We start from the raw sequence: 55,960 nt of genomic DNA, 5'->3' as shown, positions 1-55,960 counted from the left end.
GTGGCCTACATCAACGTCTTCGCCGGCGTCGGCTGGGCGGCGGTCACGGTCATCCTGGGCGGCAAGGCGTTCGCCGAGCTGACGCACCTGCCGTACTGGCTGTGCGGTGCCGTGCTGACCGCGGTCGAACTGGTGGTGTCGATCTACGGCTACAACATGATCAACTACCTCCAGAAGGTACTGACCTACATCCTCACCCCGCTGTTCCTGATGATCACGGTGGTCGCGGTGGTGCGCGGCGGGAGCTTCTTCCACGCCAACTCACACGCGGCCGGGTACATCGGCTCCACCGGCGGCTGGGTCACCTTCGCCGGCTGGTTCCTGTCCTTCCTCGTCGCCTGGGCGCCCTTCGCCTCCGACTACTCCCGCTATCTGCCCGACACCCCCGACGTCGTCGGCCGCACCGCCTGGTACACCGGCCTCGGCAACTTCGTCACCATCGCCTGGCTGGGCATCCTCGGCGTGGTCGTCGGCGGCAGCGCCAGCAGCTCCGACTCCATCACCGCCCTGCACGAACTGGCCGGCCCGTTCGCGATCCCGGCTCTGCTCGCCGTCGGCCTGTCCGCACTCGCGCAGAACTTCCTCAACGTCTACGGCGGCGCGATCTCCGTCCAGACGCTGAAGATCCCGGTCTCCCGCTCCCAGGCGGTCACCGTCATCTGTCTGCTCGCCTACGCCATCAGCCTGTGGGGCGAGTCGGGCACGGAGGCCAAGTTCAAGGTCTTCCTCAACCTGACCGCCTACTTCATCGCCCCCTTCGCGGCCGTGCTCCTGCTCGACTTCTACCTCGGCGGCCGCTCCGACCCCTCCCGCGTCGCCGAGCTCTACGACCGCCGCCGGGTACTGGACTGGGGCTTCGTCGCCTGGGCCGGAGGCGTGGCCGCCTCGGTGCCGTTCTGGCAGTCCAGCTTCTACACCGGACCGTTCTCGACGGCGTTCCCGGGCGCGGGCGACCTGAGCATGTTCGTCGCGGCCGGGGCGGGCGCGGTGCTGTACCTGCTGACGTACCGCCTCAAGCCGCTGTGGGTGCGCGTGGGGTCCGCCGGATCGGCCGACCCCACGTCGTCCAACGAACCGTCCGCCGCTGTCTCCTGACGGCGTGGCGGGGCCGGGTTCGGTCTCTTCGGAGGCGGAGCCCGGTCCCTCGGCCTCACCCGGCCTTCCGTCGGCCTGCCACGCCACCTGCTGCCGGCCCACGGGACCCTTCCACGGTGGAAATCTTCCCGCACTGCGCCTTTCCGCATGCATCCAACGGTTCACCACAGTGGCCTACCTGTATCGAGCAGGGGCCCATGACGACCGCCGCGGAAACAGATGCCCCCCGATCTCGCCGAGTTGGTCCGCGCCGACGGCATCGACTTCGCGCCGGCCGCCTTCGTCGACCTGACCGGCAGACGGTGCGCCAAGCCCGTCGCGGCCCAGGCCGTGGAGGAACTCCGCGACGAGGGCGGCGGGTTCGCCGGACAGGCAGCCGGGGCCCGGGACTCGTCGCACGGCCGCCGCAACGCGCATCGACCGTGCGATCCGTAAGGCGGGATCCGAGGTTCACGAGACCCAGACCTAACTACTCCGAAACGACGTCGAAACATGTCCTGAGTTTACTCAGCGGAGACGCTGATTCATTTCAGTGAACTTGACTTCAGGAGTCATCATGACCGACAACCTCGACCTGGCAGCCCTCTGTGAGGCCAGCGGCACCAGGTTCCTCCTGGCGCTCTTCGTCGATCTCAACGGCAAGCCGTGTGCCAAGCTCGTGCCTGTCGAGGCTGTCGACGAGCTGGCGACGGAGGGCGTCGGCTTCGCCGGATACGCCGTCGGCGCGATCGGGCAGGAGCCCAAGGACCCCGACCTGGTGGCGATCCCGGATGTCGCCTCCTTCACGCCCGTCCCGTTCGTCAAACAAGGTCTGGCGATCGTCCACTGCGACCCCCACGTGGAGGGCAAGCCGTGGCCCTTCGCTCCCCGTGTGATCCTCAAGCAGGTCGTCGCCAAGGCCGCCGCTTCCGGCTTCGCGCCCTACGCCGGCGCCGAGGTGGAGTACTTCCTCCTCAAGCGTGACGCGGCGGGTGCCCTGGTCCCGGCGGACAGTGACGACGTCGCGGCCCAGCCGTGCTACGACGCGCGTGGCGTCACCCGGATGTACGACCACCTGACCACGATCAGCACCGCGATGAACCAGCTCGGCTGGGGCAACTACGCCAACGACCACGAGGACGGCAACGGCCAGTTCGAGCAGAACTTCCAGTACGCCGACGCCCTGACGACGGCCGACCGGGTCATCACCCTCCGCTACCTGCTGAGCGTGCTCGCCCAGGAGCGGGGCATGATCGCGACCTTCATGCCGAAGCCGTTCGCCAACCGCACCGGCTCCGGCCTCCACCTCCACCTCTCCCTGCGCGACACCGCGACCGACACCCCGGTCTTCCCGGCGAGCAGCGGGGGCGACGAGGACCCGGTCGGTCTGGGGCTGTCGAAGACGGCGTACTCCTTCGTCGCCGGCATCCTGGAACACGCGACCGCGTTGCAGGCGGTCATCGCGCCGACGGTCAACTCCTACAAGCGGACCGGTGCGGTCGCCTCCAGTGCGAGCGGTGCGACCTGGGCGCCCAAACTGCCGACGTACGGCGGCAACGACCGGACCCACTACGTGCGCATCCCGGACAACCAGCGCATCGAGCTGCGCGGTGGTGACGGCGCGGCCAATCCGTATCTCGCCATCGCCGCGGCCGTGGACGCCGGTCTCGACGGCATCGCCGGCGGTCTCTCCCTCGGCGAGGTCGGCACCGGTCCCGAGACCCCCTTCCCGCTGACGCTGCTGCACGCCGTCGAGGCCTTCCAGTCCGACGACGTCGTCAGGGGAACCCTCGACGTCGCGGGCCCGGGGGTCGCCGACTACTTCGCGAGCCTGAAGAAGGACGAGTTCTTCGCCTACCACGCGGCCGTCTCCGACTGGGAGCACGACCGCTACCTCACCGCCTTCTGAGCCGCCCGCTGAGGCTCCGTCACCCCCGAGAAAGGGACTCAACACATGTGTGGAATCGTCGGGTTGCACCTGCGCAGCCCCGAGCTCTACTCCCGGCTCGGTGAGCTCCTCACCGGGATGCTGTGCGAGATGGAGGACCGCGGCGCGGACTCGGCGGGCATCGCCGTATACGGCAACGAGGACTGGTCGCCGCGCGGCAGGGGCTCGGTCTCACTGATCGACATCGACGTGCCCGCCGAGACGGTCGCGGCGGCGCTCGGCGCCGAGACCGGCACCGAGGTGACGGCCATCACCGTCCACAACGTGGTACTCGCCAGCGCCGACATCGACTCGGAGGTGCTGCTGGCAGCCGCGAAGAAGGCCTACCCGCACGTCCTCGTCGGCGGCTTCGGCGAGGACCTCGCCGTCCTCAAGGGCGTCGGCTCCCCCCGGGCGCTGGCCGAAAGCTGGGACCTCGCGAAGGCGCAGGGCTGGCAGGGCGTGGGCCACACCCGGATGGCGACCGAGTCGGCGGTCACGTCGTCGGGCGCGCACCCCTACGCCGTCGGCCCGGGCGAGTGCCTGGTGCACAACGGCTCCTTCTCCAACCACGCCACGATCCGCCGCGACCTGCGGGCCGCAGGCGTCGCGTTCGACTCCGAGAACGACACCGAGGTCGGCGCCCGCTTCGTCGCGCACCGGCTCGCGGACGGCAAGGGCGTCGACGAGGCGCTCACCGACCTGACCCGCACCTTCGACGGTTTCTACACCCTGCTGGTCTCCAACCGCGACAGTTTCGCGGTCGTCCGCGACGCCATCGCCTGCAAGCCGGCCGTCATCGCCGAGACCGACGACTGGGTGGCGATGGCGTCGGAGTACCGGGCCCTCGCCCACCTGCCCGGCGTCGAGAACGCCCGGATCTGGGAGCCCGAGCCCGAGGTCATCTACCACTGGAACCGTCAGGAGGTGTCGGTATGAGCTCCGCCGACGAGGCAGGGCCCGCGTTCGACCTGAGCACCACGCCCCTGCGCGAGGTGAACCAGGCGCTCCACGCCGAGGGCCTCGCAGGTGAGTATGTGATCGAGAACCCGCGGGGCGCCCACAACGTCGCCGTCGGCCTCGACGCGCCGGTCAAGGTCACCGTCAACGGTCACCTCGGCTACTACGCCGCTGGCATGAACCAGCAGGCCGAGGTCGTCATCAACGGCAACGCCGGCACCGGCGTGGCCGAGAACATGATGAGCGGCACCGTCCATGTCACGGGCTCGGCCTCACAGTCGGCCGGGGCCACCGGCCGCGGCGGTCTGCTGGTCGTCGACGGCGACGCCGGCGCCCGCTGCGGCATCTCGATGAAGGGCATCGACATCGTCGTCGGCGGCGACGTCGGGCACATGAGTGCCTTCATGGCACAGAAGGGCCGCCTGGTGATCCGCGGGGACGCGGGGGACGCGCTCGGCGACTCGCTCTACGAGGCCCGTATCTACCTGCGCGGCACCGCCAAATCGCTCGGGGCGGACTGCGTCGAGAAGGAGATGCGCTCCGAGCATCTCGAGGAGCTGGCCGGCCTGCTCAAGGCGGCCGGCTTCGAGGACGACGACCCGGCGTCGTACACGCGCTACGGCTCGGCCCGCACTCTCTACCACTTCACGCACGACAACGAATACTGAGGGAGGATCCGATGACTCTCACCGCCGATGACCGGGCCCGGCTGGGCCTGCGCGAGTCCGCGACCTTCGACCGGGCCACCATCGCCGCGATCCAGCGAGCCGCCGAGACCGGCATCTACGACATCCGCGGCTGGGGCGCCAAGCGCGCCCTGCCCCACTTCGACGACCTGCTCTTCCTGGGCGCCTCGGTGTCGCGCTACCCGTTGGAGGGCTACCGCGAGCGGTGCGGCACCGACGTGGTGCTGGGCGCGCGGAACGCCAAGTACCCCCTCCGGCTCGACATCCCGGTGACGATCGCCGGCATGAGCTTCGGAGCCCTTGGCGCCAACGCCAAGGAGGCCCTCGGCCGCGCGGCCTCGGCCACCGGCACCTCCACCACCACCGGTGACGGCGGCATGACCCCGGAGGAGCGCGGCCACTCCAAGACGCTGGTCTACCAGTACCTGCCGAATCGTTACGGCATGAACCCGGACGACCTGCGCCGGGCCGACGCCATCGAGATCGTCCTCGGCCAGGGCGCCAAGCCGGGCGGCGGCGGCATGCTGCTCGGCCAGAAGGTCTCCGAGCGGGTCGCCGGCATGCGGGACCTGCCCGCCGGCATCGACCAGCGCTCGGCCTCGCGCCACCCCGACTGGACCGGCCCGGACGACCTCACCATCAAGATCAACGAGATACGCGAGATCACCGACTGGGAGAAGCCGGTCTACGTCAAGGTCGGCGCCTCGCGCACCTACTACGACGTCAAGCTCGCCGTGCACGCCGGCGCGGACGTCGTGGTGGTGGACGGCATGCAGGGCGGCACCGCCGCCACCCAGGACGTCTTCATCGAGCACGTCGGCATCCCGACCCTCGCCGCCATCCCCCAGGCGGTGCAGGCGCTCCAGGAACTCGGCGTCCACAAGAAGCCTGACGGCGTCCAGCTCATCGTCTCCGGCGGGATCCGCTCCGGCGCCGACGTCGCCAAGGCGCTCGCCCTCGGTGCCGACGCCGTCGCCGTCGGCACCGCCGCCCTCATCGCGCTGGGCGACAACGACCCGAAGTACGCCGCGGAGTACGAGAAGCTCGGCTCGGCGGCCGGGTTCTACGACCAGTTCCAGGCAGGCCAGGACCCCGCGGGCATCACCACCCAGGACCCGGAGCTACAACAGCGGCTCGACCCTGCCGAGGGTGGCCGCCGCGTCGCCAACTACCTGCGGGTCCTCACCATGGAAGCCCAGACGATCGCCCGCGCCTGTGGCAAGGCCCACGTCACCCACCTCGAACCCGAGGACATGGTCGCCACCTCCATCGAGGCCGCCGCCATGGCCCGCGTACCGCTCGCCGGCACCTCCTGGATCCCGGGAGCGGGGTTCTGATGGCGACGAAGGCAGTGGTCGTCGGAGGCGGCCTGATCGGACTCTCGATCGCCCGGGCACTGACGCAGCGCGGACTCACCGACGTGCTCGTCCTTGAGCGGCACCAGCTCGCCGGCGGGGGCACCGGCAAGTCCAGCGGCATCGTCCGCGCGCACTACGGCGTGCCCTCGATCGCCGCGATGGCGTGGCGGAGCATGCCTGTCTTCGAGGAGCTCGGCGAGAGGGTCGGCTTCCGCCAGGTCGGCTACACCGTCATCGTCGGCGAGGAGAACGCCGAGCCACTCCGGGCCAACACCGCCATGCACCAGGGCCTGGGCATCGACGTGGACCTGATCGACAACGACCGGCTGGCCGAGCTGTGGCCGATGATGGAGACCGGCGACGTCGCGCTGGCGTCGTACGAACCGCGCGGCGGCTTCGCGGACGCCACCCAACTCGCCCTGCACTACGGGCAGGTGGCCCGTGACCAGGGCGCGCGCATCCGGCAGAACACCCCCGTCGCCCGCATCCTCACCACGGGCGGCAAGGTGACGGGTGTCGAACTCGACGGCGGTGAGATCGTCGACGCCGATCTGGTCGTCGTCGCCTCGGGCTGGTGGTCGGCGAAGCTGCTCGCCGACCTCGGGATCGACTTCCCCGTCGAGGCCTACCGCTCGGAGCTCCTCATCGTCGACGCCGGCGAGCCACTGCCGGACCTCCCGGTCGTCTCCGACCTGGTGAGCCTGCAGTACTGCCGGCTTGAGGGCGCGGGCCAGTTCCTCGTCGGCAACAGCGACCACGCCGACTTCCAGAAGAAGTTCGTCGACCCCGACAACTACTCCAACATCGCCGGCGAGGCCGGTATCGAGAAGTACGCCGAGAAGCTGATGCACCGCTTCCCGGGCTTCCCCGACCCGTCGGTCACCCACACCTACGCCGGCGTGTACGACGTCCCGCCGGACTGGAACCCGGTGATCTCCCCGGTCGGAGGCGTCGACGGCCTGATCCTCTCCGCCGGCTTCGCCGGGCACGGCTTCAAGATCAGCCCGGCCGTGGGAGACCTCGTCGCCGACCTGGTGTTCGAGGGCGACAGCACCGACCCCGACATCCCCGCCTCGGATTTCCGGCTCGAACGGTTCGCCGAGGGCAAACCGCTCAGCAGCCTGCACCCCTATGTCGGTGCCGGCGAGATGCGGTGACGTGACCGGGATCCTCGACCCCTCCCAGGTGGCCCCGACACCCTGGCGCAACGGTGCCGGAGCCACCCGGGAGCTCACGACCGAAACAGACGCGTCCGGGCAGGTCCTGTGGCGTATCAGCGTGGCCGACCTCGACCGCGACGCGCCGTTCTCGACGTTCCCCGGGCTCGATCGCCTTTTCGTCGCGCTCGGCCCCCTGCGGCTGACGGTCGACGGGCAGCAGCAGCCGCTCGCGGCCGGCGACCAGGCGCGGTTCGCCGGCGAGGCACCGGTCACGGTGGCCCTCGACGCGCCCACCCGGGCACTCAACGTGATGACGCGACGAGGCGCGTGCCGGGCGGAGGTGACCCTCCGGCCGGCGTCCGCCCCTCGCCTTCCGGCCGACGCCACCACCCTGACCGTCCTGCTGGACGAGTTCGCCGCCGACGTGCGACTTTTCAAGGAACCCGATGACTGACACTGTTTCCTCCCTGCTGGCCGAGATCGCCGACGTCGGCACGGACCCCCAGCGCGGCGGCTACACCCGGCCCGTCTACTCCGGTGCCGAACTCGACCTGCGCTCGTGGTTCGTCGCCCACGCGCAAAAGCGCGGTCTCGACGTGGAAACCGACCGCAACGGCATCATCTGGGCCTGGCACGGCGGCGTCGGGGACGGGGCCGTCGTGACCGGCAGCCACCTCGACTCCGTCCCGGGCGGCGGCGCGTACGACGGTCCCCTCGGCGTGGCCTCGGCGCTGGTCGCCTTCGACCAGCTCGACGCCCGCGGCGCCGCCGGGCGGCGCGCGATCGCCGTCTTCCCCGAGGAGGAGGGCGCCCGCTTCGGCGTGGCCTGCCTCGGGTCACGGCTCCTGACGGGCGCGATCGACCCCGACCGGGCCCGGTCGCTGACCGACACCGACGGCGTCACCTTCGCCGAGGCATGCCGGCGCAACGGCCTCGACCCCGCACACCTCGGCCCCGACCCCGAGACGCTGGCGCGGATCGGTACCTTCGTAGAGCTGCACGTCGAGCAGGGGCGCGGCCTCGTCGACCTCGGACGGCCGGTGGCGGTCGCCTCCTCGATCCTCGGGCACGGACGCTGGCGCATCGCCGTGTCCGGCGAGGGCAACCACGCCGGCACCACCCTCATGACCGACCGGCGCGACCCCATGGTGGCCGCGGCACTGCTGGTGGCCGAGGTGCGGCGCCTCGCCCGCGCCGTCCCGGACGCCCGGGCCACCGTCGGGCGGCTCGTGCCTGTGCCCGGTGGCACCAACGTCATCGCCTCCCGGGTGGACCTCTGGCTCGACGTACGCCATCCCGACGACGCGGTGACCCGCCACCTCGTCGACGAGATCGGGCGGGCCGCGCGCAGGCTCGCCACGGAGGAGGGCTGCACCGCGGAGATGACCGAGGAGTCCTTCAGCTCCACTGTCGACTTCGACCCACGGCTGCGCGACCGGCTCGCCGGCGTGCTCGACGCGGCGCCGCAGCTGGGCACCGGCGCCGGCCACGACGCCGGCGTCCTCAAGGACCACGTGCCGACCGCGATGCTCTTCGTACGTAACCCCTCGGGCGTCTCGCACGCCCCCGCCGAACAGGTGGAGGACGCCGACGCCGAGACCGGCGCTGCGGCGCTCGCCGAAAGCCTGGAGACACTGCTCCGCCGGTGAGACACCAGGCGCGGCCCGATGGCGAGCGGGGAGTGCGGCGTGTGTGCCGCCGCCCTGTTCAACGGTGGCCCGGGGTGAGGTTCCTGCTTTCCGCAGCTACCTGGAAGGCGTCCTCAGCTGGTGCCGTCGGGAAAGGCGATCACCGAGAGGAAGCGGATCGGTAGATCCCCCAGTTCGACGGGGCCGTGGGCTCCCTCGCCGTCGAGGATCAGGCTGTCGCCCGACTTGAGGCGGTAGACAGTGCGTCCGTGGCCATAGTCCATCGAGCCTTCCAGCATGTAGATGAACTCGGTGCCGGGGTGCTGGAAGAGCGGATGGGTCTGGCTCTTCGCGGTGAGCGTCACGAGCAGGCACTCAAGGCGTTTGTGCTCACCGCGAAGGGATCCGAGGAGCTTGTAGTCGTGCCCCACCTGGCTGCCGTTGCGAACGATCGGTGTGCCGTGCCCGGCCTTCACATAAGAGGCCGGGCGCTCGGTGTCAGCTCCCCGGAACAGCGAGGTCACCGGAACGTCGAGGCCTTTGGCCAGCATGGAGAGCGTGCTGAGGCTGCACGAGGTCTGGGCATTCTCGATCTTGGAGAGCATCGCTTTGGAGATACCGACCTTGGCGGCCAGATCGGTGACCGAAAGCCCGCGCTGATGGCGCAGTTCACGCACGTTGCGAGCGATCGCCACCTCGAGCTCGAGCGTCTCGATCGGCTCGTCGGCATGGCGGTCACGTGCCGTGCCGACGTTGCGCAGCAGCGCGTTCGCGTCTTCTCCCATGCGTACACCCTAACGCCACAGCGTCCACTGCCAGTGTCCGCGGCCAGTGGCCCGTGCCTGAACGGGAGCCGCGCCCACGGCGGTTGTCAGGCCGACAAAGGCTCGGAGGGCTCGGACACTGCCGCTGCCTCGAAGAGCGCCCGCCGGAACAACCGCGCGGCCGGGCTGAGCGTCCGTGGTTCGGCGACGTACATCACGGTGGTCGGACGGGAGTCGATCCGGGCCACCCGGACCGACGCGGGCATGAATGACGTGACCGACTCCGGAAGCAGCGTGAATCCCACGCCCGCGGCGACGAAGCCGAGCGCCGTCTCCTGGTGGACGACGCGGGTCCGCACGCGGGGGAACGGCATGCCCTCGAAGATCGGCCTGATCTCCGCCACGAAGCCGGGCATGTCCCTGGTGGGGAAGAAGATCAGCGGTTCGCGTGCCAGGTCCTCGGCGCTGACGAACTCGTTGGCGGCCAGCAGGTGGTCCTTCGGCAGGCAGGCGACGATCTGTTCCTCGTAGAGTCTCCTGGTCTGCAGGTCGAGGGCGGCTGCTTCGCCCCGCACGATGCCGATGTCGATCGTTCCCTCGTGGATTCTGTCCACCTGCTCGGTGCTGGTGAGCGGCACGAGATCGATATCGAGGTCGGGTGCCTGCTCGCGGGCGCTCCGGACGGCGTGGGGCAGGATCGAGTAACTGGCCGAACTCGGGAAGCCGACCCGCAGGCGCCCTGCCCGACCGGCCGCGACCTGTTCCAGGTCCGCCGTCGCCTGGTCGACCTGCTCCAGGATGGCGACGGCGCGGTGGTAGAACTCGGCGCCCACCGTCGTCAGTTGCACCCTCCGCGTCGTCCGTTCGAACAAGGGGAAGCCGACCTCGCGCTCGATGCGCTTGATCTGGGCACTGAGCGGTGCCTGGGACATCTGCAGACGCTGAGCGGCACGCCCGAAGTGCAACTCCTCGGCGACCGCGACGACGCACCGCAGCTGACGGATCTCCATGGGTGCGACCCTATGCGATTATTTCTCGAGTCGGCATAATCAGGCCTCGATTGATATTGGACACGCGCCTTCTCGGCGGATGTACTCGTGTGGTGTGCACCCCAGGTCTCCCAGTGAACGCATGAGGACAGCCCCGAATGATGATCACAGTGCTCGTGAAGTACGTGCCTGACGCGACCGCCGACCGGCAGTTCGAACCGGACCTCACCGTCGACCGTGTGCAGGTCGACGGACTGCTCTCCGAGCTCGACGAGTACGCCGTCGAGCAGGCGCTCCGGATCAGGGAGGAGCGCGAGGACGAGGATGTCGAGGTCACCGCCCTGACCGTCGGCCCCGCCGACGCGGAGGCCGCGGTCCGCAAGGCCCTGCAGATGGGCGCCGACAAGGCCGTGCTGGTCTGTGACGACGCGATCGCCGGCTCGGACGCGGTCGCCACCTCGCTGGTGCTGGCCGAGGCCGTCAAGAAGGCGGGCGGCGGTGCCGTGCCCGACCTGGTCATGTGCGGCATGGCCTCCACCGACGGTGGAATGGGCGTCGTCCCGGCGATGCTGGCCGAGCGTCTCGGCCTGCCGCAGATCACCCTCGCCTCGGCCGTCGAGACCGAGGGCGACCAGGTCCACGTCAGGCGCGACGGCGACCTCGCGACCGAGACCATCGGCGCCACCATGCCGCTCGTGCTCTCGGTCACCGACCGGTCGGGGGAGGCTCGCTACCCGTCGTTCAAGGGGATCATGGCGGCCAAGAAGAAGCCGCTGGAGACCCTCGACCTCGCCGAACTCGGCCTGGAGGCCGGGCAGGTCGGCCTCCAGGGGGCGTGGACCGCCGTCGAGGCCGCCGACACCAGCCCGGCGCGGACCGCCGGCGAGATCGTGCAGGACGAGGACGGCTCGGGCGCCAAGGCGCTGGCCGACTTCCTCGCGTCGAAGAAGTTCGTCTGAGGCAGAGGGAGTCAAGAACGATGACTGAGATTCTGGTTCTCATCGACCACGTCGGCGGCGCCGTCAGGAAGCCCAGCTTCGAGCTGCTGACCATGGCCAGGCGGCTTGGCGAGCCCTCCGCCGTCTTCATCGGCGACGCCGATCAGGCCGCCACCGCCGCTGAGGCCGTCAAGGCGTACGGCGCCGCCAAGGTCTATGCGATCGACGACACCGAGATCAAGGGCTACCTCGTGGCCCCGAAGGCCGAGGCCCTGCAGCAGCTCGCCGCCGCCACCGGCCCGGCCGCGATCCTGCTCCCGTCGTCGGCGGAGAACAAGGAGATCGCCGGCCGCCTGGCGATCAAGCTCGGCTCCGGGCTGATCACCGACGCCATCGACCTCCAGGCGGGCCCCGTCGCCACCGAGTCGGTGTTCGCCGGAACCTACACCGTCAAGGCGAAGGTTACCCGGGGCACTCCGATCATCACCGTCAAACCGAACTCCGCCGTGCCGGAGGAGACCGCCGGCGCCGGCGTGCTGACGCCGTTCGCGGTGACCGTCTCCGACGCCGCCAAGTCCGCCCGCATCGTGGCCTCCGAGCCGCGCCAGGCCTCAGGGCGTCCCGAGCTGACCGAGGCCGCGATCGTGGTCTCCGGCGGCCGCGGTACCGGTGGCGACTTCACCTCCGTCGAGAACCTCGCCGACGCGCTGGGTGCCGCGGTCGGCGCCTCCCGGGCCGCCGTCGACTCGGGCTGGATGCCGCACACCTTCCAGGTCGGTCAGACCGGCAAGTCCGTCAGCCCGCAGCTGTACGTCGCAGGCGGCATCTCCGGTGCGATCCAGCACCGCGCGGGCATGCAGACCTCGAAGACCGTCGTCGCCGTCAACAAGGACGAGGAAGCGCCGATCTTCGAGCTCGCCGACTTCGGTGTCGTGGGCGATCTCCACACCGTCCTCCCCGCCCTCACCGCCCAGATCGACCGGCGCAAGGGCTGAGCGTGGAATGACGTCAGAGGATCCACCCTGGGTCTCTCGCCGGAGGCGTCACCATCCCGTCCACCACGTCGACGGCTGATGCGCCTGCCGACAGGACGCGATCCGCTGTGCCAACAGTGCCGCGGCCCTGGCTCCGAGTTCGCCGGAAGGCGCCGGTTCCCTACGGCGGCGCACCGGCTTCGGCCCAGGCTCGCACCGCCCCGACCTGGGACACGTCCGCACCGACGGCACCCTCGTCCCGCTGCACGCGCGCGTCAGCGGCACCGTCCTCGACCGACACACCCATGGTCATCGTGTCGCCCTGCTCGGGGCACGGTGCCAAGTTCACCATGCAGACCGGGGCGATGGGCCGCCGACCTGGCCACGGGCGGGGCCGCCAGGTACACGCCGTCGTAGCCACGAACAGGATCGCCGCCAGCACTTCGCGATCACCGTAGCGGCGTCGGCCGCCACCCTGCGGACGCACCGGCGCAGCCGGGACCGCCCGCTGGAACAACTCCCACAACCCGTCCGGCACCAGACGCCCCACCATCGCCATCACGGCCGCCAGCCTAGTGATCAAGCCAGTTGAGACGATTCCTTAATTCAGCGCTTGAGTGTCCGTAACACCCGGCCGGTCTACTGCGATGAAACTTCGTTTCCTTCCGCGGGGCCCGCTGTCCGTGGGACCCACAGATCCACTCCGCGGAGCGTGCGCATGGACACCGGAAGTACCGCCTGGATGCTCGCGAGCACGGCACTCGTCTGTCTGATGGTGCCGGGGCTGGCCCTCTTTTACGGCGGCATGGTCGCCGCGAAGAGCGTCCTTAACATGATCATGATGACATTCGGATCTGTAGCCCTCGTCGGCTGCATCTGGGTGGTCTACGGCTTCTCGGCCGCCTTCGGCAACTCGATCGGCGGCGCCGGACTGCTTGGTGACGTCACCGAGTACTTCGGTCTGAGCGGTGTGATGACGGACGACCCGAAGGCGGTCATCCCGCTCTCGGTGTTCGCCGCCTTCCAGGCCCTGTTCGCGGCCCTGACCGCCGCCCTGATCTGCGGGGCGATCTCGGATCGCATCAAGTTCGGTGCCTGGATGGCCTTCACCGGGATCTGGGTGACCCTGGTCTATCTGCCGGTCGCCCACTGGGTGTTCGCCTTCGACGGCAAGGGCGTCGTCGGCGGCTGGATCGTCAACAGACTCGGCGCCATCGACTACGCCGGCGGCACGGCCGTCCACATCAACTCCGGTGCCGCGGCACTGGCCGTGATCCTCGTTCTCGGCAAGCGCCTGGGCTGGAAGAAGGACGGAGTCGCGGAACGACCCCACAATCTGCCCCTGGTGATGCTCGGAGCGGGCCTGTTGTGGTTCGGCTGGTTCGGCTTCAACGGCGGCTCCGCCCTCACCTCCTCCAACGCCGCGTCCGTCGTCGTCCTCAACACCTTCACCGCGACCTGCTCGGCGATGCTCGGCTGGCTCCTCGTCGAGAAGCTCAGAGACGGCCACCCCACGAGCCTCGGTGCCGCGTCCGGTGCGATAGCCGGTCTGGTCGCCATCACCCCGTCCTGCGGGGCGGTGTCCCCGGTCGGCGCGCTTGCTCTCGGCGCGACCGGCGGTGCGGTCTGCGCGCTCGCCGTCGGCCTGAAGTACAAGTTCGGCTACGACGACTCCCTGGACGTGGTGGGCATCCACCTCGTCGGCGGCGTCACCGGAACCCTGCTGGTCGGCGTCCTGGCCACCTCTGACGCCCCGAACGGTGTCGACGGCGTGCTCTACGGCGGCGGCTTCTCCCTGCTGGGCAAGCAGGCCGTCGGCGCCTTCGCCGTACTGCTGTACTCCTTCACCGTCACCTGGCTGATCGCCAAGACGCTGGACAGGACGATAGGCCTGCGGGTGCGACCCGAAGTCGAGGAGGGCGGCGTCGACGTCCACCTGCACGCCGAGAGCGCCTACGACCTCCTCCATCCCGTGGCCACCGGTTCGGCGCCCGCCGTCTCCTCGTCTCCGGCGCTCTAGAGCCGGCGGCATCCGCTCGATCCTCTACTACGACGCCCACGGCGACGCGGGTCTGACGCGGGGCTGGGTCATGACGGCCGCCGGCCTCGTGGCCTCGGCGCTGTTCGGCTTCGGCGTGCTGGGCTGGTACGACCGCAAGGGACTGCACCGCGTCCCGTTGGAGACGGCGCCCGAGAAGACCGCGGCCCCGGCATAGTGAAAGCCACCCTCAACACCCCCCCCAGAACGGGGCCATTACTCGGAGTGGCCCGGTGTGCCTCGCCTCTCCGGGGACGACCGGCGCGCACACCACCCGCTCGGCGACGGCGTCTTCTCCCAGGCCGTCGCCGAGCTTCCGTGAGGGCACCACCCAGGAAACCGATCGGTTTTCATTTGCTTCGCTTTGGGTTGATCTCGCCGTATGACCACTGAAGTGAAACTCGGCCCCAGGGAGCGGCTGCTGGAGGCGGCGGCCACGCTCACCTACCGAGACGGTGTCAACATCGCGCTCGCGGCGAGTCTGGAGCGGCGCGCCTCCTCCTATGTGGCGGCACTCCTGCCCGCGGCGGACGACGACCGTTCCCCCAGGGAGCGAATCCTGCACGTCTTCGAGCAGGTGGAATCGCAGTCCGGCGAGCCCGGGTTCCACGGCTGCCCTTTCCTGGCCGCGCAGATCGAGCTCAAGGACCGGAGTCACCCCGCGAGCCAGGTCGCCCATGGGGTCAAGGAGAACCTGACCGCCTTCTTCCGTTCCGAGGCCGAGCAGGGCGGAGCGAGTGATCCCGGCCTGCTGGCACGGCAGCTCAGCCTCGTCTTCGACGGTGCCGGCGCCCGCGCGGGCATCGGAGCGGAGAAACTGCCGGGCCTCATCGCGCCCACGGTGACCACCCTGCTCGACGCGGCAGGTGTGCGCTGACGTATGGCCCCTCCCGAACGCATCCCTATCGCCCGGCGTTCGGGTGGAGCCCCATGGCCGCAAGAGTGTTGCCGAGCATGCCGCAGACGAAGAAGCTTGCGGTCTCATCGGCGTCGGCGCCGAGCGGTAGGTGCACGGTCTCCCAGATACGCATCCAGCCCGCCCGGACGACCTCACCGATCAGGTCGTCACCCTGCGCCTCGGCGGCCGCCACGGTGAGGTATCCCTGCATCTGCATCAGAAGCGTTTCGGGGCGCGTCGAGATCAGCTGCACGTAGGCGTTTGTCATGACCTGGAGGGCTCGCTCGCTGCCCTCCATCCCATCGGCCGCCCGCTCGAAAGCCAGGCCGAGTGTCTTCCATGCGCGGCGTCAAAGCGGTGATGAAGATCGCCTTCTTGTCCGGGAAGAGCCGGAAGAGATACGGCCGCGTGACGCCGACCCGCCTGGCGATCACAGCGCGGTCAGCGAGCGGAGGTAAGGCGAGAACAGGGCGCCTACGCCGTGATCGCCTCGCACGACAAGTCGCCGTCACGCCATGCGGCAGGCGGCAGTGGCTGGTGAACAGTGCCCGCGGAATCTTCAGCGATACCAGCCCAAACCGGTCGAGACCCGTGATCCGGCACGGACGGGCGCTGCCGTAGAGGGCGAATTCACCCGACCGCAGGACCGCGTCACGCCCGTCCTGCGTCACGACGACCGAGCCACGGACGGCCAGGTTGACGAGGAAGTCATCCTGTGGCGACCGGCGGATCAAAGACGGAGACCTGAACACCGTGTGCGGATCGGCGTCGACCGTGGCGACCTGCATGTCGGCGATGCCCTGAGCAGTGACCACGACCACCTGGCGCCAGTACGACAACTGTGAAGGGTCGTCGACTGTCGCGGTGGAGAATTCCAGACTCATGCGGTCACCCGCGTGCGCGCAGAGTCAACAATCCCGTGCGGCGTGAGTCACGACCCGGCCAGTCGCCTCCCCCTACGTTCGGTGCGAGCCCGGGAGCCGGCGCCCGACAACAGCAGCCGCACCCGAATCGGTTGTGGCGAAATCCCCGCCCCTCCCCGGCGTCAGTAAAGAGGAGAGATGACCACTTCAGACGAGATCACGAACCAGTACGTCGCCACAGAGGCACGGGTGGACCTCATGTGAGACAAGTACGCCCTCGAAGAGGGGCAAGCTGCTGTCGTGGGCCTCCTCTCCCCCGCCTCCTACGGGTCTACACCGCCAGTGTCCGGCCTCCCGAGCTGTGTGCGCAGGTTCGAATCCTGCCGGGGGCACTCCGGAATCAAGGTGCTGAACAGCGGAATCGCCGTTCAGCACCCTTTTGTGCATACCAGCGGAGGCCCAGTCGCCCGCTGTCCGCCGGTGGAGTCCGGGGCTGCGAGAGACTGTCCGGGTATGGCAGGGATACAGTTTCAGTACTGCCGAACAGAGCATCTTCCATCTATGACGGCGGTGCCGCACGGGTGGCCGATGACCGGGGTCATCGCACGACCCGGGCTCGACACTCGGCAGTTCTGGAGACGAGATGGCGGCTAGGAACGCGAGGGCCGGAAGCCGCATCGAGCAGCCGGAGGCGATGCGGCGGCGGTTGTCGACGGCCATCGATGACGGACTGTCGACGGCCGAGACACTGAACGTGGCGCTTCAGCAGGCGATCACCGACCTGGGTGGCCTCGGTGGCCTGGTGCACTGGTATGACCGCGCTTCCGGCCGATTGCTCCTCGTGGCGGCCGGCGGGCTTGCGCCGGAGATCGCCGGGGCATGGGCGGATCTCCGCGCGGACGACGAAGCCGAGGACAGGGGCAGGGGCCTGGCGCCCGTACGGGCCGTACGCGGCGGTGGCTTCGTGTGGGTGGCCCGGGACAGCATGGGGATCGGGGCTTCCGGCACCGCCGCTGTTCCTCTGATCGGTGCCGGAGGGCCGGTCGGGACCCTTACCGTGTTCACGGTGACGCCCGGCGAGCCGGGCCCCGCACACCGGTCGTTTCTGGTCTCCGTGGCGGCGTGGGCGGCTGGACACCTGGAAGGACATCCGGAACGGCACTCGGCACGACGCCCGCGCGCGGTCGACGCGTCCGGCGGAGAGCTGCCCCGCGTGGTGTCCATCAGGCACTGGGAATACGACCCGGCGGCCGGTTCCGTAAGGCTCGTCCAACCCGTCATCGACAGGGCCGACGAGTCACCGCAAAGCCTCGACAGCAATGACGCGAGCGCGGACCTCGGCTGGTATCTCGCGGGCGTCGAGGATCCGGCGGGCTTTGCTGCCGATGTCCGTGCGGCCTTCGACAGGGGAACGGCGTACGACAGCGAGTATCAAGCGTGCCGCGGCGACGGGGCATTCGGGCGGGTGCGAGCGCGTGGGCACATCGTCGCGGATGAGGGGGGCGGCTCCGCCCGTATGGTCGGAACGCTGTGGGGGCCGGCTCACACCCGGGCCGCGCGGGAGCCCGTAGTCGCCGCCCTTCGCGACCTGGGCGACGGATTCCTGACGGTCGACGACGACTGGCGTGTCATCTTCGTCAACAAGGCAGCCGAGCGTCTCCTCGGCGCCGGCGACGACCGGGCGTTGCTGGGCCGCACGCTCTGGGACCTCCCCGCGAGCCGCACCCCCGGCCTCGAATCCCAGTGTCGGCGCGCATCCGCCGAGCGCAAGCCGATCGGCTTCGATCTGCGTCGGCCGGGCGATCAGCACGTCCACCATGTCCGGCTGGTCCCCTTGGCGGGCGGCGGGCTGACGATCTACTTCGCCGACGTCACCGACGAGCAGCCGGGCGGAGCGGGGCGGACCGCCCGGATGAGCGAGCTGACCGCGGCACTGACCGAGGCCGTCACATCGGGCGACGTCGTCAAGGCGGTGGCGGCGCATGTCCTGCCGCCCATCGGCGCCGACGGGCTCGTGGTCCACGCGCTGACGGGTAGCCGACTGCATGTGGTCGGATCCGTCGGGTACACGGAGGACTTCCTGCGCCAGATCGACGGGATCTCGGCCACCTCCCACATGGCGATCGCCGAGACGTTCCGCACCCGTACGCCCGGTTTCATCGAATCGCCCGCCGAATACGTCCGGCGCTTCCCGCAGTTCAAGAGCTTCGTGGCCTCGTCGGTCAAGAAGGCATGGGTCTTCCTTCCGCTGATCGCCTCCGGGCACACGATCGGCTGCTGTGTCGTCTCCTTCGTCCGGCCGCGTACCTTCAGTGAGGAGGAACGCACCCTGCTGATAGCCCTGAGCGGGCTGATCGGACAGGCGCTGGAGCGGGCCCGGCTGTACGACGTGGAACACACCCGCGCCCAGCAACTCCAGCGCGGTCTGCTCCCGAGGACACTGCCCTGTCTGCCGGCCGTCCGCGCCGCCGCCCGCTACACGCCCGCGGGAAAGGGCGAGGAGGTGGGCGGTGACTGGTACGACGTGATCCCGCTGTCCGGCGACCGGGTCGCCATCGTGATCGGCGACGTCATGGGGCACGGCATCGCCGAGGCCGCCATCATGGGGCAGCTTCGCACCGCGGTCCGCACTCTCGCCGACCTCGACCTGGCCCCCGACGAACTGCTCAGCCACCTCAACGAACTCGTCTGCGACCTCGGCGACGACAAGTACGCCACCTGCTCGTACGCCGTTTTCGACCCCGTCACCCGTGTCTGCTCGCTCTCGCTGGCCGGTCATCTCCCGCCTGCCATCGTCCGTCCCGACGGGACGGTCGTATACGCGGAGTTGGCCGGTGACCCGCCGTTGGGCGTCGCCGAGCCTCCCTTCGAGACGCACGAACTCCACCTGCCGGAGGAGAGCCTTCTCGTGTTCTGCACGGACGGCCTCATCGAATCCGCCACCCGGGACATCGACCAGGGACTGGCTCAGCTCCGGCAGACGCTGGCCGCGGCCGTGGCCCGGACCGCGTACTTCCCGACCGGCGCCACCGGGCACGGTGACACCAGGCGTCTCGACGACCTCTGCGACGACATCGTCTCGGCTCTGCTGCCCGACCGTGAGCAGACGAACGACGACGCGGTGCTCCTGGTGGCCCACACGCGGGGCACGCCGGTCGACAACGTGGCCTCGTGCCATCTTCCGGACGACCCGCGAGCAGCCGGCCAGGCCCGGGAATACATCCGGGGCCAGCTGGCCGTCTGGGGTCTGGACGATCTCGTCATGACCACCGAGCTGCTGGTGAGCGAGTTGGTCGGCAACGTGATCCGGCATGCCGCCGGGCCGATGCGTCTACGCCTGCTCCGCAGCAGCTCGCTGATCTGTGAGGTCTATGACAGCAGCCTCACGAGCCCGCGTATCCGGCGCGCCGCGTTCACCGACGAGGGCGGCCGGGGCCTGCACCTGGTGGCCGCTCTCTCCCAGCGCTGGGGCACTCGCCATCTCGACGAGGGCAAGTGCATCTGGACCGAGCAGGATCTTCCGTCCGCCCCGTGATCCGGCCGCCCGCCACGTGAGAGCCGGTGATCCGGCCACCCGTGACGCGAGCCGGGCTCACCCCTGCTCGGTGTGACCCGCCCGTATCGTCGCCACGATCTCCGAGGGCTTGACCGGCAGCCGCCGGACCCGCATCCCGTACTCCCGCAGGGCGTCGTCGATGGCCGCCGACACCGCCGCCGGGGCCACCATGCGGCCGCCCTCACCGCCGCCCTTGATGCCGTACTCGGTGAACGGCGAGGGCGTCTGGACGTGTCCGACACGGAACGCCGGGGCCTCTGCCGCGGTGGGGATCAGGTAGTCCCTGAAGGTCGGGGACCCGAACCGCCCGTCCTCGTCGTAGACCAGTTCCTCGTAGAGCGTGGTTCCGATGCCCTGCATGGCGCCGCCGGTGACGTGGCCGCCCAGGCTCCTGGGGTTCACGACCGTACCGGCGTCGTGCACGGCCACGTAGTCGAGGAAGGAGAGCGTCCCGGTGTCGGGGTCGATCTCCACGACCGCGATGTGGCAGGCATGGCCCATGATCGGGTAGAAGACGCCGAGGTCCGAGCCGTCCGGTGCCGGGAACGTCGTGTAGGGGTGGTCGTAGGTGTGGGACTCCTCCAGTCCGCTGGTCATGCCCTCGGGGAGGCTGAGCGCGAAGAAGTAGGCGGTGCCCGCCAGTTCGGCGATGGTCAGCCCCGTCTCCGGTTCGCCTCTGACCTGTACCCGCGCGTCAACGAGTTCGAGGTCCTCCGGGGGCACCGCGAGGGTGTGCGCGGCGATGCGGAGGAGTTTCTCCCTCAGCTTGCGCGACGCGCCACGGATCGCCCCGGCCACCATGGCGGTGTAGCGGCTGCCGCCCGGACCGGTGCTGGGCAGCGCGTGCGCGGAGTCGGCGTAGCGGACGTTGACGCTCTCCGGCTCGATCCCGAACTCCTCGGCGAGCACGGTGGCGCCCACTGTCTCGGGGCTGTTGCCCCACATCGACTGGCAGTGCAGCAGGAGCTGGAACTGCCCGGTCGGGTCGATCGTCACCGTCGCGCTCTCGGGGCTGGAGGTGACGGGCAGGACGGGCTTTTCCAGCAGGAACCAGAACTCGGTCGAGCTGAAGACGCTGCGCTCTTGGGTGGTGGCGAGGCCGATGCCGATCTGGCGGCCCTCTTCGGCCCGTAGCCGCTTCTGTTCGGCACGCCACCTGTCCAGGTCGATCATCGAAAGCGCTTTGTCCAGTACGGCGGGGTAGTCGCCGCTGTCATAGAGGTTGCCGCCGGGGATCTTGTACGGGAACTGGTCGGGCTGGATGAAGTTGCGGCGGCGGATCTCCTCCGGGGCGAGCCCGAGCCTGGCCGCCCCCTGATCCACCAGCCTTTCCAGAACCCAGTTGTGCACCTCGGAGCCGAAGCCGCGGTAGGCGCCCTGCTGGCACTTGTCGGTGAGCACGGCCCGGATGCGGTATCTCACGTCCCGAAATCGGTACGGGCCGACGACCTGGGAGAAGGCGTTGCCGTGGTGGCCGACGCCGAACTGCATGTAGGCGCCGTAGTCGTCGACGACGTCGATGTCGAGAGCGGTGATTGTGCCGTCGGCGCGAAAACCCATACGGGCTTCGTAGTGCCGGTCGCAACCGTGGTGGTCCGAATTCATCAGGTGGTCGAGGCGGTCCTCGATGTACGACACCGGGCGGCCCGTCCGCAGGGCCAGGAACCCGGCGAGGGTGGGCACCTTGTGCGCGGCGAGCTTGCTGCCGAAGCTGCCGCCCGCCGGGACCGGCTTCATCGTCAGCTTGTTCGACGGAATGCGCAGTGTGGCCGCGATCAGGAACACGAAGTAGCTGAAGCTGAGGGAGTTGCAGTAGATCTCCAGTACGCCGTTGAAGCCGGGCCGGGCCACCGCGCCCGTGGTCTCCATCGGCATTCCGGCGGAGCGGCCCCAGTCCAGGGTGTCCTCGACGACGAGGTCGGCCCCGGCGAACGCGGCGCCGACATCGCCGAACTCGAAGGTCCGCTCGTAGCCGATGTTGCTGCCGTGCTCCTCGTGCAGCAGGGCGGACTCGGGCCTCATGGCAGCCAAGGGATCGATGACCGGTGGGAGCTCCTCGTAGTCGACCTTCAGCAGGTCCACGCCGTCCTCGGCCAGATACCTGTTCTCCGCGACGACGGCCGCCACAGCCTCGCCGACGTGGCGGACCTTGTCCACCGCCAGGGGGTACTGCTTGATGGTGGCCGGGCCGAAGCTCATGCAGGGGTTCATGTGTGCCTTGCAGTCCTCGCCGGTGAGCACGGCGACGACCCCCGGCAGCCTCAGCGCTTCGGTGGCGTCGACGGACCTGATGCGCGCGTGCGGCAGGGGGCTGCGAAGGATCGCGGCGTGCAGCATGCCCGGGAGTCTGAGGTCGGCGATGTATCCGCCGCGGCCGACCAGCAGCCGGGGGTCCTCGACCCGCCGGCGGTCCTTGCCGATGTAGGTGTAGCCCGACTTCTCCGCGGTGTTCGCGCGCTCCGTGGTCGGGTGCTGGGTGGTGGGGTGGGTGGTCATCGGTCGCGACCTCCCTCGGTGGCGTCGGTGGCCGCCTCGCCGCTGCGGAGCCTGGCATGCGCGGCCCGCACCGCGTTCACGATGTTCTGGTAGCCGGTGCAGCGGCACAGGATTCCGGAGATCTGACGGCGTATCTCGGCATCGGTCAGCGCCTGTCCGGTCTCGATGATCTCCTTGGTGCGCAGCACCATCGCGGGCGTGCAGAAACCGCACTGCAGCCCCTGCTCCTCGGCGAAGCACTCCTGGACGGGGTGCAGCCGCGCCGGATCGGCGGAGAGGCTTTCGACGGTCTCGACCGCGTGTCCGTCCGCCTGGACGGCCAGCAGCAGGCAGGAGCGCACGGAGCGGCCGTCGAAGAGCACGGTGCAGACTCCGCACTCGCCGTGCTCACATCCGAGATGCACGCTGACCAGGTCGAGTTCGTCGCGCAGGAAGTCGGCGAGTGTGGTGCGCGTCGAAACGTCGCGGGTCACGTCCCGGTCGTTGACGCGCAGCGTCACGGTCCGGTGGGCGGCGCCGTACTTGGCGGCGGTGGAGATCGTCACTTCCCGTTCCTCCTCTCGTGGGCGCGTGCCACGGCCGCGTTGATCGCGCGCCGCACAACGACGGTGGCGAGGTGCCGCCGGTAGGCGCCCGTGGCGTGCGGGTCGTCGCCCGAGGTCACCGACGGCACGATCTCCTCGGCGGCCCTGGCGATGCTCTCCTCGGTCGGGGCCTCGCCGATCAGGGCGCTCTCCACCGCCGAGGCGCGGACCGGCGTGTCGGAGATGCCCAGCGCGCCGACGGAGACGGAGGTGAGGTGGCCGTCCTCGCTGAGGTCCACCACCGCGGCGGCGCCGGCGAGGGCGAGGTCGCCCGCGCGCCGGGCCACCTCCGCAAAGCCATGGGCCGCGGTCCTCGGCGTCACCGGGTAACGGACGGCGACGAGGACCTCCTCGGGCTCCAAGGCCGTGATCAGCCGGCCCTGGAAGAAGTCCTGGGCCTCGATGGTGCGGGTGCCCGACGGCCCCCGCACGACCAGCGTCGCGTCGAGCGCCACCGCCGTGCACGGCAGTTCGGCTGCCGGGTCGGCGTGCGCGAGGCTGCCACCGACCGTGCCTCGGTGGCGGATCTCGACATGGCCGATGTGACCGGCGGCCTCCGGCAGCAACGGGACCAGTTCACCGGCCGACGGGTCGTCCTCCAGCTCGGACTGGCGAACACCGGCACCGACCTCCAGCCACCCGTCCGCCAGGCGGTCGATCTTCTGCAGGTCACCGATCCTGTTGATGTCGATCAGCGCCTCCGGCTTGGCGAGCCGGAGGTTGAGCATGGGGAGGAGGCTCTGTCCTCCCGCGAGGACGAGAGAGTCGATGCCGTACTCCCTCTTGAGTGCGACGGCCTCATCGACGGATTCGGGATCACAGTAGGTGAATGGAGGCGGCTTCATCGCCTGTCCTTGGTTGGGGCTCCTTGGGAAGGTTCAGCTGACCGGGCCCGGAGCCGAGGTCGGCTGCGGACGGTTCCCCGAGGCGCGTCGGTGTCGCTGCCGTTCTCCTTCCAGTGCACCACACCTGACGCAAAGGCGACGAAGTACCCCGAAACGCCTCCTCGGCCTGCTCGCCCGAGGTCCCCCAGGGCTCGGAGCACGGCTTGGGGCCCGTCAGAGTAAGGCCCACCTGAACCAATTGTGTTCAGACCCGCACGCTGCGCACACCGACAGTCGTCACCGAGCGGCCTCGGACCCGGGTCGCGGTGCTCGTACTCCGGGTGGAGTCGTATCAGCCGCCGGACTGCGGTACTGCGACGGTGACGATCACGGGCGCCGGTCCGTCATCGTTGAAGAAGCGCAGAGTGTTGCCGCGGCTGCCAGGCATTCGCCGCACCGCGATGGCGATGTTGACGGCGCCTGTTCCGCCGGTGGCGGGAAAGGCGATCTTGACGGGTCTTGCCTTTGTGGCGTGCGGCATGACGTCCCCCGTCGCAGCGAGCAACACCGTTCCGGTCAGGCAGCCCGCACCGGGCGTGGATGCGGTTCAGCTGCTCATCGGACAGGCCAGGCTGCCGGTGGCGGGCCAGTGCTCGACGCGTGAGCCGGGCACGTGCAGGTGGCCGCGCTCCCAGGCCGCTGCCTCGGCCGATGTCCACACCGTGAGCGCGGGCTGGGTGCGGCGGATCTGGGAGATCAGAGTCCGAACGGGGCCCGTCCTCGCGGAGCGCGCTGACGGCAGGGGCGCAGCCTCTGCTTGGGAGACGGCCCCTCCCCGTCTACGGGGAGGGGCCGTCGGGGGCCGGATGGCTCACTCGGTGCGCAGGCCGTCCGGCCGCATCAGCCGCAGCAGAGGTGGCAGGCTGAGCACGGTCACCACCAGGACGACGGCGGCGCCGATGCCGGTCATCGACAGGACGCCCTGCCAGTCCACGCCCACCGGCTTGTCCGTCATCTTCAGCAGCACCGCACCCAGTGTCAGCCCGACCGTCGTGGCCAGTGCCAGGCCGAGCCCGATCGGGATCGCCGTCTGCCACAGCACGGACAGGGTCAGTGTGCGGCGTCGGGTGCCGAAGGCGATCAGGGACGACAGCAGCTTGCGGCGCTCGCGCAACTGCTCCAGTTGTGACACCAGCAGACTCGCGCCGATCAGCCCCAGCACACCGGCTGCGCCGACGAAAAGCCCGGTGCGGATCTTGTCGTAGGCCTCCGAGCGATTGGCGGCTACCCACATCACCGGGTCGTACTTCAGGCCGAGATGGTAGGCCGTGTTCCGCACGTGGTCGGGGGCGTCCACCAGCCCCATGTCGAGGCCGAGGTAGATCTCGCCGGAGACGCCCCGCGGGGTGCCCGCGGGCAGCGCGCCCGGCGTCAGCAGGAAGCGCCGCGCTTGTTCCCGCGCGGGTCTTTGATCGAGTGCGCCTGCTTCATGTGGCTCGGCACGGTCCAGGGCGTCGGCTTGTGATAATCATCGGAGCCGTCGGCGGGGTCGAACCACAGCGTGCTGCCAGGCTTGGACATGCCAGGCGTCATCATATCCGTGTCGTTGCCACCTTGGACGAGGAAGGTGTCACCGTCCTTGCAGGAGGAGAGGGAAGCCACCTCGCGCAGGGACGCGCAGTCGGCGATGGTGATCGGAGCGGTGTTTTCGGCGCTCTGTCGCTGGTCGTCGACGAAGCCCTCGTCATAGGCGTAGACCTTCTCGACGCCCTTGGTGGCTTTGAAGTCGGCCGCCGCCCGGGCGAGCGGGAGTCCGTCCGGTACGGACACCTGCATCTGGGCCCGTGTGAGGTCGTTGGAGGTGTGCTTGGTGTATTGGCCCTCCAGTCCGGAGAACAGCATCTGCAGCGCGATGGCTCCGGCCACTGCGACGGCGATGCCGTTGACCATGCGGGCGGCCGTGCCGCTGCTCAACTGAAGGCGCCGGATGGCCAGTTGCCAGGAGACCGAGCCGGAGTCGAGCCGGCTCACGACCCTTTCCACGACCCACGGCAGTAGCGCGGTTACCGCGACGAGCAGCAACAGGACGCCACCGGTGACCTGGTACTGGTTGAACTCACCGCTGTCGCGGCCGTTGCCGACCATCGGATAGAGCAATCCGAGCCCGCCCAGCGGCAGCAGCAGCCGCCACCACAGTCGGCGCCGCGGGGGCTTCGCGGTGCGCACTACGCCGAGCGGCTCGATCACCACGCCCCGCAGTGCGAGCAGGGTGACCAGCACGGCGGCCACCGGGACGGCGACAGCGACCAGCAGGGCGAGCAGGGGGGAGGGGACCAGATAGCTCGGGAACACGCTCACGTTGAACAGGTCCACGGAGCCCGCGAGCCCTCGACCGATCAGGAAGAAGACCGTGCCGAGGACGAGACCCGCCACGGAGCCGGCGAGAGCTTCCCCCGCGGCGATCCGCCGGGTCATCCGGCTGTCAGAACCCACCAGTCGCAGGGCCGCGAGCCTGCGGTCCCGGCGCTCGCCGCCGAACCGCACGGACGCGGCGATGAAGACACCGACTGGCATCAGCAGAATCAGGAACACGACGAGGCTGAGCAGGACCAGGACGGGGTCCGTCTTCTGCGGGGTCGGGCGGGCGTCGCCGAACCGGTTGATGCGGCCGACTGTGGTGCTCTGCTTGGCCACGAGGTCGTCGGCGCCGCGGTAGAAGCTGAGTTCCTGGGAACCGATCAGTGCGGACTCGGCGATGGTGCCGACGATCCGTTCCGGCAGCCGCTCCCGCAGCAACTTCCCGTCGCCGGACTCCAGCAGCCGTTTCAGCGCAGGGGAGACCACCATCTCGCCCTTCGCGGGGAACTTCGAGACCCCCGGCGGCAGTGGCGCCTTGGGGCCCTCGGGCTGCAGCGCCCGCCCTCGCACGTCCTTGCCGCGAAAGGTCGTCCCGACCATGCCGACCACCAGCGTGTCGTCGGCCTTCGGCGGCATCGGCCGCTCGGGCCTGAGGTCGGTGCGCGCCACCTCCCGGTCGTGCCGGACAGCCATAGCGTTCGGGATCGCGGTAGCGAACAGCAGCAATGCCACACCGAGCCCCACGCCGACCGCGGTGAGCAGCATCCGCACTCGCCCCTCGCGCCCACCGGCGAAGGCGAACCTGACCCCCATGGCGAGGTCCCTCCACCACTGCCTCAGGTTCATACGACGTGCTCCATGTCCCGCGACTTGCCATCCCGTACGACGATCTCACGGTCGGAGTAGGAGGCGACCCGTGCCTCATGCGTGACCAGCACGACAGCGGCGTTGGTGGACCGGGCCGCTTCCGTGAGCAGTTCCATCACGCGTTCGCCGTTGAGGGAGTCGAGGGCACCGGTCGGCTCGTCGGCGAACAGCAACCGCGGGCTGGTGACCAGAGACCGGGCCACGGCGACCCGTTGTCCCTGTCCGCCGGACACCTCGCCGGGCCGCTTCCTGCCGAGATCGTCGACCTCCAGGCGCTCCATCCAGCCCAGGGCGGTGCGCTCGGCCTGCTTGCGCGGGGTGCCGTTCAGCCGCAGCGGCAGGGCGACGTTCTCCACGCAGGTCAGTTCCGGCACGAGCTGTCCGAACTGGAACACGAACCCGAACTCCGAGCGCCGCAGCTGACTGCGCTGGGCGTCGCTCATCCTCGCGAGGTCGCGATCGTCGTAGATGATCGAACCCGAGTCGGGCGTCACGATCCCGGCGAGGCAGTGCAGCAGGGTCGACTTGCCGGACCCGGACGGGCCCATCACGGCGACGACCTCGCCCGGGTGGATGGAGAACTCGGCGCCGTCCAGCGCCATGGTCGGCCCGTACGCCTTGCGCAGGTTCTCGGCGGCGAGGAGGGATCCCCCTGGGGCGTTCACGCGATCACCGCGTCCATCAGTTTGTCGAGGCGGGCGGCGGTGAGCTCCAGCCAGCGCAGGTCGGCCTCGAGGTGGAACAGGGCGTGGTCACAGACCAGTTGGTCGGCGAAGTCGCCGCCCCGCTTGCGGTCGGTGAGAATGCGCATGCTGCGCAGATGCTCGGACCGCTGCGTGTCGAGGATCTCGGCCGCGTCCCGGTGGGTCAGCAGCGCCAGGACGACCTTGGTGTACAGCGTCGACTGCAGATACGGCTCGGGCGGTTCGGGTGTCGCCAGCCACCGCTCGACGTCGGTGATGCCGGCGTCGGTGATGGCGTACCGCTTGCGCTCGGGGCCGCCGCCCGTCTCGACGCCGTCGACCTCGACGAGCCCGTTCTTCAGCAGGCGCGACATCGTCGAGTAGACCTGGCCGTAGTGCAGCGGCCGGTCGTGACCGAACTTCTCGTCGAAGGCCCGCTTCAGGTCGTAACCGTGGCGGGGCCCGGACTCCAGGAGTCCCAGGAGGGTGTGGCCGATGGACATGAGGATGACTCTACATGCGGTGTATACATGTCGTGTATACGTGGAGTGTGTAGTTGGTGGCGGGAGGTGCGACCGTGCAGGTGGGAGCCGCTGTCACCTTTTTGTAACGGCTGCGGCGGCTCCCTGCCGCCCATGACGTTGACGGTCGGGCACGGCGTGGGTGGCCGGCGGGATAGCGGGGGCATGATGCAGCCCAGGCCCGCCCGATGACGATCTGCGGTAGGAGGACGCGGCGAGGACCACCATGGCGCTTCTTCCTCCTCCTCGCGATCCTCCTCCTCGCGCTGCGCGAGGAATTGGAGGTGCCGGTGCCCGAACACCGGAGACCGATGCGGCCGTAGAGGCCGGGGTCGCCTGCCCGCTGCTCAACCACCCGGCAGGAACTCACAGCCCTCGAGCCGGTCCGCAAGCGGACCTTCTCGTGGGCAGTGTGCTCGTTCCCCGCATGTCGGCGCGGGGAACGGATGCGGGTCAGGGGGTAGCGGCGGCGTCCCACAGGTCGCATTTGTGCGCCGTGTCGAGATCCGACGTGGCGGCATTGCCGCCCTGTGCGGCGATACGCAGCCGAAGCACTTCACCAGGCACCGGGGCCTGGTCCACCATGGCGGGTTGGCCGGAGACGCTCGGGACGGAGCCGTGGATGAAGGAGCCCCAGTACGCGGTCATCTGATCGGCCAGGGTGCGCTGTTCGGCGTTGAACGAGGCGCTGATGCCGTACGGCTTGAACAGGTAGTTCAGTTCGGCCGCGTGCGTCGCGCCGAAGTCGTAGTCGGCGTTCTGCGGCAGGGAGGCGAACAGCGGGGAGGTGCGGTCGGCGAACTCGTACGAGTAGACCTTCCCGCGCTCGGCCAGGCGCGCGCTGGTGCGCAGGGCGGGGCAGGCGAAGAACTGGTCGCCGAAGGCCGCGGCATAGGCGTAGTCGGGGCGCTCGTAGGAGCTGAGTGGATAGCGTTCCAAGGCTTTGACGCCGGTGGTGTCGCCGAAGGCGGAGGTCAGGGCCTTGGGATAGGCGTCGGCGGTCAGGGGGCTTCCCCAGCGGTCGAAGCTGTCGTAGGCGAAGACCAGGCCCTCGTTGCTGTTGGCGCCGTTGAGGACGGGGACGTGGGAGGCGCGGCCGGAGGTGAAGGCGTCGGAGGGCTGGAGGGGCAGTGCACGGCCGCCGACGGTGTAGTTCCAGGTGCCGACGCTGGTGCCGTTCTGTGCGTCGAGGATGGTCTGGGCGGGCTTGGCGCGCAGGCAGTCGGCTGCGGTGGCGCTGTCGGTGCATCCCAGCTTCTTGGCGAAGGCGAGTCCGGCTGCCTCGGCCTGCGTGCGGGTGCTGCCCGCGCAATCGAAGTAGGTACCGCTTTCGATGATGGCCGCGCGGTAGAGGCCCTTGCTGGTCGGGGAGGCGAGGTTGGCGCAGACCGCGCTGCCGCCGGCCGACTCACCGGCCAGCGTGACCTGCCGGGAATCGCCGCCGAAGGCTCCGATGTTCGAGCGCACCCAGCGCAGCGCCTGCTGCTGGTCGAGCAGCGCGAAGTTGCCGGTGGTTCCGGGAAGCGTCAGGAAACCGAGGGCGCCGAGCCGGTAGTCGACGGTGACGACGATGCTGTTCGTGCGGCGGGCGAAGGCGTCGGGGACGATGTCGCGGGCGTCTCCGCCGACGTTGCCGCCGCCATGTATCCAGACAAGGACGGGCAGCCCAGAGGAACGGACGGCTGTAGGTGGCGTGTACACGTTGACGTCGAGGCAGTCCTCGGTGGTGTGCTGGGTGTCGTAGCCGGGCGCCCAGTAGGTGTTCTGCGCGCAGTAGTCGCCGTACCGCGTGGCGTCCCGGACGCCCTGCCAGTTCGCCGGGCGGCGGGGGGCCTGCCAGCGCAGGCGGCCGGTGGGCGGGGCGGCATAGGGGATGCCCAGGAACTGCCGCCCCTCGATGGTGCTCCTCCCCCGCACCATTCCCTGGTCGGTGCGGACGAGGGAAGAGCGGTCGGAACGGGCCGGCGATCCGGCGTGGCCGGGTGAGCTGGCCAGGGCGGGGGCGCAGGTGAGGGCCACGGCGGCGGCGGTGAGCGGGACCAGGCTCCGGAGCAGTCGGGGCCGGGGTCTCGGGGGCAGGGGCATAGGGTCTCCCAGTGCATTGGTGGCCCGGCGGGGACAGTCCGGGCACCACGACAGTAGGGGCAAAGTGGCATAGGTGACTAGTGTCATAGATAAAGGGGATGTAACCAGGGTGAAGCTCGAGCACGTACTCCTTGGAATGGTGGCCATGCGACCCTGCACGGGCTACGACCTGAAGCGCTGGCTGGAAAGCGAGATGGGGCGGATGCTCCGCATGCGCACGCAGCAGAGCCAGGTGTACCGGACGCTGAACCGCATGTGCGCCGACGGCTGGGTCCGCTACACCGTGCAGCACAACGAAGGCCGCCCGGACGCCAAGGTGTACGTGGCCACCGAAGCCGGCGAGCGTGAACTGCACGAGCGCCTGGCCGTTCCCTACACACCGTCACCCGACTTCGGCGACCCGGAGTTCCTGATCCGCTACACCTTCGCGATCTTCCTCGACCATGACGAACATGTCCGCCTCGTACAGACCGAACTCGACGCGCGCAGCGCCCAGCAAGACAGGTTCCGGGCCCGGGAGATCCGCGAGGAGCCCTGGCTGCCCGGCATCGACCAGTCCCGGATGGCCCGAATCCTGGATCATGTCCACGACTACAAGGACCACGCCCTGGACTCCCACGTGCGCTGGCTGAAACAGACACTGACCGAGCTCACGGAGAAATCCGGGTGACTTGGCCCGTGACTGCTGGAGATCAAGATCAAGGCGACTTCAACATCGGGTCGAAGAATAGGTCTGGTCAAGATCAAGAATCCCCATCAGCGCAGGAGGCAGGGGGGGGTTCCGTCGGGATGGTGCTGGACCCAGGACAAGCCGCCGATGTCGAGGCGTTGGGCGGTGCGGGTGACGGCCACGTAGGCGAGGCGGGCCTCGGCGTCGTCGAAGGGGCCGGGCAGAGCACGGCCCGTGTCGTCTTGTGCCGGGCTGTCCTGGGGCGGGCCGTGGAGACGGTCACGTCGGCGTGCTGCTCAGGGGTGAGGCGGGCCACGGCAGCGAGGATGGCGTCGGTGCCGTGGGTGTCGACGAGATGGCCGAACGGCTGCAGGTCGCGGCCGGCCGGGCCGTGGGCGGCGTAGTCCTGCAGTTCGCCGCAGGAGGGGAACAGGACCAGTTCGGGTGGGTGGTGCGGCGCCCTTCCTTCAGGTCCCGGGCGGCCAGGGCCAGAGCGCGCAGGCCATCTCCTCCCCCGACCAGCCCGACGCGGCGTCCGCAGGCCATCAGGTTCATGGCCTGGGCCATGGCGCCGACGTTGGTGCGGCACAGCACCGCATCGGGCTGGGTGACGGGGCCGAGTTCGGTGGGTACCGCGGGGGTGCCGGTCAGGCGGATCGGGGCGTCGGCGATGGCCGGCCACCGGTCAGCCGGACAGGCCTGCGTATCCGCGTCAGGAGTGGCGGTCGGCTTCGCCTGTCGCGTTCTGGACGGTGAGGAGTCGTACCCGTGAACCGTCACCGACGGCGCGCCAGCGGTGGGGAGTTCCTCCGGAGTAGCAGATGCTGTCGCCCGGACCGAGCACGTGGAGAAGGGGCCCGTCCGCTGTGTGCAGGTCGATTTCGATCTCACCGGCAACGACGTAGACGAACTCGTCGCCGGGGTGGTCGTAGTACTCCTTGAACTGCTCCCGGGTCCCGGTGTACTCCACGGGGTGGAAGGAGTAGCCAGGGGCGCCGAGCATGCGCGCCATGCCGCCGGGGTTGTCCACGGGCAGGCCCTCGCCGGAGCGCACCAGGTGGGCCGAGTCGGCCGAGGCGTCGGGTTGCGGCACCACCGCTGCGGCCATGAGTGCCTGCTGTGTGGTGCCGAGGGCGCGGGCGATGCGGTGCAGGGACGGCATGCTCGGCCGGGTCAGTCCCCGCTCCAGCTGGCTGAGGAACGGGTGGGAGAGCGCGGCGCGCTCGGCGAGTTGGACAAGTGTCAGCCCCCGCTCCTTGCGCAACTGGCGGATCGCGCTGCCGAGTTCGGCGCGCAACGGCGCGTCCGCGTCCCCGGCGGCGGGCGATGTGCTGTGGGCGGGTTGGGCCGGCATGGCAGGAATCCTAAACGGTCGAGGTCGGCGGGCCACCGGGGCCCCGGCAGCCTGGGGAGAGGTTTTACGCCGGTGAAACACCAGGGCCCTACGCTCAATGTTGATGGCACGAACATTCTAAGTGCCGTCGAGTCCATCGCGTCGCACGCGGCGTACGTGCTTTCCCGTCCCGTCCAGCCCATAGGGAGCTCTCATGGCCGCGGCCACCTCCGACCGTCCCGTCGACTCCCCGCCGGACTCCGGCTTCCTCGACGCCATGGCCGCCCTCGCCGGGGGCGTCTGTGTCGTCACCGCCCTGACAGCCGACGGGCGCCCGGTCGGCTTCACCAGCACCGCCGTGATGAGCGTCAGCCGCGAACCCCAGTTGGTGGCCATCGGAGTGGGCCGCGGCGGCCGTACGCTGACCTCGCTGCTCGATGGCCGCAGGTTCGCGCTGAACATCCTGCACGCCGGCGGCGAGCACGTCTCCCGGCGCTTCGCCGACCGCTCCGCGGACCGGTTCGCGGAGCTGGAGTGGTCGGCCGAGGAGCGCGGCGGACTACCCCTCCTGCTCGCGCACAGTTCGTACGCGGTCCTCTGCCGCGTCGAGCGCGACCTCCCGGCCGGGGACCACCAGCTGATCGTCGCGGCCGTCGAGCACGTCGTGCCCGGCACCGGCGGACCGACGGCCCTCGTGCACCACGACCGCCGCTATCACGCGCTCGGTGCGGCGTGAGCGGGTCCGACTGGTTCCAGGTCGCCGAGACCGGCCCGGCCGCGTTCGTGATCGCCGAGCCCGGCCATGTCAACAGCTACCTCGTGCTCGGCGATGAACTGGCCCTGCTCTACGACACCGGCATGGGGGTCGGCGACATCGGCGAGCGGGTACGACGGCTGACCCGGCTGCCGCTGCTCGTCGTCAACTCCCACCACCACTTCGACCACCGCGGCGGCAACGCCTCCGTGGCCGGCTACGCCGAGGACATCGCCGTACACGCCACCGGCGCCGCACTGCACATGGATCCGGCTCCGCGCGAGTGGCTGGAGGCGTACGCGCACATCGCGCACGGCCTGCGGAAGCGGTACGAGGAGTTCCGTGTCCTGGACACAGGCGGGTTCTTCCTCACCGACTCCCGCGTCGAGGTGCGGCCGGTGCCCGACCTGGCCGACTGGCGGATCGAGGCCGTACGCCCCACCCGGCTGCTGCGCGAAGGAGACGTCCTCGACCTGGGCGGTCGGCGCCTCGAGGTGCTCCACACCCCCGGGCACTCTCCGGACGGCGTCTGCCTGTGGGAGCCGGAGACCGGGCTGCTGCTGGCCGGGGACACGCTGATCAGTGGTACCTTCTTCGCCCATGTGCCGGGCGCCGACGTGACCGCCTTCGCCGACTCGACGCGCCGCCTGGCCGAGCTGCCCGTCGCCACTGCGCTGCTCGGCCACAACCTGCGGCACCGGGAGTCGGCGGACTTCGTGGGCCGGGTCGCCGATGCCTTCGCGGCCGTACGGGACGGACGCACCCGTCCGTTCGCTTCCACCGACATGTTCGGCGTCCCCGTACGTCGCCATGACTTCGACGGTTTCGCGGTGCTCACCGCGCCGCACGGGACGGAGCACTGAACATGTCACCACTGCTGCTGCGCGGCGCGCGCCTGCCCGACGAGGGCGTCCGCGACGTCCTTGTCAGCACGGACAGCGGCCTTGTCACGCGGGTCGCCCCGCCCGGTCTGCTTCCTTCCTCCGGCCCCGACGAACTCGACCTGACCGGATACCTGCTCCTGCCCGCCCCGGCGGAACCGCACGCCCATCTGGACAAGGCTTTGACCTGGGACCTGGCGGGCGCACTGCCGGGGGACCTGCTCTCCGCCGTCGCTGCCTGGCGTGCGTACGCCGCGCGGGTCACCGAGGAGGATGTGTTCCAGCGCGCCAGGCGGGCGGTCGACAAGCTGTGTGCGAACGGCGTGACGGCGGTCAGGACCCACGTGGATCTCCTGAGGGACGACGACGGCGGCGGCGGCTACGGCGGCGGTGATCCGCTGCGCGGCCTGCGCGCCCTTCTCCGCCTGCGCAGACAGCTCCGCGGGCGGATACGGCTCCAGATCGCCGTCCTGCACGTCGACGCCCCGGACGAGCTGCTGCACGAGGCGCTCGACCTCGGCGCGGACCTGCTGGGCGACTGCCCCCACCTGTCCGCGGACCCGGCCGCGTCCGTGGAGCGCACCCTGCGTATCGCCGCCGAGCACCAGGTCGGGGTGGACCTGCACGCCGACGAGACCCTCGACCCGGGGGCGGGGGATCTGCGCCTGCTCGCCCGTGTGGTGCTGGAGCGCGGCTTCGTTTCCGGCGTCACCGCGAGTCACTGCGTCAGCCTGGGCGTGGTGGAGCCGGCCGAAGCGGCTCGCACGGCCAAGGAAGTCGCGGCCGCGGGTATCGGCGTGGTCACCCTCCCGCTGACGAACCTCTACCTCCAGGGCCGCGACCGACCGTCGTCCACCCCGCGTGGCCTCACCGCCGTACGCGCCCTGCTGGACGCGGGCGTGACGGTCGCGGCCGGCGGTGACAACATCCAGGACCCCTTCAACCCCGTGGGCCGGGCGGATCCGCTCGAGACGGCGTCCCTACTGGTCACGGCCGGCCATCTCACCCCGGACGAGGCGCTGTACGCGGTCACCGGGGGAGCTCGGGCGGTCCTCGGGCTGCCCGCGGCGGGACCGCACGAGGGCGCTGTCGCCGATCTGCTGGCTGTGCGCGCGCAGACCGTCTCGGAGGTTCTCGGCGCGTCCTGTCCCGAGCGGCTGGTCTTCGCCGGCGGGCGGCTGGTCAGCCGTACGTCGGTGGTCCGCGAAATCTTCTGAAGATCCTCCGAGTCTGCCGCCCGGCAGCTCTCGGCGAACGGATACGGCCACGACATTGGCCGGAAACAACCAATGTTCATACTATCAACATTCCTGACTGTGGCACTGAAGGGAGCTGACGTGCCGACCACCGCCGAAGCGACACTCGAAGCGACGCTGCGATTCGAGGGAGTCGACAAGCACTTCGACAACGGGACCACCGCCCTCACCGGAGTCGAACTCTCCATCGCCCCGGGCGAGTTCGTCGCCGTCGTCGGCCCATCGGGCTGCGGCAAGTCCACCCTGCTCCGCCTCGCCTCAGGCCTGGACACCGCAACCGGCGGTACCGTCCACGCCCCCACCGACTCGGTCGGCTACGTCTTCCAGGACCCGACCCTGCTGCCCTGGCGCACCGTCCTCGCCAACGTGGAACTCCCCGCCGAACTCACCGGGACCCCGAAGGCCGAACGGCGGGATCGGGCGCTGGACGCCCTGCGCCTGGTGGGCCTGGAGGGCTTCGAGAAGCAGTTGCCGGGGCAGCTGTCCGGCGGCATGCGGATGCGCGTGTCCCTGGCCCGCGCTCTCATGACCCGGCCGTCGCTGTTCCTGTTCGACGAACCGTTCGGCGCCCTCGACGAGATGACGCGCCTGCGCATGCAGGAGGAACTCCAGCGCATCTACGCCGAGACCGGCTTCGCCGCCCTGTTCATCACCCACTCGGTGACCGAGGCCGTCTTCCTGGCCGGCCGGGTCGTCGTGATGTCGGCCCGCCCCGGCCGGATCACCGCCTCCTTCGAGGTGCCCTTCGCCCATCCCCGTCCGGCCGAGCTGCGCTACGACCCCGATTTCGGCCGTATCGCCGGCGAGGTCTCGGCGGCGCTTCGAGGAGGCCTCCAGTGAGTGCCCACGTCACCGTCACCGCTCAGTCCCAGGACGTCCTGCCGGCAACGGACTCCACACAGGCCACTCCTCCGGTCCCCGTACGCCGACGCCGGGCCCGGACCGTCGCGGTGCTCACGCCGCTCGGGTCGCTCGGCGCGGCCGTCGGTATCTGGTACGCCGTCAGCTATCTGCTGCTCAGCCCTGCCCGGCGCTTCCTCGTCCCGCCCCCGCAGCAGGTCCTCACCGTGTCGTTCCTCGACTGGACCCATCTGCAGCCGATGCTCCAGGCACTGTGGCTCACCGCCCAGGTCGCGCTCGTCGGCCTGCTCATCGCCTCCGCGCTGGGTGTGACGGCGGCGGTGCTGATGAGCAGGGCGCGCTGGCTGGAACGCTCCCTGTACCCGTACGCGGTGATCCTGCAGACCGTGCCGATCCTCGCGATCGTGCCGCTGATCGGCCTCTGGTTCGGTTTCGGCTTCACCAGCCGGGTGGTCGTCTGTGTCCTGATCGCCCTCTTCCCGATGATCGCCAACACACTGTTCGGCATCCAGTCGGTGGACCGTACCCACCACGACCTGTTCACCCTCCAGCGGGCGGGCCGCTTGGCCCGGCTGCGCAAGCTCGAACTGCCTGCCGCCCTGCCCTCAATCTTCACCGGGCTGCGGACCTCCTCCGGCCTGTCCGTGATCGGCGCGATCGTCGGCGACATGTTCTTCAAGCAGGGCGAGCCCGGCATCGGCACCCTGCTCGACGTCTACCGCTCCCGGCTGCAGTCCGAGGATCTGTTCGCCGCGATCATCCTCGCCTCGTTCTTCGGTGTCGCGGTCTTCGCCGTCTTCACTCTCGTCGCGCGGCTCGCGGTCGGCTCCTGGCACGCCTCGGCCGACCGGACGTAGCCCGGCCCTTTCCCCGCCCTCCCTTCACCCCCGGTCTTCCCTTCACCTTCCCTCTGGTCCCTCAGGGAGTCAGTCATGCCTTCATCCGCCAGACGCGCCGCCATCGCGGGCGTTTCCTCCGCAATCACCCTGGTATCGATCACCGCCTGCGGCGGTGGTTCCACCGCCTCGACCGGTTCCGCGGACAAACTCCCGGCGGCCCCCGCCGCCCAGCGCCTGGCCGGCGTCTGCCCCAAGACGGTCGTCGTCCAGGTCGACTGGGAGCCCGAGGCCGAACACGGCCCCCTCTACCACCTGGTCGGCCCGGGCTACACGGTCGACACCGCGAAGAAGCGGGTCACCGGCCCGCTGGTCGTCGACGGCAAGGACACCGGCGTCGACATCCAGATCCGGGCGGGCGGCTCCGCCATCGGCTATCAGAGCGTCCCCTCGCAGATGTACGTCGACAAGAGCATCACCCTCGGCACGGTCACCACCGACGTGGCGATCACGGCGTCCGCCAAGCAGCCCGTCACGGCCGTGGCGGCGCTGATGAAGAAGAGCCCGCAGGTCCTGATGTGGGACCCCGCCACCCACCCCGACTGGAAGACGATCGCGGACATCGGCAAGTCGAACGCGAAGGTCGTCTACGTCAACGGCAGCACCTACGCCTCGATGCTGGTCGCGAAGGGCCTCATCAAGAAGAGCCAGCTGGACGGGAGTTACGACGGCGCACCCGCCCGCTTCGTTTCCAACCCGGGCATCGCCCAGCAGGGCTTCGCCACCGCCGAGCCGTACATCTACCAGCACGAGGTGTCGGCCTGGAAGAAACCGATCAAGTACCAGCTGCTCGCGGACGTGGGCTTCAACGTCTATCCGGAAGCCCTGTCGGTGCGCAGCGGCGAACTGAAGTCGCTCAGCCCCTGCCTGAAGAAGCTCGTCCCCGTCCTGCAGCAGTCGGCCGTCGACTTCGCGGCCGAGCCCTCCGCGACGGTCAAGCTCATCAGCGACCTGGTGCAGCAGTACAACACCGGGTGGGTCTACTCCGAAGGCACCGGCACTTTCGCCGCGAAGCAGATGGTCGAGCTCGGCATCCTCGGCAACGAGTCCGACGGCAGTATCGGGAGCTTCGACATGAAGCGCGTCGCTTCCGCCCTGAAGACCTTCACCCCACTCGTCGAGCAGAGCGGCGCCAAGGTCAAGCCGGACCTGACCGCCCAGGACGTGGCGACCGACGAGTTCATCGACACCTCGATCGGACTGAAGTGATGACGACCGAAAACCTGACCGCACTCACCGAACTCGTCGACGACGGACCGGCGACGACGGTGACGGAACGTCAGCCGACGCCCGGCATCGAGGACTTCTGCGCCGAGGCCGCCGAGCTCCTCGGCTCCGACGGGGTGATCCGCGATCCGTCCGCACGGGAGAAGGCCTCCTGCGACTGGGCGCACATGTCGCCCATCCTGTCCGCGAAACTCCCCGCCGGGCACGCCGAGGCCGTCCTGCGTCCCACCTCGCACGAGCAGCTCCCGGGCATCCTGGCCCTGGCCCACCGCCACCGCGTCCCCCTCACCCCGCGCGGCAAGGGCACCGGCAACTACGGCCAGGCGATCCCGCTGTACGACGGTGCCGTGGTCGACCTCACCGGCTGTGGCCGCGTCCTCGACGCCGGTGACGGCTGGATCCGCGCCGAGGCCGGGGCGAGAATGTCCGACCTGGAGGCCCACGCCCGCACACTCGGTCAGGAACTGTGGATGTTCCCGTCCACCTTCGGCACCACTGTCGGCGGCTTCCTGTCGGGCGGCAGCGGCGGTACCGGCTCGCTCGTGCACAGGACCAACAGCGACGGCTTCGTCCGGGAGCTGACGGTCGTGCCCTGCACGGCGGACGCCGAGCCCTTCGTCGTGCGGGAGTCGGACGCGCTGCCGTACATCCACGCCTACGGCACCACGGGCTTCATCGCCACCGCGACCGTACGGCTCCAGCGGGCCCGCACCTGGGCGGGGCTGTTCGCCGCCTTCGCCGACTGGGCGTCCGCCACCGCCGCCCTCTCGGCCCTCGTACGGATGGAACCGGCACCGCGCCTGGCCTCGCTGGACGAGGCCGGCCTCGTCAGGGTCTACCGACCGGACCCGGCACTGGACCCCACGGCCCTGAGCCTGCGCGCGATCGTCGAGGAGGAGGCCGTCGACCAGGCACGCGCCATCGTCGAGGCGTCCGGCGGCAGAGTCCTGGACGTCCGGCCCGCACCGGACGGACCCGCGCTGATCAGCTCGATGTCCTTCAACCACCCGACCTACCACCTGATGAAGGCCGAGGACGGCTGGTTCCACCTGGAGATCGGCGGCGACGTCCTGCTCGGCGACACCACCGAGATCAGGAAGGTCTTCCCGGACACCCTGCTCCACCTGGAGGGGATGCGCTCCGGCACGGTCGGCATGCTCATGGCCCGCTACCAGGACGAGCAGACCGTGTACGACGGCATCGCCGCCCTGGGGGCCCTGGGCGTCGGTGTGCACAGCCCGCACAACTGGCACGTCGACCGCCGCCTGGACCTGGTCCGGGAGGCGGCCCGCACCACCGACCCGCTCGGCCTGCTCAACCCCGGCAAGATCCCCGCCACATCCGAGGAGACCCCGTGACCTTCACCCGGTTCATCGACCTCCGCGGCCCGCAGATCGAGCGGTTCAGCGAGGACACCGTCGCCGTGCTGCCCGTCGGCGCGATCGAGCAGCACGGGCCCCATCTGCCCGTCGCCACCGACTACTACATGGCCGAAGCCGTCGCCGAAGGCGCCGCCCGGCTTGCCGGTGAGAACTGCGACGTCACGCTGCTCCCAGGGCTCGCCTACACCAAGTCCGACGAACACGCCTGGTCGCCGGGCACACTGTGGCTCAGCGCCCGCACCCTGCTGTCCGTCCTCGACGACCTCGGCCGCTCCCTGGCCGCCGGCCCCGTACACCGGCTCGCCTTCCTCAACGCGCACGGCGGCAACAGCGCCCTGCTCGGCGTCGCCCTGCGCGAACTGCGCACCCGGTACGGCCTGCGCACCTTCCTGCTGCACGCCTCCCTCCCCGCCGACCAGGGCGGCACGTCCCCGGCCACGGAGTACGGCATGGGCGTGCACGGCGGGCTCAAGGAAACCGCCGCCATGCTTCACCTCCACCCGGACCTGGTGGACATGGCCCAGGCCCGCCGCAGCGTTCCCGAGCACCTCACGTCATACGAGCACATCGGCTTCGGCAAGCCGGTCTCCTTCGGCTGGACCAGTGACGACTTCGCCACCGGCAACGGCCTCATCGGCGATCCCACGGGAGCCACACCCGAACTCGGCCGCAAACTGATCGACGCGTCGATCGCCGCGGCCGCCGCCGCGTTGCGCGAATGCGCGCGCTTCCTGCCCAACCGCCCCTTGACCTCCTGAGGGAGCCCGCCATGGCCAACCCCCCGCTGCACACCCCGCTGCGTGACATCACCGCCCACCACATCACCGCGGGCGACACCGTCAAGCTCGCCGTGCTCACCGGTCCCCGGGACGGCTCGCCGACCACGGTCGTCTTCGAGGTCTGGGAACCGGGCGGCGCCCAGCCCCTCAACTGGCACCCTGAGTCGGTCGAGACGTTCGTCGTGCTCGCCGGCCACGGCCGCGCCGCCAGCGACGAGCACGAACGAGACCTCGCCCCCGGCGACGTCCTGGTCCTGCCCGCCGGGTCGAAGCACCGCATCGTCAACACGTCCGCCACCGAACGCCTCTACACCCTCACCGTCATGTCCCCCGACGAGGGCTTCGCCGACCTCGTCGAACGCGGGCCGCTCGCCACGCTCGACGAGAAGGACCTGGCCGTACTGCGGGCGGGAACGTCGTGACCGACTCCCCGGACGCAGATCTTCTCGCCGCCTTCTGGGCGTACGAACAGGCACTGGCCGCCAACGACCTGCCCGGTCTTGACCACTGGTTCCTCGACGCACAGAGCACCCTGCGCGCCGAGGGCGACACCGTGCTGGTGGGCCACAGGGCCATCGCCGACTTCCGGCGCGGACGGGGCGGGGCTCCGGCGCGAGTCGTCGAGCGGGTGCACGTGGTCCGGCCGGCAACCGGGGTAGCGGTCGTGACCGCCGAGACCCGGCGGCAGGACGGGACGCGCGGGCTGCAGACCCAGGTGTGGCAGCACACCGACGCCGGGTGGCGGATCGCCGCCGCGCACGTGAGCGCCGTCTGCGTGCCGGCACCGGATGACCGCCCGGATCCGGCGGTGTGGCGCGTGGCAGGCCGCCACGAGGACGGTGGGCCGCTGGTGGCGTCCACCGGACAGGGCCCGCTGGCACACGTCCGCACCGCCGTGAAGGATCTGTTCGCCGTGGCGGGGCAGCGCGTCGGCGCGGGCAACCCCGCCTGGCTGGCCGAGGCCCGTCCGGAACCCGCGCACGCGGACGCCGTACGACGGCTGCTCAACGCCGGCGCCGAGCTCACCGGCCTCGCCCAGACCGACGAACTGGCCTTCAGCCTCGCCGGGACCAACGCGCACTACGGCACCCCCGTCAACCCCGCCGCGCCCGGCCGGATCACCGGCGGCTCCAGCAGCGGCCCGGCCGCCGCCGTGGCCCGTGGCTGGGCGGACCTGGGACTGGCCACCGACACCGCCGGCTCGATCCGCGTACCCGCCTCCTACTGCGGCCTGTACGGCTGGCGCCCCACCCACGGTGCCACCCCCACCGGGGGCCTGCTGGCGCTGGCACCCTCCTTCGACACCGCCGGCCTCCTGGCCCGCGACCCCGCCCTGCTGCGGACGGCGGCCGAGGTGCTGCTGCCCCCGCACGACGCCCCTGTGCCGGTCGCCGAGCTCATGGTGGACGAGGAACTGGCGTCGCACGCCGAGCCCGAGGTGCGCGCCTCCTTCGAGGCCGCCTGCCGCGCGCTCTCCCTGCGCACCGGGCTGCCCCTGGTGCGCACGGCCACCGGAGCCGCCGAGCACCTGGAGGAGTGGTTGGCCGCCTTCCGTACGGTCCAGGCCGCCGAGGCCTGGGAACGGCACGGGGCCTGGATCGCCCGTCACCCGGGCGCCCTCGCCCCGGACGTCGCGGCGCGCTTCGAGAACGGACGCCGGGTGAGCGCGGCCGAGCGGGCGGCGGGCGATCACGTCCTGGCCGACGCGCGGAGGGCACTGGACGCCGTACCGCCGCCCGGGAGCGCCCTGCTGCTGCCCGCCACGAGCGGTCCCGCCCTCCACGCCGACGCGCCGCCCGAGGAGGTGGAAGCCGTACGCGCCGCCACCCTCCGCCTGACCTGCCTCGCCTCGCTGGCCGGGCTCCCGGCGGTCGTCGCGCCGCTGCTGCGGGTGCGCTCACTGCACGTCGGACTGTGCGCGCTGGGCGCCCGGGGCACCGACCGGGCGCTACTGGACCTCACCGCCCGCTCGACCGAATCGAGGAGTGCCGCGCATGCCTGAGTCCCACGGTCTGATCGGGCCCAACCCCCGCAACGCCTGGCGGGCCGACGGCAGATCCGTCACGCTGGCCCGACCGCACCGAGACCCGCGTCCGGTCACCGTCGAGGCGCTGCCGCAGACCGTGGTCGCCGACCTCGCCGCCGCCGCGCTGATCGTCGTCGACATGCAGAACGACTTCTGCTCCCCCGACGGGTGGCTCGCCTCCATCGGCGTGGACGTGACCCCTGCCCGCGCCCCGATCCCTGTCATCGCCGGCCTGCTGCCCCCGCTGCGTGCGGTCGGCGTCCCGGTCGTCTGGCTCAACTGGGGCAACCGCCCCGACCGGGCCAACCTTCCCCCCGGCGTCCTGCACGTCTACGACCCGGACGGCACCGGCGGCGGCATCGGCGCCCCACTGCCCGGTGGCGCGGGCCGGGTGCTGGAGCACGGCAGCCCCTCTGCCGCGCTCGTCGCCGGGCTGGAGGCGGCGGAAGGAGACATCCAGGTCGCCAAGTACCGGATGAGCGGCTTCCAGGACACCGAGTTGGACAGTGTGCTGCGCAACCTGCGGGTCGACACCCTGCTGTTCGCCGGCGTCAACGCCGACCAGTGCGTCCTGGCCACCCTCATGGACGCCGCGAACCTCGGCTACGACGTCCTCATGGTGGAGGACGCGGTGGCCACCACCTCGCCCGCGTACTGCATGGCCGCCACGCTCTACAACGTCCGCCAGTGCTTCGGATTCACCCTCGCCTCCGAGGCCCTGCGAGAGGCCCTGACGTGAACCTCCTCCAACCCGGACTCGGCCCCCTGGACGGGGAGCACTACCTGCCCGCCGACCCCTCCCGTGTGCACTGGGGCCTGCTCCCCAACGCCACCGCAAAGCCGGCGCTGACCGTCTGCTCGGGCGAGACCGTCACCTTCGACACCATCAGCCACGAGGGCATCCTCGAGGACCAGGGCCGCGACCCGGCCGCCTTCTTCGGCGCGGCCGGCATCCCGGCGAACGGCCTCCTGCACGACGCCGTAGACCTAGCCGCCTCCGCACGCGAACACCTGCCTGAGATACACGGCCCGCACGTCGTCACCGGACCCGTGGCACTGCACGGCGCACGGCCCGGCGACGTTTTGGAGGTCGAAGTCCTGAACCTGTGCCGCCGCGCCCCCTACGGGGTGATCAGCAACCGGCACGGCAAGGGGGCCCTCCCCGGTGAATACCCGCAGACACCTCCGGGCGAGCCGGCCAGCATCGTGGCGACCGTGGGAGACGACGGCCGGGGCCGGCTTCCGGTCGGCGACGGCCGCCAACTCACCTTCCCCCTGCGCCCCTTCCTCGGCATCATGGGCGTCGCACCGGCCACCGAAGCCCCCGTCCACTCCGTGCCGCCGGGCCCGCACGGCGGGAACATAGACGTCCGCCACCTCGGCACCGGCACCCGGCTCTTCCTCCCCGTCCAGGTCCCCGAGGCCCTCTTCTACGTCGGCGACCCGCACTTCTCCCAGGGCGACGGCGAGGTCGCCCTCACCGCCTTCGAGGCCCCGCTGCGCGCTACCCTCCGCCTCACCGTCCACAGCGACCCGGCCACCCGCTCTCTGGCGGCCCGCCTGCGCGCCCCCTTCGCGGAGACGCCCACCGAACACATCGTGCTGGGCCTCGACCACGACCTCGACGAGGCCCTGCGCAACGCCGTACGCGACGCGCTCACTCTTCTCACGGACCGGTTCGACATCCCCGGCCCCGTCGGCCTCGCCTACCTCAGCGCGGCTGCGGACTTCCACGTATCCCAGGTGGTCGACATGGTCAAAGGCGTCCACGGCCGCATATCCAAGGCGGACCTGGCGTACTGAACGGCTGCCCGAGGGTGAACCATCCGACCGAGTCGGGGTACCGGCGGCCTAGGGCAACCCTAGTCAGGCAGCCACCGCCGACCTGCCCGGCATCAGTACCTTCGCCGTCGGCCTGCATGCCGACTTCGACGCGGTGAGCGCTGGGCTGACCACCGACTGGAGCTCGGGCCCGGTCGAAGGGGCCGTCAACCGGATCAAGATGCTCAAGCGGCAGATGTTCGGCCACGCCGGCTTCGAGTCGCTGCGCAAGCGGGTTCTGCCGGCCCATTGAGCATGCCAAGCGGCTACGCTGCTCTCGACGAAAGAAGCAGGCCAGATGGACCCTCGCGTACATCGCCTACGGCGCAAGCTTGCCGCCGCACCGTTTCAGCCACTGCGCAGCCACTCCTTCGGAGAAGAGCACCATCGCTTCCGCCTCGGCCCGCGGCTGGACGACGCTCTGGCCCAGGGCCGGGACAACCGAGCACTCGAACTCACCTCGCCACAACTCCGCAGCCATCCAAACAGACATCGGCTGGCGCCGAAAATCTGACTCTCCGTGGTCGCGCCACAGAAAGTGAGCCAGACCCCCAGCTTGGCCTCCCTGGTTTGTCGGGCGAGTCAGTACTCGTCAGCTTCGCAGATGGGTTCCTGACAGCGGATGTGGTGCAAGTCGTACTGCATGCCGCTCGCTCCTACTGCTGGAGCTCCACTACGTCGGCGACTACGCAGCTGACGTTATCGGGGCCGCCGGAGGCGTTGGCGAGGGCGATGAGTTCGCGGACGGCCTGCTCGGGCTCACTGATCTCGGAGAGCACTCGGTGGATGTCTTGGGTCGAAACGACAGTCGACAGGCCGTCGGAGCAGAGCAAATATCGGTCTTCCCCGTGGGCCTCGTGGAGGCGCACGTCGGGGGTGGTGTCCGCTCCTGGACCCAAGGCCCTCACCAGAAGCGACCGTTGGGGATGGGAGGCAGCTTCTTCCGGGCTGAGGCGTCCTTCGTCGACCATCGACTGGACCATGGTGTGGTCGTGGGTGATCTGGAACAGCTCTCCGCCGCGCAGGAGGTAGACGCGGGAGTCGCCGATGTGGACGAGGGCTAGCTGCGATCCGGTCCAGAGCATCGCGGTGAGGGTCGTGCCGGTGCCTTCGGATGCAGAGCCCGTCCCGGCAACGTCGTGCACGGCCTGCTTGGCCTGTTCGATGACGTCTTCGAGGACGTTGAGGAGGTTACCGGCGGGGATGCTGTCGGTTTCGAGGTGCTTGAGCGCGTCGATGGCGGCTGCGCTTGCAGGGGCTCCCTGACTTCCGCAGCCGTCGGCGACAGCAAGGAGCCGGGATCCCGCGTACGCGGTGTCCTGGTTGCTCTCGCGGACGAGGCCCTTATCGGAAAGAGCGGCATAACGGATTCCGAGGGACTTGGCGGTCGGGGACATGGCGGGGCCCTTTCGTGACAGGTGGTCGATGAGGAAGGTGGCCAGGTCCCGCCGTGCGGCAGTGTCAGCCTCGACCTGGGCCCAGAACGCGCGGACCTCTTGGCCCGCCGGGCCCGCATCCAGCGCGCAGACGTGCTGAATGCGGGCCAGCGGCATGCCCAAGCGCCGGAGCCAGGAGACCAGGCGGGCTTGGTCCAGTTGTTCCGGCGCGTAGAGGCGGTAGCCGGTCACCGGGTCGACGCGCGCAGGGGTCAGCAGGCCGAGATCGTCGTAAAGACGCAGCGCCTTCGGCGACAGCCGGGACGCCTTCGCGAACGCCCCGATGGTCAGCAACCCCATGCTCGCTCCTCCTCATGCCGAGCGCATCACCCGGCCCCACTGATGCTGTGGCCTCCCCCAAGGTGAAGGTCAACCAAGGGCCGTGCTGGGGCCCGCCCGATCGTCTCCCATGGACTTTGACGGCCGCCGCGTAGCCCTGTAGGCGCTCTTCCAGTTCAGCGCAGTATTCGATCAGCCTTTCGTGCTTGCGCTTGAGCTCATGGTGTTCGCTGAGACGCTTCGCGAAGGCCTGCGGAGTGGAACTTTGGGCCGCCACACGCGCATCGAACAGTTCCTTGAGGTCCAGGTGAGACGCCACCGCTTGACGCCGGCCTCGATCGCCGGAGTTGTGAGGGTCGTTGACCTTCATGTGATGGATGTCAACGAGCTTGTGCAGACGGTGTTTTCGGGTCTTTCCCCGCCGGTCATGGAGGATGTGACCGACGAGGGTGAGCGGATCGTGGTGCGGGCCCGAACGCCGCTGGACACCGCGGTCTGCCCGGTGTGCGGGGCCTCGTCGGACGGGTGCACGGCTATCACTGGCGGACGGTGTGTCGGGGTGGACTCTGAGCTGCGGGAATACGTCGCGTATAAGTCCGTGACATGGTGGGGATCGTCTGCGACGGCGGTGTCAATCATGTCCGCACGGAAGCAAGAGGCAACGAGGTGACACCACCTGCGCCGACCAGCTGGTCGGTTTCCGGGGAGAGAGGCATTGCCTCGTTCTGCAGAGCACGCAGCCGCCGCTTCACCGGCGTCGCCGTCGATCGTCCAATTGGGCCTGCGGCAGGCCGCATAGGCGGGTGAGATGGGCGGCGTCGGCCCGCCCCATGTCAGCCCCGTGTGCGCGGCCAGCACGAGAGCGGCCAGCTGTATCGCCGAGGGTGCGGCTCGGACCACGGCCAGCGGGAGTAGTCGTTCGTCAAGCTGAAGCGTCCGCACGGGCAGGGTTGACCGCCAGCTTGTGGACGTGGTTCGGAACTGACCGCTGACCAGCCCGTCAGCTCTGGTCTGTGACGCCTGCGGGCCGGGCTGTGCCCGGCCCGCAGGCGGGTTGATGATGTCGAGGCTCAGGTCAGGTTTCGGTCCAGTCAGGTCTTCGTGAGGGCCTTGATCTTGGTGTCCTGGTAGAGCTGGTCCGGGGTGCCGGCGAAATCGCGGACGGCGTCGAGGAAGGCACGGTCGCCGCGGCCAGTGAGCTTAGGGTCAATCAGGTCGAGCAGTTCCTTCCACTTCTTGCGCGGCAAGTCCTCCTGGAGCCTGAGCCGGATGTGCAAGTTGGCGAAGCCTCGAAGGGCGATCGCCGCCTGGTAGCCGTCGAATCGGCCGATGAGTTCCTTGGAGATCGGCTCCGCGTCCAGGCGACCCCGTGGCCGTTCGTCAGGAAGACATAGACCAGGTGGACGACGTAGCTGCGGACGGCTTGCGCGGGAATGTTCCCGTGGCAGCCCACGACGTCCTTGAGTCGCTGTGCGGCCGACGGAACCACCGAACGCGCGGATCGCGAAATCACGGTGGATCAGCAGGTCTCCGGGGCTCCGGTCGTGCACCAGTTCAGCAGTTGTCGGGGGCATCGTCGTCTCCTCGCATCGGGAGGGGAGCTACGCGGTGACTGCGTCCGTGGCCGCGGTGTCGTCGTCGAAGGTCATCTCCGGTGCGGATCGTCGGAAGCCCTTGGTCAGGACGGCCAGGTAGACGACGCCGATCGCCAGCCAGACGCTGCCGATCTGGAGTGCGACGTCACCGAGCTTCGTGAGCAGGTAGAGGGAAACGCCGGCGCCGATGGCCGGCATCACCAGGTACGAGAAGAGGTTGGGGGTGCGGCCGTGTCTGCGCTCTCGGACCAGGTGGGCGATCACGCAGATGTTCACCAGGGTGAAGCCGAGGAAGGCGCCGAAGTTGATGAATGAGGTGGCTGTGGTCAGGTCGAGTTTCATGGCGATGACACCGGCGGCCGCGGTCAGCAGCAGGTTCGGCACGGGCGTGCCGGTCTTCCCTGACAGGTTGCCGAAGACGGCCTTGGGCAGTGCGCCGTCGCGTCCCATGACGTACATGAGGCGGGCGGCGGAGGCTTGCAGGGCGATGCAGGAGGCGATGGATCCGGCGATGGTGACGAAGTTGATGATCTCGGCGTACGTCTCGCCGCCGACCTGGACCTTCAGGTGGTAGGCGGCCGCGTCGACGTCGGCGAACTTCGCGCCGGGGTGGACCAGTTGCATCACGAAGGACAGCACGATGAAGATCGCTCCGGCGGCGATGACGCAGCCGATGATGCCGCGGCCGATCGTCCTCGCCCCGCCCCTGGCCTCCTCGCCCAGCGTGGATACGGCGTCGAAGCCGAGGAAGGAGTAGGCGGCGATGGCGGCGGCCGCAGTGACCGCGCCGATGGACGTGCCGGAGTTCCACAGGGCGTCCGTGGCAGGAGCGGAGGAGCCGTGCTTGCCGAGGAAGACGACACACAGGGTGGCGAAGAGGACCAGCGACCCCAGAGCGATGAACATCAGGACCTTGTTGACGCGGTCCGCGAGCTTCATGCCGAAGACGTTGATGGCGGTGGTGATGCCCACCGAGACGATCAGCCAGACCCACTTGGGTATCTCGGCGAACTGGGCGTTGAAGTAGATCGCCGTGATCAGCCAGCCGACCATCGGGATGAAGAAGTAGTCGAGCAGCATCGCCCAGCCGGACAGGAAACCGATGCGGCTGTCGAGCATCTTGCGGGCGTAGGTGTAGACCGACCCCGCGCCGGGCACGGCGCGCGCCATCTTCGCGTAACTCAGCCCGGTGAGCAGCATCGCGAGGGTGGCGACGGCGAACGCGGTCGGGGCCACACCGCCGCTGGTGGCGGCGACCACGCCGAACATCGTGACGACGATGCCGGGGGAGATGTAGGCCAGGCCGAACAGGACGACGGAGAAGAGGCTCAGGTCGCCCTTCAGTCTCATGGTGTTCCCAGTGGTCTCGCTGTTCATCGTGGTGGCTCCTCGGTGGCGTGGTCGGGGTTCCAGGTGGCGGGGTCGATGCGGCCCCCGTACAGCGGGAGCTCGAGGGCTGGGTCGCCGGGGCGGAACTGGTCCCAGATCCGGTTGAGACCGGCGGTGCCGTAGCGGCGGACGTTGCTGACCTCGTCGAGGTCGATCACGTCGGTGAGGGTGGAGTCGCCGGCATCGACGGTTTCGGCGCGCACCGTGCCCTGTGGATCGATGACGAGGCTGCGGCCGGTCCCGGACGGGGCAGCGGAGTTGACGCTGGCGACGAAGACCTGGTTGGTGATGGCGTTGGCGCGGTTGAGGACGACTTCCTGCGCGCGGTCGCTCGTCGACGTGCGGACCACGTTGACGATCAGCTCCGCGCCCATCCAGGCCAGGTGGCGGGAGATCTCGGGGAACCAGGTGTCGTAGCAGATGGACAGTCCGATGCGGCCGACCCCGGCGAGGTCGACGACCTCGAACCGGTTGCCGGGTGTGGTCGTCTCGTACGGGCGCCACGGGAAGATCTTGCGGTACGCGGCGAGGCGCTCACCCTGTGGTGAATAGACCGGTGCCGTGTTGTGGACGCGGTCGCCGGTGCCTCGTTCGTAGACGCTGCCGGGTACCAGCCAGATGCCCAGATCACCCGCGAGCTCGGCGAAGGCCGCATCGCGTTTGCCGCCGAGCGGCTCGGCCCCCTCCTCCGGGGCGGCCGGGACGCCGGGCGCGTTCTCGCCGAGGTGCAGTTCGGGGTAGACGACGAGGGCGCCGGGTGCGTGCAGTTTCACGCGCCGCTGCACGTCGGTGGCAAAGCCTGCGAGGTCGTCGGCCGGGCGGCCGGGCGCCTGGGCGAGGATCAGGGGCAGGGGGCGGGCCATGCGGAACCAGCCAATCGAAAGGATTGTTGTACGAGAAGAAGTCGTCGGAGATTCGGGTGTCGATAACCGCGAATTCCGGTGGGACAAGAATGCAGCCAGTCAGCCATAGCCTCAAATACTTGGCAGGGCTGATAATCATGCCTTTGAGGCATGAAGGTGTCATGCCTCCTCCGTCTCCCGAAGGACCACCGCCATGGAACTCCGAGTGCTGCGCTACTTCCTGACCATCGTGGAGACCGGTTCCGTCACCAAGGCCGCCGAGGTGGTCCGCGTCGCCCAGCCCTCGCTGTCGCGCCAACTGCGCGGCCTGGAAGGGACCTTGGGGATGACGCTCTTCGACCGCGGCGGCAAGCGGATGGTCCTGACGGCGGCCGGCAGGCGCTTCCTTCCCCTGGCCCGCGACCTGGTCGCCCGCGCGGACACCGCCGAGGCCGCAGTCGGTGCGCTGGCTGCCGGTCGTGCCATGCGGATCACCGTGGCGGCGCCGCCCACCACCATCACCGACGTGATCGCGCCGTTCCTGGCCACCTGGGGGCCGGAGGATCCGCTCGTCACCGTGCAGGCGGAGAGTCCGGCCCATGCGTACCAGGCCCTTGCGAGGGGCGCCGATGTGGCCATCTCCTCGGCACCTCCGAGGCGCCGTTTCGCCGGACTTCCGGTGGCCCGCCTGCCGCTGTGGGCCTACGTCCGTGCCGACCATGCCTGGGCGGACCGGGACCGCGTCGCCATCAGGGAGCTTGCCGCGAAGCCCCTCATCGTCCTGACCTCGGCGCACGGCACCCGCCGCATCCTGGACCATGCCGTGCAGGATGCGGACGCCTCGTACGACATCGTGCTCGAGTGCGACACCCCGCACGTCGCACAGGCCATGGCGGCTTCGGGCCATGGTGTCGCGGTGGTCTCCGACGATCCCCGCTTCGACCTGCACCCGCTGCTGATCCTCGACAGCACGGGCGAACCACTGCAGATCCACCTGCACGCGGCGTGGGACGCCGGCCACTATGCGCTGCGCAGCATCGAGGCATTCGCGGCCGGGTTGTCACGCTTCTGTGTCGAGCGGTACGGGCCACAGGTCGCCGCCCGCCTATGAACTGCAGCGACGACTACAGACCACGGCCCTCACCAGGACGCGAGGCGTGACCGCACGCCGACCCGACGGCCGACAGGCCAAGGAGAGCTGGAGGTATGCCTGGCAGGCAGCGTGATCAGACGGGCAGGCATCGGACGGCGGCCCGGGTGCGCCCCACCATGCGGACGACATCCCGCATCAGCTGCCAACCCGAGACGACCGGCGCAGCAGCTCGCCGACCGCAACATGAACCTGTCATGACTTGGCGGCGGCGACCGAGGCGCGAGGCGCTCACGACACGGCTGATGGGCGGCACCTGGGTCACATCACCCACACGGGCAGAGGTGGCGTTGACCTGGCCTTCAGGGTTGGGTCGCGACCGTCGGCGCGTCCGGAGGCCCTGCGCCGCGCCAACGCCGCCGGAGCGCGCGCCCTGGTCGTCGTAGACGCCGACGGCACCTCACCGGCCCTCCACCGCTGTCCTTCCGGTGCCCGACGGGTGCACTCGTCTCACCGTACCGGCAGGTAACGGCTAGCTTGCGGGCGTAATCGATAACGATATCGGTGCACACCTTGCGTCACGGTTCGTCACCTCTAGCTTCTGTGCATGGCATTTCTCTCAAGTCGCCGCAGACGGGCACGTCTCGTCCTGGAGCTCGACGACGCTGCCCTCAGCCGGCTGCTGAAGTCCCTCCAGGCGACGACAAGTACGGGCACGATCGCGACGACGGACCTGTGCATGGCCCCGATATCCCGTCTCCTGGACCAGAGCCGGGCCGACTGGGACCGCCGCACCCACCAGCTCTCCGTGCTGGCGTACCGCCTGCCCGAATCGCACGGGCCCCGTGCCTGGGCCACTCGTGAGCCGCGCAACGCGAGCGCGCTCGTCCTCTCCGCATGGGCGCAGCTCGAACGCGGACGCTCCCGGGGCGTCTGGAGGACGCGGCCGGCATCGCCGACAGCTGTCTGCGCGCCGCCGAACTGGCGCCGGACGACCCCACTCCCTGGGTGGTCCTGCTGGGTCTGTCACCGCTCTGATGGCCGCCGAGCGGCGCGGCGAGGCCCGTCCGGTCTTCGAGGCGATCAACGGTACGGTCACGGCCTGGCCCTGGAGCGTCGGAGGCGACCCGGTGTCCGAGTTCGAGAAGGCGCGGATCAGGAGCGGCGCCGGCGTGTGAGTTGCGGGGACCAGGGGATCTTCCGTTGCTGGGAGACACCCTGCGCCGTTCTCCCCTGCATCGGCCGCTACCGCGGCCTGAGGTCCTACGGCCGCATTCCAGCACCTTCGAACGTCCCCGCAATCGACGTCGAGGGTGCTGGTGCACGAGCTGCGGGTGTACTTGGTGCAGCACTACGAGGCCGGCGCAGCCCCCGCCTTGGACGCCCCGGAGGCGGGAGCGTCTGTGACGGCGAGGGCCGCGCCGGCGGCTCAGCAGGTACGCGAGCGGGTGCTCAACTGGTGCTCAGCGACGCGTCGTCGATGACGAACGACGTCTGGAGCGAGTAGTCCTCCGTCCCGGAGAAGCGCAGCGTGACGGTCTGCCCGGCGTACGCCGACAGGTCGAAGGTGCGCAAGGTGAAGCCGGACGCGGCGTCGGTGTTGGACCAGGTGGCCAGCGGATGCGCGGTGCCGGAGGAACCCAGCACGGCGGCGGTCATCGTGTCGTAGGCGACGGCTTGCGTCTCCGCGGTGTCGATGTGCAGGTAGAAGGCCAGGTGAGCGCGGCTGCAGTCGGCCGGGATCGTCACCGTCTGCGCGAGCGTGTCGGTGTGCGTGGTGCCGAAGCCGTCGATCCAGGCGAACCACTTGCCGCCGTGCGGCACTTCCCGCGCATTGTCGGACACGACCTTGTCGTCCGCCGTCCACGGCGACGCCGCCCCTGTCTCGAAGCCGCCGTTGCCGAGCAGTTGGCCGGCCGTGCACGTCCCGCCGCCTCAACCGCCTCCGCCGGTGGCGGGCAGCTTGTACGTCTGCGCGGCCGCCGCCAACCAGCCGAACTCGTCGTTGTCGCTGAAGTAGTAGTACGTGGCGCCGTTGGGCAGCATCGCCGCGGTGATGCCGCCGAAGCCGGACATGAACGGCACGTACACCGGGCTGGTGAACACCGGGTTGTCCGCCGAGGTGAACTGCCGGGCCCACAGGCCGTCCTGATACTGGTAGGTCTTGCCGGTCGTGTCGGCGGTCGTGGTGATGCCGCGGTTCGCCGGGTTCTGCTGCATCGCGTCGGCGAGCATCGTCGGGTCGAGCTTCTGCGCGCCGCCGATCTTCCCGCCGTCGGCGTTCAGGAACCGGCTGACCTTGGCGATGTCGTCCTGCGTGTAGAACAGGCCGTACCCGCCGAACGGCTGCCCGGTGGCGCTGTTGTCGGTGCGCTCGGTGGTGAGCACGTCCGGGCTCAGGTGCAGCGGGACCAGCACCTGGTCGCGGATCCAACGGTAGATGTCGCTGCCGGCGCCGGCCTTGGACACCAGGTAGTTCTGCATCGCCCGGGCCAGCACGAAGGTGTCGGAGGAGTGGTAGACCCACTTCGTGCCGGGCGCGGCGGAGTGCGGGAAGCCCAGCGCGGCGGTCATCTTCGGCCCGTACGCCTCGGCGTCGAAGAACGCCATCATGCCGCTGCCGGACTCGTCGGACTCGAAGGCGCTGGAGGAGTAGTTGCCAGTGGCCATATTCGCGGTGTCCTGGAACGTGACACCGGTCCAGGCGGAGGTGTCCGCCTCGCTGACCCAGTCGCGGATCAGCTGCGACGGCACGGACGAACCGTAGACCTGCGTCAGCCGCATCAGCACGATGCCCGCGAACATCGTCTTGGCCAGCGAGTACGACGGCAGCACCATCTGGTTGCAGTACGGGTACGCGCCCTGCCGGGTTTTACACGCGCCAACGTAGTTCACCCCGCCGTAGGACACGCCGTACGTACTCAGTGCCGAGGCGGTGATGCCGCTGCCGAATGCGCTGGTGTCGATGCCGGCGTTCGGGTAGTCGGTGCTCAGCGCGCTGATAGGCTTGGTCGGGATGCGGTTGGCGACCTCGGCGGCGTACGCGTTCTTCAGGTTGGTGTCACCGGTCACGGTGTGCCGGGAGTAGGTCGCGCCGGCCTGGCCCCACATGTCGAACTGGAAGTACTCGCACGTCTCGTGTGTGATCTGGTAGCGGACCTGGGAGATCTTGCTGTCGTCGAAGAGGAAGGTCAGCAGGCCGTTGTGCACACAGTTGGCGTTGCGCTCGACCAGTGCGAAGGGCAGCGAGACGCGGGTGCGGCCGCCGTCGCCGTTCTCGTTCCAGACGCGGCCGCCCCCGACGATCAGGTTCCAGTACACGCTCCCGGTGATCTGCAGACCGCGGACGGCAGGGATGACGTGGCTGCCGTTCTGCACGAGATCGATGCTCACCGGCGGCAGGTGCTTGAGCGCGGCGGTGGCCGCGTAGTGGTAGGTGTCCTTGATGGTGCGGAAACCGCGTGCGGTGGCCACGCCGTTGAGCGTCAGGGTGCCCTCGAAGGTGTGCGTCGGGGCGGCGGCCGCCGCGGGCAGCGCGAAGGCGTCGTTGGTGACGGTGTCGGTGGCCGCGCCGCTGGTCAGGTCGGCGGCGGTCAGCACCGACCTGGTCACGGCGCCGCTGCCGGTGAGCGGATCACCGGGTACGGCGGTCGCGGCGGACGCGGGTCCCGCCGCCAGCGGTGAGAGCGGCACGAGGGCCAGGGCCAGTACGAGGACGGCCAACACGGCCCAGCGGCGCCGGGCGTACAAGAGGGACACGGTGAACTCCTCGGGAACGCGAAGGGGTGGTGCCCGCATTCTGGGGACGCGCGGTGCTGCCGTCGAAGACCAATTGGGGTTCGACGGCATGCCTCGAAGGCATCAGCGGGGGTCAGAGGACGGCCGGGCCGGCGGCCACCGGGGGTCAGAGGTCATGGGGTGCGCAACCGCCGCTGGTGGACAGCCAGCAGCCGGGCGAGAAACTCGGCGGTGTGGCGCGGGACGTCGAGCGTGGCAACACCGGCGCCGTACGCCCACCAGGCGTCATCGGCCGTGACACCCCAGCACTCCGCGTAGAGACGCAGAACACGCAGCAGCGTCGTGATGGAGGCACCGTCGCCATCCTGCAGGACGGCGGGCGTCAGGTCGTCGTCCCAGAGGACAGTGGCGTCCCGGTCGCCGCACGGGTGAGGTCGGGGGCGGAGACGCGACGTGGAGGTTGCGCGGGTTCTTAGCTTGTTCTTTATCTACCAAGATCTTCCGGGCTTGCCGATGGCCCTGAGGGTCTCGGGGCGTTTGACGGTCTTGCCGACGTCGTAGCGGGGTGCCCGGTGTTTGTCCACCAGCGGTCCGCCGCCTCGGGACTACGGAGTTTCGGGGTGGTCCAGCCGAGGGTCTGCTCCGCGAAGCGGAAGGTGTGCTCCAGGTCGAAGCGGCGGAGAAACGCCCACCAGAAACGGTCCACGTCGTCCAGAGTGACGCCGGTCTTGGAGGACCATAACCACACCGGCGGGGCATCACGGCCCTTCGACAGATGCTCGACCTTCAACCGGATCAACGTGCCCTCAACCAGGGGAAGTTCACCCTCATGGTCGAGCCATGAGGAACGGTGGGTGAGCCTTGGGTGAACCCGGTCCCATGCCTGCGTCTCGGCCTTGCCGTAGTTGGAAGTTGCGGTGACCGTGGTGATCGCGGGCTCGGTCCAGGTCTCCGGCCTGGCGAAGCGGAATTCCGGGCCGTGCTCAGGCGGCCGGCCGCCTCTCGGGTCGTAGACATGAGGCGGCTTCGGCAGTCGCACGACGCGGTCGGAGCGGACCCGGCCGACCAGCTCGACCGGCAGATCGCGCAGGACCCAGGCCAGGCGGGTGACGTCGTAGCCGGCATCGCCGACGATCACGATGCCCGGGTCCCCGGCCCGCCACTGACCCGCGGCGATGAGCCGTTCAACGACTCCCCGCAGCTGAGCGGCGGTGACCGCGGTGGCGTCGTCCACCGGTCCGAGCCGGACCGCGTCCAGGATCGCGGTCCAAGAGGTGGCGCCCGGCTCCAGGACGGCGACGAAGGAGTAGGGCCGGCCCGGGATGAACTGCGACGCCGTCTTCGCCCGGCCATAGACATGGCAGAACAGCCGCTCGGCTGAGCACGGCGTCCGAACGAAGCCATGGCGACACATCGACGGCCAGGACCAGACGCCCGCCGTCGAACCGCGGCAGCGGCAGCCCGGCCAGCACCG

The 55,960-nt window shown here is 69.8% G+C and carries 49 protein-coding genes, 1 tRNA gene and 6 pseudogenes (1 of these 56 cut by a window edge); 34 read left to right on the top strand and 22 right to left on the bottom strand.

Going from position 1 to position 55,960, the window contains the following annotated elements:
• The 9 genes from ACZ5SK_RS41220 to ACZ5SK_RS41180 form a co-directional block, all read left to right on the top strand.
• Positions 1-1,095, top strand: the 3' portion of a protein-coding gene (locus tag ACZ5SK_RS41220; protein WP_457495670.1) for a purine-cytosine permease family protein. The gene continues 336 nt to the left of window position 1, outside the view; the window shows 1,095 of its 1,431 coding nt (coding positions 337-1,431); its start codon lies beyond the left edge, outside the window; the stop codon is at positions 1,093-1,095.
• 219 nt (positions 1,096-1,314) lie between these two features.
• Positions 1,315-1,530 (top strand): hypothetical protein, encoded by a 216-nt coding sequence (locus ACZ5SK_RS41215; RefSeq protein WP_334581710.1) that lies wholly within the window; start codon positions 1,315-1,317, stop codon positions 1,528-1,530.
• A 121-nt stretch (positions 1,531-1,651) separates the two neighbouring features.
• Positions 1,652-2,983: a type III glutamate--ammonia ligase gene (gene glnT, locus ACZ5SK_RS41210; RefSeq protein ID WP_334581711.1), complete on the top strand. Its 1,332-nt coding sequence runs from the start codon at positions 1,652-1,654 to the stop codon at positions 2,981-2,983.
• Between the two features lie 45 nt (positions 2,984-3,028).
• Positions 3,029-3,940 (top strand): class II glutamine amidotransferase domain-containing protein, encoded by a 912-nt coding sequence (locus ACZ5SK_RS41205; protein WP_457495671.1) that lies wholly within the window; start codon positions 3,029-3,031, stop codon positions 3,938-3,940.
• Positions 3,937-4,629: a GltB/FmdC/FwdC-like GXGXG domain-containing protein gene (locus tag ACZ5SK_RS41200; protein ID WP_334581714.1), complete on the top strand. Its 693-nt coding sequence runs from the start codon at positions 3,937-3,939 to the stop codon at positions 4,627-4,629. Before ACZ5SK_RS41205 ends, ACZ5SK_RS41200 begins: the two co-directional genes overlap by 4 nt.
• An 11-nt stretch (positions 4,630-4,640) precedes the next feature.
• The gene (locus ACZ5SK_RS41195) at positions 4,641-5,984 is read left to right on the top strand and encodes an FMN-binding glutamate synthase family protein (protein ID WP_334581716.1); all 1,344 of its coding nucleotides are present in this window, start codon (positions 4,641-4,643) and stop codon (positions 5,982-5,984) included.
• On the top strand, positions 5,984-7,162 hold the full coding sequence (locus ACZ5SK_RS41190; RefSeq protein WP_334581717.1) for an NAD(P)/FAD-dependent oxidoreductase: 1,179 nt from the start codon (positions 5,984-5,986) through the stop codon (positions 7,160-7,162). The genes ACZ5SK_RS41195 and ACZ5SK_RS41190 overlap by 1 nt, the downstream gene beginning before the upstream one ends.
• Before the next feature lies 1 nt (position 7,163).
• Positions 7,164-7,619 (top strand): HutD/Ves family protein, encoded by a 456-nt coding sequence (locus ACZ5SK_RS41185; RefSeq protein ID WP_468577476.1) that lies wholly within the window; start codon positions 7,164-7,166, stop codon positions 7,617-7,619.
• Entirely contained in the window at positions 7,612-8,814 is a 1,203-nt protein-coding gene (locus ACZ5SK_RS41180) for an allantoate amidohydrolase (RefSeq protein WP_334581718.1), read from the top strand. Before ACZ5SK_RS41185 ends, ACZ5SK_RS41180 begins: the two co-directional genes overlap by 8 nt.
• A 113-nt stretch (positions 8,815-8,927) precedes the next feature.
• On the opposite strand, the gene ACZ5SK_RS41175 is transcribed toward ACZ5SK_RS41180, so the two are convergent.
• Together ACZ5SK_RS41175 and ACZ5SK_RS41170 are read right to left on the bottom strand one after the other, a co-directional pair.
• Positions 8,928-9,578 carry a helix-turn-helix domain-containing protein gene (locus ACZ5SK_RS41175; RefSeq protein ID WP_334581720.1) on the bottom strand — a complete coding sequence of 217 codons (651 nt, stop codon included), beginning with the start codon at positions 9,576-9,578 and terminating at the stop codon, positions 8,928-8,930.
• A gap of 86 nt (positions 9,579-9,664) precedes the next feature.
• The gene (locus ACZ5SK_RS41170) at positions 9,665-10,567 is read right to left on the bottom strand and encodes a LysR family transcriptional regulator (RefSeq protein WP_334581721.1); all 903 of its coding nucleotides are present in this window, start codon (positions 10,565-10,567) and stop codon (positions 9,665-9,667) included.
• 137 nt (positions 10,568-10,704) lie between these two features.
• Here ACZ5SK_RS41170 and ACZ5SK_RS41165 point away from each other — a divergent pair, with 137 nt between their 5' ends.
• Positions 10,705-11,505 (top strand): electron transfer flavoprotein subunit beta/FixA family protein, encoded by an 801-nt coding sequence (locus ACZ5SK_RS41165; RefSeq protein ID WP_443041356.1) that lies wholly within the window; start codon positions 10,705-10,707, stop codon positions 11,503-11,505.
• 20 nt (positions 11,506-11,525) lie between these two features.
• On the top strand, positions 11,526-12,479 hold the full coding sequence (locus ACZ5SK_RS41160; protein WP_334581722.1) for an electron transfer flavoprotein subunit alpha/FixB family protein: 954 nt from the start codon (positions 11,526-11,528) through the stop codon (positions 12,477-12,479).
• Positions 12,480-12,834: 355 nt separating this feature from the next.
• Here the strand turns inward: ACZ5SK_RS41160 and ACZ5SK_RS41155 are convergent.
• Positions 12,835-13,017 (bottom strand): annotated as a pseudogene (locus tag ACZ5SK_RS41155) (transposase); the annotation flags it as partial.
• 159 nt (positions 13,018-13,176) lie between these two features.
• Here ACZ5SK_RS41155 and ACZ5SK_RS41150 point away from each other — a divergent pair.
• The 3 genes from ACZ5SK_RS41150 (at position 13,177) to ACZ5SK_RS41140 (ending at position 15,373) form a co-directional block, all read left to right on the top strand.
• A complete protein-coding gene (locus tag ACZ5SK_RS41150; protein WP_468577473.1) occupies positions 13,177-14,478 on the top strand; it encodes an ammonium transporter in 1,302 nt (433 codons plus the stop codon).
• A gap of 70 nt (positions 14,479-14,548) precedes the next feature.
• Complete coding sequence (locus ACZ5SK_RS41145) at positions 14,549-14,674, top strand: hypothetical protein (protein WP_468577471.1); 126 nt, start codon at positions 14,549-14,551, stop codon at positions 14,672-14,674.
• A gap of 204 nt (positions 14,675-14,878) precedes the next feature.
• The gene (locus ACZ5SK_RS41140) at positions 14,879-15,373 is read left to right on the top strand and encodes a TetR/AcrR family transcriptional regulator (protein ID WP_334581724.1); all 495 of its coding nucleotides are present in this window, start codon (positions 14,879-14,881) and stop codon (positions 15,371-15,373) included.
• Between the two features lie 25 nt (positions 15,374-15,398).
• On the opposite strand, the gene ACZ5SK_RS41135 is transcribed toward ACZ5SK_RS41140, so the two are convergent.
• Both ACZ5SK_RS41135 and ACZ5SK_RS41130 read right to left on the bottom strand, forming a co-directional pair.
• Positions 15,399-15,662, bottom strand: a complete 264-nt coding sequence (locus tag ACZ5SK_RS41135; protein WP_334581725.1) for a hypothetical protein — start codon at positions 15,660-15,662, stop codon at positions 15,399-15,401.
• The gene (locus tag ACZ5SK_RS41130) at positions 15,562-16,182 is read right to left on the bottom strand and encodes an AraC-like ligand-binding domain-containing protein (RefSeq protein WP_468577506.1); all 621 of its coding nucleotides are present in this window, start codon (positions 16,180-16,182) and stop codon (positions 15,562-15,564) included. The genes ACZ5SK_RS41135 and ACZ5SK_RS41130 overlap by 101 nt, the downstream gene beginning before the upstream one ends.
• Positions 16,183-16,530: 348 nt before the next feature.
• Between ACZ5SK_RS41130 and ACZ5SK_RS41125 the strand changes: the two genes are divergently transcribed.
• Together ACZ5SK_RS41125 and ACZ5SK_RS41120 are read left to right on the top strand one after the other, a co-directional pair.
• Positions 16,531-16,649 (top strand) — tRNA-Gly (locus ACZ5SK_RS41125).
• A 251-nt stretch (positions 16,650-16,900) separates the two neighbouring features.
• The gene (locus ACZ5SK_RS41120) at positions 16,901-19,792 is read left to right on the top strand and encodes a SpoIIE family protein phosphatase (RefSeq protein WP_334581726.1); all 2,892 of its coding nucleotides are present in this window, start codon (positions 16,901-16,903) and stop codon (positions 19,790-19,792) included.
• A gap of 57 nt (positions 19,793-19,849) precedes the next feature.
• On the opposite strand, the gene ACZ5SK_RS41115 is transcribed toward ACZ5SK_RS41120, so the two are convergent.
• The 8 genes and pseudogenes from ACZ5SK_RS41115 to ACZ5SK_RS41080 all read right to left on the bottom strand — a co-directional run bounded on the left by ACZ5SK_RS41115 (position 19,850) and on the right by ACZ5SK_RS41080 (position 30,231).
• Complete coding sequence (locus ACZ5SK_RS41115) at positions 19,850-22,309, bottom strand: xanthine dehydrogenase family protein molybdopterin-binding subunit (RefSeq protein WP_334581728.1); 2,460 nt, start codon at positions 22,307-22,309, stop codon at positions 19,850-19,852.
• Positions 22,306-22,854 carry a (2Fe-2S)-binding protein gene (locus ACZ5SK_RS41110; RefSeq protein WP_334581729.1) on the bottom strand — a complete coding sequence of 183 codons (549 nt, stop codon included), beginning with the start codon at positions 22,852-22,854 and terminating at the stop codon, positions 22,306-22,308. Before ACZ5SK_RS41110 ends, ACZ5SK_RS41115 begins: the two co-directional genes overlap by 4 nt.
• A complete protein-coding gene (locus tag ACZ5SK_RS41105; RefSeq protein ID WP_334581730.1) occupies positions 22,851-23,738 on the bottom strand; it encodes an FAD binding domain-containing protein in 888 nt (295 codons plus the stop codon). Before ACZ5SK_RS41105 ends, ACZ5SK_RS41110 begins: the two co-directional genes overlap by 4 nt.
• A gap of 331 nt (positions 23,739-24,069) precedes the next feature.
• The gene (locus tag ACZ5SK_RS41100; protein ID WP_334581731.1) at positions 24,070-24,258 is read right to left on the bottom strand and encodes a hypothetical protein; all 189 of its coding nucleotides are present in this window, start codon (positions 24,256-24,258) and stop codon (positions 24,070-24,072) included.
• A gap of 330 nt (positions 24,259-24,588) precedes the next feature.
• Positions 24,589-26,921: pseudogene (locus tag ACZ5SK_RS41095) on the bottom strand (ABC transporter permease).
• Positions 26,918-27,607 carry an ABC transporter ATP-binding protein gene (locus tag ACZ5SK_RS41090; protein WP_457495676.1) on the bottom strand — a complete coding sequence of 230 codons (690 nt, stop codon included), beginning with the start codon at positions 27,605-27,607 and terminating at the stop codon, positions 26,918-26,920. The pseudogene ACZ5SK_RS41095 and the gene ACZ5SK_RS41090 overlap by 4 nt, the downstream one beginning before the upstream one ends.
• Complete coding sequence (locus ACZ5SK_RS41085; protein WP_334581733.1) at positions 27,604-28,128, bottom strand: PadR family transcriptional regulator; 525 nt, start codon at positions 28,126-28,128, stop codon at positions 27,604-27,606. Before ACZ5SK_RS41085 ends, ACZ5SK_RS41090 begins: the two co-directional genes overlap by 4 nt.
• A gap of 471 nt (positions 28,129-28,599) precedes the next feature.
• Positions 28,600-30,231 carry a carboxylesterase/lipase family protein gene (locus ACZ5SK_RS41080; protein WP_334581735.1) on the bottom strand — a complete coding sequence of 544 codons (1,632 nt, stop codon included), beginning with the start codon at positions 30,229-30,231 and terminating at the stop codon, positions 28,600-28,602.
• Positions 30,232-30,367: 136 nt separating this feature from the next.
• Here ACZ5SK_RS41080 and ACZ5SK_RS41075 point away from each other — a divergent pair, with 136 nt between their 5' ends.
• Positions 30,368-30,901, top strand: coding sequence for a PadR family transcriptional regulator (locus ACZ5SK_RS41075; protein ID WP_334581736.1), 534 nt, complete (start codon positions 30,368-30,370; stop codon positions 30,899-30,901).
• Positions 30,902-30,987: 86 nt separating this feature from the next.
• Here the strand turns inward: ACZ5SK_RS41075 and ACZ5SK_RS41070 are convergent.
• Positions 30,988-31,600: pseudogene (locus ACZ5SK_RS41070) on the bottom strand (DNA helicase); the annotation flags it as partial.
• Positions 31,601-31,613: 13 nt separating this feature from the next.
• Positions 31,614-32,255 carry a helix-turn-helix domain-containing protein gene (locus tag ACZ5SK_RS41065; protein ID WP_334581737.1) on the bottom strand — a complete coding sequence of 214 codons (642 nt, stop codon included), beginning with the start codon at positions 32,253-32,255 and terminating at the stop codon, positions 31,614-31,616.
• Positions 32,256-32,448: 193 nt separating this feature from the next.
• Here ACZ5SK_RS41065 and ACZ5SK_RS41060 point away from each other — a divergent pair, with 193 nt between their 5' ends.
• The 13 genes and pseudogenes from ACZ5SK_RS41060 to ACZ5SK_RS41000 form a co-directional block, all read left to right on the top strand.
• Complete coding sequence (locus ACZ5SK_RS41060) at positions 32,449-32,970, top strand: flavin reductase family protein (protein ID WP_334581738.1); 522 nt, start codon at positions 32,449-32,451, stop codon at positions 32,968-32,970.
• A complete protein-coding gene (locus ACZ5SK_RS41055; protein ID WP_334581740.1) occupies positions 32,967-33,851 on the top strand; it encodes an MBL fold metallo-hydrolase in 885 nt (294 codons plus the stop codon). The genes ACZ5SK_RS41060 and ACZ5SK_RS41055 overlap by 4 nt, the downstream gene beginning before the upstream one ends.
• A 2-nt stretch (positions 33,852-33,853) precedes the next feature.
• Positions 33,854-35,086 carry an amidohydrolase family protein gene (locus tag ACZ5SK_RS41050; protein WP_457495677.1) on the top strand — a complete coding sequence of 411 codons (1,233 nt, stop codon included), beginning with the start codon at positions 33,854-33,856 and terminating at the stop codon, positions 35,084-35,086.
• Between the two features lie 120 nt (positions 35,087-35,206).
• Positions 35,207-35,965: an ABC transporter ATP-binding protein gene (locus tag ACZ5SK_RS41045; protein WP_457495678.1), complete on the top strand. Its 759-nt coding sequence runs from the start codon at positions 35,207-35,209 to the stop codon at positions 35,963-35,965.
• Positions 35,962-36,843, top strand: a complete 882-nt coding sequence (locus tag ACZ5SK_RS41040) for an ABC transporter permease (protein ID WP_457495679.1) — start codon at positions 35,962-35,964, stop codon at positions 36,841-36,843. The genes ACZ5SK_RS41045 and ACZ5SK_RS41040 overlap by 4 nt, the downstream gene beginning before the upstream one ends.
• 75 nt (positions 36,844-36,918) lie before the next feature.
• Complete coding sequence (locus tag ACZ5SK_RS41035) at positions 36,919-38,091, top strand: substrate-binding domain-containing protein (protein WP_468158793.1); 1,173 nt, start codon at positions 36,919-36,921, stop codon at positions 38,089-38,091.
• The gene (locus tag ACZ5SK_RS41030; RefSeq protein WP_334581745.1) at positions 38,091-39,467 is read left to right on the top strand and encodes an FAD-binding oxidoreductase; all 1,377 of its coding nucleotides are present in this window, start codon (positions 38,091-38,093) and stop codon (positions 39,465-39,467) included. The genes ACZ5SK_RS41035 and ACZ5SK_RS41030 overlap by 1 nt, the downstream gene beginning before the upstream one ends.
• Entirely contained in the window at positions 39,464-40,249 is a 786-nt protein-coding gene (locus tag ACZ5SK_RS41025; RefSeq protein WP_334581746.1) for a creatininase family protein, read from the top strand. The genes ACZ5SK_RS41030 and ACZ5SK_RS41025 overlap by 4 nt, the downstream gene beginning before the upstream one ends.
• 11 nt (positions 40,250-40,260) lie before the next feature.
• Positions 40,261-40,692 (top strand): cupin domain-containing protein, encoded by a 432-nt coding sequence (locus ACZ5SK_RS41020; protein ID WP_457495680.1) that lies wholly within the window; start codon positions 40,261-40,263, stop codon positions 40,690-40,692.
• Positions 40,689-42,272 (top strand): amidase, encoded by a 1,584-nt coding sequence (locus tag ACZ5SK_RS41015; protein ID WP_468577464.1) that lies wholly within the window; start codon positions 40,689-40,691, stop codon positions 42,270-42,272. The genes ACZ5SK_RS41020 and ACZ5SK_RS41015 overlap by 4 nt, the downstream gene beginning before the upstream one ends.
• Positions 42,265-43,035 carry a cysteine hydrolase family protein gene (locus ACZ5SK_RS41010; protein ID WP_457495682.1) on the top strand — a complete coding sequence of 257 codons (771 nt, stop codon included), beginning with the start codon at positions 42,265-42,267 and terminating at the stop codon, positions 43,033-43,035. The genes ACZ5SK_RS41015 and ACZ5SK_RS41010 overlap by 8 nt, the downstream gene beginning before the upstream one ends.
• Complete coding sequence (locus ACZ5SK_RS41005; RefSeq protein WP_457495683.1) at positions 43,032-44,099, top strand: acetamidase/formamidase family protein; 1,068 nt, start codon at positions 43,032-43,034, stop codon at positions 44,097-44,099. Before ACZ5SK_RS41010 ends, ACZ5SK_RS41005 begins: the two co-directional genes overlap by 4 nt.
• 76 nt (positions 44,100-44,175) lie before the next feature.
• Positions 44,176-44,370: pseudogene (locus ACZ5SK_RS41000) on the top strand (transposase); the annotation flags it as partial.
• Positions 44,371-44,773: 403 nt separating this feature from the next.
• On the opposite strand, the gene ACZ5SK_RS40995 reads toward ACZ5SK_RS41000, so the two are convergent.
• Positions 44,774-45,853, bottom strand: coding sequence for a MerR family transcriptional regulator (locus tag ACZ5SK_RS40995; protein WP_334581751.1), 1,080 nt, complete (start codon positions 45,851-45,853; stop codon positions 44,774-44,776).
• A 352-nt stretch (positions 45,854-46,205) separates the two neighbouring features.
• Here ACZ5SK_RS40995 and ACZ5SK_RS40990 point away from each other — a divergent pair.
• A pseudogene (locus ACZ5SK_RS40990) lies at positions 46,206-46,384 on the top strand (ISL3 family transposase); the annotation flags it as partial.
• A 539-nt stretch (positions 46,385-46,923) separates the two neighbouring features.
• Here ACZ5SK_RS40990 and ACZ5SK_RS40985 read toward each other — a convergent pair.
• From ACZ5SK_RS40985 to ACZ5SK_RS40975, 3 genes are read right to left on the bottom strand one after another with little or no spacing between them, the layout of a single operon-like run.
• A complete protein-coding gene (locus tag ACZ5SK_RS40985) occupies positions 46,924-47,406 on the bottom strand; it encodes a hypothetical protein (RefSeq protein WP_334581752.1) in 483 nt (160 codons plus the stop codon).
• A gap of 27 nt (positions 47,407-47,433) precedes the next feature.
• A complete protein-coding gene (locus tag ACZ5SK_RS40980; protein ID WP_334581753.1) occupies positions 47,434-48,804 on the bottom strand; it encodes an APC family permease in 1,371 nt (456 codons plus the stop codon).
• Positions 48,801-49,679, bottom strand: a complete 879-nt coding sequence (locus ACZ5SK_RS40975) for a carbon-nitrogen hydrolase family protein (RefSeq protein WP_468577461.1) — start codon at positions 49,677-49,679, stop codon at positions 48,801-48,803. The genes ACZ5SK_RS40980 and ACZ5SK_RS40975 overlap by 4 nt, the downstream gene beginning before the upstream one ends.
• A gap of 193 nt (positions 49,680-49,872) precedes the next feature.
• On the opposite strand from ACZ5SK_RS40975, the gene ACZ5SK_RS40970 reads away from it, so the two are divergent.
• The 3 genes from ACZ5SK_RS40970 to ACZ5SK_RS40960 all read left to right on the top strand — a co-directional run bounded on the left by ACZ5SK_RS40970 (position 49,873) and on the right by ACZ5SK_RS40960 (position 51,926).
• Positions 49,873-50,769: a LysR family transcriptional regulator gene (locus ACZ5SK_RS40970; protein ID WP_334581755.1), complete on the top strand. Its 897-nt coding sequence runs from the start codon at positions 49,873-49,875 to the stop codon at positions 50,767-50,769.
• A gap of 876 nt (positions 50,770-51,645) precedes the next feature.
• Complete coding sequence (locus tag ACZ5SK_RS40965) at positions 51,646-51,786, top strand: hypothetical protein (protein WP_334581756.1); 141 nt, start codon at positions 51,646-51,648, stop codon at positions 51,784-51,786.
• On the top strand, positions 51,786-51,926 hold the full coding sequence (locus ACZ5SK_RS40960; RefSeq protein WP_334581757.1) for a hypothetical protein: 141 nt from the start codon (positions 51,786-51,788) through the stop codon (positions 51,924-51,926). The genes ACZ5SK_RS40965 and ACZ5SK_RS40960 overlap by 1 nt, the downstream gene beginning before the upstream one ends.
• A 274-nt stretch (positions 51,927-52,200) precedes the next feature.
• Here the strand turns inward: ACZ5SK_RS40960 and ACZ5SK_RS40955 are convergent, their stop codons facing one another.
• The 3 genes and pseudogenes from ACZ5SK_RS40955 to ACZ5SK_RS40945 all read right to left on the bottom strand — a co-directional run.
• Entirely contained in the window at positions 52,201-52,593 is a 393-nt protein-coding gene (locus ACZ5SK_RS40955) for a hypothetical protein (RefSeq protein ID WP_334581758.1), read from the bottom strand.
• 90 nt (positions 52,594-52,683) lie between these two features.
• Complete coding sequence (locus ACZ5SK_RS40950) at positions 52,684-54,507, bottom strand: serine hydrolase domain-containing protein (RefSeq protein WP_334581759.1); 1,824 nt, start codon at positions 54,505-54,507, stop codon at positions 52,684-52,686.
• A gap of 467 nt (positions 54,508-54,974) precedes the next feature.
• Positions 54,975-55,960: pseudogene (locus ACZ5SK_RS40945) on the bottom strand (transposase); the annotation flags it as partial.

The organism is Streptomyces sp. NPDC031474, assembly GCF_055581185.1.
This window is presented reverse-complemented; position numbering and strand designations above follow the sequence as displayed.

What these genes read in the sequence shown, in the direction of transcription:
- ACZ5SK_RS41215 (WP_334581710.1), top strand. Translation starts at nt 1,315, where the DNA reads ATGCCCCCCGATCTCGCCGAGTTGGTCCGCGCCGACGGCATCGACTTC.
- glnT (WP_334581711.1), top strand. Translation starts at nt 1,652, where the DNA reads ATGACCGACAACCTCGACCTGGCAGCCCTCTGTGAGGCCAGCGGCACC.
- ACZ5SK_RS41205 (WP_457495671.1), top strand. Translation starts at nt 3,029, where the DNA reads ATGTGTGGAATCGTCGGGTTGCACCTGCGCAGCCCCGAGCTCTACTCC.
- ACZ5SK_RS41200 (WP_334581714.1), top strand. Translation starts at nt 3,937, where the DNA reads ATGAGCTCCGCCGACGAGGCAGGGCCCGCGTTCGACCTGAGCACCACG.
- ACZ5SK_RS41195 (WP_334581716.1), top strand. Translation starts at nt 4,641, where the DNA reads ATGACTCTCACCGCCGATGACCGGGCCCGGCTGGGCCTGCGCGAGTCC.
- ACZ5SK_RS41190 (WP_334581717.1), top strand. Translation starts at nt 5,984, where the DNA reads ATGGCGACGAAGGCAGTGGTCGTCGGAGGCGGCCTGATCGGACTCTCG.
- ACZ5SK_RS41180 (WP_334581718.1), top strand. Translation starts at nt 7,612, where the DNA reads ATGACTGACACTGTTTCCTCCCTGCTGGCCGAGATCGCCGACGTCGGC.
- ACZ5SK_RS41175 (WP_334581720.1), bottom strand. Translation starts at nt 9,578, where the DNA reads ATGGGAGAAGACGCGAACGCGCTGCTGCGCAACGTCGGCACGGCACGT.
- ACZ5SK_RS41170 (WP_334581721.1), bottom strand. Translation starts at nt 10,567, where the DNA reads ATGGAGATCCGTCAGCTGCGGTGCGTCGTCGCGGTCGCCGAGGAGTTG.
- ACZ5SK_RS41165 (WP_443041356.1), top strand. Translation starts at nt 10,705, where the DNA reads ATGATGATCACAGTGCTCGTGAAGTACGTGCCTGACGCGACCGCCGAC.
- ACZ5SK_RS41160 (WP_334581722.1), top strand. Translation starts at nt 11,526, where the DNA reads ATGACTGAGATTCTGGTTCTCATCGACCACGTCGGCGGCGCCGTCAGG.
- ACZ5SK_RS41150 (WP_468577473.1), top strand. Translation starts at nt 13,177, where the DNA reads ATGGACACCGGAAGTACCGCCTGGATGCTCGCGAGCACGGCACTCGTC.
- ACZ5SK_RS41145 (WP_468577471.1), top strand. Translation starts at nt 14,549, where the DNA reads ATGACGGCCGCCGGCCTCGTGGCCTCGGCGCTGTTCGGCTTCGGCGTG.
- ACZ5SK_RS41140 (WP_334581724.1), top strand. Translation starts at nt 14,879, where the DNA reads ATGACCACTGAAGTGAAACTCGGCCCCAGGGAGCGGCTGCTGGAGGCG.
- ACZ5SK_RS41135 (WP_334581725.1), bottom strand. Translation starts at nt 15,662, where the DNA reads ATGACAAACGCCTACGTGCAGCTGATCTCGACGCGCCCCGAAACGCTT.
- ACZ5SK_RS41130 (WP_468577506.1), bottom strand. Translation starts at nt 16,182, where the DNA reads ATGCAGGTCGCCACGGTCGACGCCGATCCGCACACGGTGTTCAGGTCT.
- ACZ5SK_RS41120 (WP_334581726.1), top strand. Translation starts at nt 16,901, where the DNA reads ATGGCGGCTAGGAACGCGAGGGCCGGAAGCCGCATCGAGCAGCCGGAG.
- ACZ5SK_RS41115 (WP_334581728.1), bottom strand. Translation starts at nt 22,309, where the DNA reads ATGACCACCCACCCCACCACCCAGCACCCGACCACGGAGCGCGCGAAC.
- ACZ5SK_RS41105 (WP_334581730.1), bottom strand. Translation starts at nt 23,738, where the DNA reads ATGAAGCCGCCTCCATTCACCTACTGTGATCCCGAATCCGTCGATGAG.
- ACZ5SK_RS41100 (WP_334581731.1), bottom strand. Translation starts at nt 24,258, where the DNA reads ATGCCGCACGCCACAAAGGCAAGACCCGTCAAGATCGCCTTTCCCGCC.
- ACZ5SK_RS41085 (WP_334581733.1), bottom strand. Translation starts at nt 28,128, where the DNA reads ATGTCCATCGGCCACACCCTCCTGGGACTCCTGGAGTCCGGGCCCCGC.
- ACZ5SK_RS41080 (WP_334581735.1), bottom strand. Translation starts at nt 30,231, where the DNA reads ATGCCCCTGCCCCCGAGACCCCGGCCCCGACTGCTCCGGAGCCTGGTC.
- ACZ5SK_RS41075 (WP_334581736.1), top strand. Translation starts at nt 30,368, where the DNA reads ATGGTGGCCATGCGACCCTGCACGGGCTACGACCTGAAGCGCTGGCTG.
- ACZ5SK_RS41065 (WP_334581737.1), bottom strand. Translation starts at nt 32,255, where the DNA reads ATGCCGGCCCAACCCGCCCACAGCACATCGCCCGCCGCCGGGGACGCG.
- ACZ5SK_RS41060 (WP_334581738.1), top strand. Translation starts at nt 32,449, where the DNA reads ATGGCCGCGGCCACCTCCGACCGTCCCGTCGACTCCCCGCCGGACTCC.
- ACZ5SK_RS41050 (WP_457495677.1), top strand. Translation starts at nt 33,854, where the DNA reads ATGTCACCACTGCTGCTGCGCGGCGCGCGCCTGCCCGACGAGGGCGTC.
- ACZ5SK_RS41035 (WP_468158793.1), top strand. Translation starts at nt 36,919, where the DNA reads ATGCCTTCATCCGCCAGACGCGCCGCCATCGCGGGCGTTTCCTCCGCA.
- ACZ5SK_RS41030 (WP_334581745.1), top strand. Translation starts at nt 38,091, where the DNA reads ATGACGACCGAAAACCTGACCGCACTCACCGAACTCGTCGACGACGGA.
- ACZ5SK_RS41020 (WP_457495680.1), top strand. Translation starts at nt 40,261, where the DNA reads ATGGCCAACCCCCCGCTGCACACCCCGCTGCGTGACATCACCGCCCAC.
- ACZ5SK_RS41010 (WP_457495682.1), top strand. Translation starts at nt 42,265, where the DNA reads ATGCCTGAGTCCCACGGTCTGATCGGGCCCAACCCCCGCAACGCCTGG.
- ACZ5SK_RS40995 (WP_334581751.1), bottom strand. Translation starts at nt 45,853, where the DNA reads ATGGGGTTGCTGACCATCGGGGCGTTCGCGAAGGCGTCCCGGCTGTCG.
- ACZ5SK_RS40985 (WP_334581752.1), bottom strand. Translation starts at nt 47,406, where the DNA reads ATGCCCCCGACAACTGCTGAACTGGTGCACGACCGGAGCCCCGGAGAC.
- ACZ5SK_RS40980 (WP_334581753.1), bottom strand. Translation starts at nt 48,804, where the DNA reads ATGAACAGCGAGACCACTGGGAACACCATGAGACTGAAGGGCGACCTG.
- ACZ5SK_RS40975 (WP_468577461.1), bottom strand. Translation starts at nt 49,679, where the DNA reads ATGGCCCGCCCCCTGCCCCTGATCCTCGCCCAGGCGCCCGGCCGCCCG.
- ACZ5SK_RS40970 (WP_334581755.1), top strand. Translation starts at nt 49,873, where the DNA reads ATGGAACTCCGAGTGCTGCGCTACTTCCTGACCATCGTGGAGACCGGT.
- ACZ5SK_RS40965 (WP_334581756.1), top strand. Translation starts at nt 51,646, where the DNA reads ATGGGCGCAGCTCGAACGCGGACGCTCCCGGGGCGTCTGGAGGACGCG.
- ACZ5SK_RS40960 (WP_334581757.1), top strand. Translation starts at nt 51,786, where the DNA reads ATGGCCGCCGAGCGGCGCGGCGAGGCCCGTCCGGTCTTCGAGGCGATC.